This window comes from Rhodococcus sp. IEGM 1306, assembly GCF_036541985.1.
In the GTDB taxonomy this organism is placed as follows: Bacteria; Actinomycetota; Actinomycetes; order Mycobacteriales; family Mycobacteriaceae; genus Rhodococcus_F; species Rhodococcus_F qingshengii.
The window spans coordinates 461,374-519,044 of sequence record NZ_JAZHFF010000002.1 but is presented as its reverse complement, the minus strand read 5'-3'; the positions used below and the strand labels follow the sequence as shown (position 1 = coordinate 519,044).

The 57,671-nt window shown below is 63.6% G+C and carries 51 protein-coding genes and 1 pseudogene (2 of these 52 only partly in view); 19 read left to right on the top strand and 33 right to left on the bottom strand.

Annotated elements, in window-relative coordinates; genetic code table 11:
* The 8 genes from V3587_RS09205 to V3587_RS09170 form a co-directional block, all read right to left on the bottom strand.
* Positions 1 to 6,090, bottom strand: partial view of a non-ribosomal peptide synthetase gene (locus tag V3587_RS09205; RefSeq protein WP_283376410.1) — the beginning only. The gene continues 8,226 nt to the left of window position 1, outside the view; only the first 6,090 of its 14,316 coding nucleotides appear in the window; it begins with the start codon at positions 6,088 to 6,090; its stop codon lies beyond the left edge, outside the window.
* A 339-nt stretch (positions 6,091 to 6,429) separates the two neighbouring features.
* Entirely contained in the window at positions 6,430 to 6,852 is a 423-nt protein-coding gene (locus tag V3587_RS09200) for a metal-sulfur cluster assembly factor (RefSeq protein WP_003944963.1), read from the bottom strand.
* Positions 6,849 to 7,352, bottom strand: coding sequence for a Fe-S cluster assembly sulfur transfer protein SufU (gene sufU / locus V3587_RS09195; protein WP_003944894.1), 504 nt, complete (start codon positions 7,350 to 7,352; stop codon positions 6,849 to 6,851). Before sufU ends, V3587_RS09200 begins: the two co-directional genes overlap by 4 nt.
* 3 nt (positions 7,353 to 7,355) lie before the next feature.
* A complete protein-coding gene (locus V3587_RS09190) occupies positions 7,356 to 8,621 on the bottom strand; it encodes a cysteine desulfurase (protein WP_283376409.1) in 1,266 nt (421 codons plus the stop codon).
* A gap of 5 nt (positions 8,622 to 8,626) precedes the next feature.
* Complete coding sequence (gene sufC, locus V3587_RS09185; protein ID WP_003944795.1) at positions 8,627 to 9,433, bottom strand: Fe-S cluster assembly ATPase SufC; 807 nt, start codon at positions 9,431 to 9,433, stop codon at positions 8,627 to 8,629.
* Positions 9,434 to 9,494: 61 nt separating this feature from the next.
* Positions 9,495 to 10,715, bottom strand: coding sequence for a Fe-S cluster assembly protein SufD (sufD, locus tag V3587_RS09180; protein ID WP_003945011.1), 1,221 nt, complete (start codon positions 10,713 to 10,715; stop codon positions 9,495 to 9,497).
* Positions 10,715 to 12,175, bottom strand: a complete 1,461-nt coding sequence (sufB, locus tag V3587_RS09175; RefSeq protein WP_003944799.1) for a Fe-S cluster assembly protein SufB — start codon at positions 12,173 to 12,175, stop codon at positions 10,715 to 10,717. Before sufB ends, sufD begins: the two co-directional genes overlap by 1 nt.
* 155 nt (positions 12,176 to 12,330) lie before the next feature.
* Complete coding sequence (locus V3587_RS09170) at positions 12,331 to 13,077, bottom strand: helix-turn-helix transcriptional regulator (RefSeq protein WP_269455348.1); 747 nt, start codon at positions 13,075 to 13,077, stop codon at positions 12,331 to 12,333.
* A 130-nt stretch (positions 13,078 to 13,207) separates the two neighbouring features.
* Here V3587_RS09170 and mptB point away from each other — a divergent pair, with 130 nt between their 5' ends.
* The 5 genes and pseudogenes from mptB (at position 13,208) to V3587_RS09145 (ending at position 19,291) form a co-directional block, all read left to right on the top strand.
* The gene (gene mptB, locus V3587_RS09165) at positions 13,208 to 14,962 is read left to right on the top strand and encodes a polyprenol phosphomannose-dependent alpha 1,6 mannosyltransferase MptB (protein ID WP_003944776.1); all 1,755 of its coding nucleotides are present in this window, start codon (positions 13,208 to 13,210) and stop codon (positions 14,960 to 14,962) included.
* Positions 14,959 to 15,900 carry an ABC transporter ATP-binding protein gene (locus V3587_RS09160; protein ID WP_007727917.1) on the top strand — a complete coding sequence of 314 codons (942 nt, stop codon included), beginning with the start codon at positions 14,959 to 14,961 and terminating at the stop codon, positions 15,898 to 15,900. The genes mptB and V3587_RS09160 overlap by 4 nt, the downstream gene beginning before the upstream one ends.
* A 14-nt stretch (positions 15,901 to 15,914) precedes the next feature.
* A complete protein-coding gene (locus V3587_RS09155; protein WP_371684328.1) occupies positions 15,915 to 16,751 on the top strand; it encodes an ABC transporter permease in 837 nt (278 codons plus the stop codon).
* Positions 16,752 to 16,798: 47 nt separating this feature from the next.
* Positions 16,799 to 18,192, top strand: a pseudogene (locus V3587_RS09150) (hypothetical protein).
* Between the two features lie 124 nt (positions 18,193 to 18,316).
* Positions 18,317 to 19,291: a COX15/CtaA family protein gene (locus tag V3587_RS09145; RefSeq protein WP_021332987.1), complete on the top strand. Its 975-nt coding sequence runs from the start codon at positions 18,317 to 18,319 to the stop codon at positions 19,289 to 19,291.
* A gap of 63 nt (positions 19,292 to 19,354) precedes the next feature.
* On the opposite strand, the gene V3587_RS09140 is transcribed toward V3587_RS09145, so the two are convergent.
* Positions 19,355 to 19,717 carry a hypothetical protein gene (locus V3587_RS09140; RefSeq protein WP_283376408.1) on the bottom strand — a complete coding sequence of 121 codons (363 nt, stop codon included), beginning with the start codon at positions 19,715 to 19,717 and terminating at the stop codon, positions 19,355 to 19,357.
* 83 nt (positions 19,718 to 19,800) lie between these two features.
* On the opposite strand from V3587_RS09140, the gene V3587_RS09135 reads away from it, so the two are divergent.
* Complete coding sequence (locus V3587_RS09135) at positions 19,801 to 20,766, top strand: quinone oxidoreductase family protein (protein ID WP_021332986.1); 966 nt, start codon at positions 19,801 to 19,803, stop codon at positions 20,764 to 20,766.
* Between the two features lie 56 nt (positions 20,767 to 20,822).
* Here V3587_RS09135 and V3587_RS09130 read toward each other — a convergent pair whose 3' ends face one another.
* Positions 20,823 to 21,806: a heme o synthase gene (locus V3587_RS09130; protein WP_003944994.1), complete on the bottom strand. Its 984-nt coding sequence runs from the start codon at positions 21,804 to 21,806 to the stop codon at positions 20,823 to 20,825.
* 201 nt (positions 21,807 to 22,007) lie between these two features.
* On the opposite strand from V3587_RS09130, the gene tkt reads away from it, so the two are divergent.
* From tkt to V3587_RS09100, 6 genes are all read left to right on the top strand, one after another.
* Positions 22,008 to 24,110, top strand: coding sequence for a transketolase (gene tkt, locus V3587_RS09125; protein ID WP_003944976.1), 2,103 nt, complete (start codon positions 22,008 to 22,010; stop codon positions 24,108 to 24,110).
* A gap of 5 nt (positions 24,111 to 24,115) precedes the next feature.
* On the top strand, positions 24,116 to 25,240 hold the full coding sequence (gene tal, locus V3587_RS09120; protein ID WP_039972890.1) for a transaldolase: 1,125 nt from the start codon (positions 24,116 to 24,118) through the stop codon (positions 25,238 to 25,240).
* A gap of 4 nt (positions 25,241 to 25,244) precedes the next feature.
* The gene (gene zwf / locus V3587_RS09115) at positions 25,245 to 26,789 is read left to right on the top strand and encodes a glucose-6-phosphate dehydrogenase (protein WP_030536404.1); all 1,545 of its coding nucleotides are present in this window, start codon (positions 25,245 to 25,247) and stop codon (positions 26,787 to 26,789) included.
* Positions 26,789 to 27,697, top strand: coding sequence for a glucose-6-phosphate dehydrogenase assembly protein OpcA (gene opcA / locus V3587_RS09110; RefSeq protein WP_003944921.1), 909 nt, complete (start codon positions 26,789 to 26,791; stop codon positions 27,695 to 27,697). Before zwf ends, opcA begins: the two co-directional genes overlap by 1 nt.
* The gene (pgl, locus tag V3587_RS09105; protein WP_030536405.1) at positions 27,690 to 28,430 is read left to right on the top strand and encodes a 6-phosphogluconolactonase; all 741 of its coding nucleotides are present in this window, start codon (positions 27,690 to 27,692) and stop codon (positions 28,428 to 28,430) included. Before opcA ends, pgl begins: the two co-directional genes overlap by 8 nt.
* A 338-nt stretch (positions 28,431 to 28,768) precedes the next feature.
* Positions 28,769 to 29,692 (top strand): SDR family oxidoreductase, encoded by a 924-nt coding sequence (locus tag V3587_RS09100; protein ID WP_283376407.1) that lies wholly within the window; start codon positions 28,769 to 28,771, stop codon positions 29,690 to 29,692.
* A 10-nt stretch (positions 29,693 to 29,702) separates the two neighbouring features.
* On the opposite strand, the gene V3587_RS09095 is transcribed toward V3587_RS09100, so the two are convergent.
* Positions 29,703 to 29,831: a hypothetical protein gene (locus tag V3587_RS09095; protein ID WP_256932255.1), complete on the bottom strand. Its 129-nt coding sequence runs from the start codon at positions 29,829 to 29,831 to the stop codon at positions 29,703 to 29,705.
* 67 nt (positions 29,832 to 29,898) lie between these two features.
* Here V3587_RS09095 and V3587_RS09090 point away from each other — a divergent pair, with 67 nt between their 5' ends.
* From V3587_RS09090 to V3587_RS09070, 5 genes are all read left to right on the top strand, one after another.
* The gene (locus V3587_RS09090) at positions 29,899 to 30,243 is read left to right on the top strand and encodes an iron chaperone (protein ID WP_007727947.1); all 345 of its coding nucleotides are present in this window, start codon (positions 29,899 to 29,901) and stop codon (positions 30,241 to 30,243) included.
* Between the two features lie 32 nt (positions 30,244 to 30,275).
* On the top strand, positions 30,276 to 30,998 hold the full coding sequence (locus tag V3587_RS09085) for an AAA family ATPase (RefSeq protein ID WP_003944997.1): 723 nt from the start codon (positions 30,276 to 30,278) through the stop codon (positions 30,996 to 30,998).
* Positions 30,999 to 31,025: 27 nt separating this feature from the next.
* Positions 31,026 to 31,346 (top strand): TfoX/Sxy family protein, encoded by a 321-nt coding sequence (locus tag V3587_RS09080; RefSeq protein ID WP_003944891.1) that lies wholly within the window; start codon positions 31,026 to 31,028, stop codon positions 31,344 to 31,346.
* 134 nt (positions 31,347 to 31,480) lie between these two features.
* Positions 31,481 to 31,729, top strand: coding sequence for a hypothetical protein (locus V3587_RS09075; RefSeq protein WP_202426844.1), 249 nt, complete (start codon positions 31,481 to 31,483; stop codon positions 31,727 to 31,729).
* Positions 31,730 to 31,901: 172 nt separating this feature from the next.
* Positions 31,902 to 32,414, top strand: a complete 513-nt coding sequence (locus V3587_RS09070; protein WP_283376406.1) for a hypothetical protein — start codon at positions 31,902 to 31,904, stop codon at positions 32,412 to 32,414.
* On the opposite strand, the gene V3587_RS09065 is transcribed toward V3587_RS09070, so the two are convergent.
* The 3 genes from V3587_RS09065 to secG all read right to left on the bottom strand — a co-directional run bounded on the left by V3587_RS09065 (position 32,401) and on the right by secG (position 36,402).
* The gene (locus V3587_RS09065) at positions 32,401 to 33,186 is read right to left on the bottom strand and encodes an oxidoreductase (RefSeq protein WP_058226749.1); all 786 of its coding nucleotides are present in this window, start codon (positions 33,184 to 33,186) and stop codon (positions 32,401 to 32,403) included. The genes V3587_RS09070 and V3587_RS09065 overlap by 14 nt on opposite strands.
* Positions 33,187 to 33,290: 104 nt before the next feature.
* Entirely contained in the window at positions 33,291 to 36,065 is a 2,775-nt protein-coding gene (gene ppc / locus V3587_RS09060) for a phosphoenolpyruvate carboxylase (protein WP_161120760.1), read from the bottom strand.
* A 103-nt stretch (positions 36,066 to 36,168) separates the two neighbouring features.
* The gene (gene secG, locus V3587_RS09055) at positions 36,169 to 36,402 is read right to left on the bottom strand and encodes a preprotein translocase subunit SecG (RefSeq protein WP_003944946.1); all 234 of its coding nucleotides are present in this window, start codon (positions 36,400 to 36,402) and stop codon (positions 36,169 to 36,171) included.
* A 209-nt stretch (positions 36,403 to 36,611) separates the two neighbouring features.
* On the opposite strand from secG, the gene V3587_RS09050 reads away from it, so the two are divergent.
* On the top strand, positions 36,612 to 37,412 hold the full coding sequence (locus V3587_RS09050; protein ID WP_161120759.1) for a tyrosine-protein phosphatase: 801 nt from the start codon (positions 36,612 to 36,614) through the stop codon (positions 37,410 to 37,412).
* An 89-nt stretch (positions 37,413 to 37,501) separates the two neighbouring features.
* On the opposite strand, the gene tpiA is transcribed toward V3587_RS09050, so the two are convergent.
* The 16 genes from tpiA to fmt all read right to left on the bottom strand — a co-directional run bounded on the left by tpiA (position 37,502) and on the right by fmt (position 53,433).
* Positions 37,502 to 38,293 (bottom strand): triose-phosphate isomerase, encoded by a 792-nt coding sequence (gene tpiA / locus V3587_RS09045; RefSeq protein ID WP_283376405.1) that lies wholly within the window; start codon positions 38,291 to 38,293, stop codon positions 37,502 to 37,504.
* 6 nt (positions 38,294 to 38,299) lie between these two features.
* Positions 38,300 to 39,511, bottom strand: coding sequence for a phosphoglycerate kinase (locus V3587_RS09040; protein WP_003944901.1), 1,212 nt, complete (start codon positions 39,509 to 39,511; stop codon positions 38,300 to 38,302).
* A gap of 17 nt (positions 39,512 to 39,528) precedes the next feature.
* Positions 39,529 to 40,548: a type I glyceraldehyde-3-phosphate dehydrogenase gene (gene gap / locus V3587_RS09035; RefSeq protein WP_003944851.1), complete on the bottom strand. Its 1,020-nt coding sequence runs from the start codon at positions 40,546 to 40,548 to the stop codon at positions 39,529 to 39,531.
* 158 nt (positions 40,549 to 40,706) lie between these two features.
* Positions 40,707 to 41,684: a DNA-binding protein WhiA gene (whiA, locus tag V3587_RS09030; protein WP_021344225.1), complete on the bottom strand. Its 978-nt coding sequence runs from the start codon at positions 41,682 to 41,684 to the stop codon at positions 40,707 to 40,709.
* Positions 41,681 to 42,745: a gluconeogenesis factor YvcK family protein gene (locus V3587_RS09025; protein ID WP_073512389.1), complete on the bottom strand. Its 1,065-nt coding sequence runs from the start codon at positions 42,743 to 42,745 to the stop codon at positions 41,681 to 41,683. The genes whiA and V3587_RS09025 overlap by 4 nt, the downstream gene beginning before the upstream one ends.
* Positions 42,742 to 43,641: an RNase adapter RapZ gene (rapZ, locus tag V3587_RS09020; RefSeq protein ID WP_003944872.1), complete on the bottom strand. Its 900-nt coding sequence runs from the start codon at positions 43,639 to 43,641 to the stop codon at positions 42,742 to 42,744. The genes V3587_RS09025 and rapZ overlap by 4 nt, the downstream gene beginning before the upstream one ends.
* A complete protein-coding gene (uvrC, locus tag V3587_RS09015) occupies positions 43,638 to 45,830 on the bottom strand; it encodes an excinuclease ABC subunit UvrC (protein WP_003944805.1) in 2,193 nt (730 codons plus the stop codon). The genes rapZ and uvrC overlap by 4 nt, the downstream gene beginning before the upstream one ends.
* Before the next feature lie 74 nt (positions 45,831 to 45,904).
* Entirely contained in the window at positions 45,905 to 46,378 is a 474-nt protein-coding gene (locus V3587_RS09010; RefSeq protein WP_007727982.1) for a PH domain-containing protein, read from the bottom strand.
* Positions 46,375 to 46,872, bottom strand: coding sequence for a 6,7-dimethyl-8-ribityllumazine synthase (gene ribH / locus V3587_RS09005; RefSeq protein ID WP_003944999.1), 498 nt, complete (start codon positions 46,870 to 46,872; stop codon positions 46,375 to 46,377). Before ribH ends, V3587_RS09010 begins: the two co-directional genes overlap by 4 nt.
* Positions 46,869 to 48,143, bottom strand: a complete 1,275-nt coding sequence (locus V3587_RS09000; protein ID WP_003944833.1) for a bifunctional 3,4-dihydroxy-2-butanone-4-phosphate synthase/GTP cyclohydrolase II — start codon at positions 48,141 to 48,143, stop codon at positions 46,869 to 46,871. Before V3587_RS09000 ends, ribH begins: the two co-directional genes overlap by 4 nt.
* A gap of 110 nt (positions 48,144 to 48,253) precedes the next feature.
* Positions 48,254 to 48,862: a riboflavin synthase gene (locus V3587_RS08995; RefSeq protein WP_003944892.1), complete on the bottom strand. Its 609-nt coding sequence runs from the start codon at positions 48,860 to 48,862 to the stop codon at positions 48,254 to 48,256.
* A gap of 5 nt (positions 48,863 to 48,867) precedes the next feature.
* On the bottom strand, positions 48,868 to 49,920 hold the full coding sequence (gene ribD, locus V3587_RS08990; RefSeq protein ID WP_095970195.1) for a bifunctional diaminohydroxyphosphoribosylaminopyrimidine deaminase/5-amino-6-(5-phosphoribosylamino)uracil reductase RibD: 1,053 nt from the start codon (positions 49,918 to 49,920) through the stop codon (positions 48,868 to 48,870).
* A gap of 8 nt (positions 49,921 to 49,928) precedes the next feature.
* Complete coding sequence (gene rpe, locus V3587_RS08985; RefSeq protein WP_030536417.1) at positions 49,929 to 50,612, bottom strand: ribulose-phosphate 3-epimerase; 684 nt, start codon at positions 50,610 to 50,612, stop codon at positions 49,929 to 49,931.
* Positions 50,613 to 50,676: 64 nt separating this feature from the next.
* The gene (locus tag V3587_RS08980; protein WP_283376404.1) at positions 50,677 to 51,024 is read right to left on the bottom strand and encodes an MmcQ/YjbR family DNA-binding protein; all 348 of its coding nucleotides are present in this window, start codon (positions 51,022 to 51,024) and stop codon (positions 50,677 to 50,679) included.
* Between the two features lie 40 nt (positions 51,025 to 51,064).
* Positions 51,065 to 52,513: an RsmB/NOP family class I SAM-dependent RNA methyltransferase gene (locus V3587_RS08975; RefSeq protein ID WP_283376403.1), complete on the bottom strand. Its 1,449-nt coding sequence runs from the start codon at positions 52,511 to 52,513 to the stop codon at positions 51,065 to 51,067.
* Complete coding sequence (gene fmt, locus V3587_RS08970; RefSeq protein ID WP_283376402.1) at positions 52,510 to 53,433, bottom strand: methionyl-tRNA formyltransferase; 924 nt, start codon at positions 53,431 to 53,433, stop codon at positions 52,510 to 52,512. The genes V3587_RS08975 and fmt overlap by 4 nt, the downstream gene beginning before the upstream one ends.
* 288 nt (positions 53,434 to 53,721) lie before the next feature.
* Here fmt and V3587_RS08965 point away from each other — a divergent pair, with 288 nt between their 5' ends.
* Positions 53,722 to 53,928, top strand: coding sequence for a hypothetical protein (locus V3587_RS08965; RefSeq protein WP_283376401.1), 207 nt, complete (start codon positions 53,722 to 53,724; stop codon positions 53,926 to 53,928).
* Between the two features lie 27 nt (positions 53,929 to 53,955).
* On the opposite strand, the gene V3587_RS08960 is transcribed toward V3587_RS08965, so the two are convergent.
* The 3 genes from V3587_RS08960 to V3587_RS08950 form a co-directional block, all read right to left on the bottom strand.
* On the bottom strand, positions 53,956 to 54,975 hold the full coding sequence (locus tag V3587_RS08960) for an esterase/lipase family protein (protein ID WP_283376400.1): 1,020 nt from the start codon (positions 54,973 to 54,975) through the stop codon (positions 53,956 to 53,958).
* 94 nt (positions 54,976 to 55,069) lie between these two features.
* Complete coding sequence (locus V3587_RS08955) at positions 55,070 to 55,738, bottom strand: PadR family transcriptional regulator (RefSeq protein WP_397508789.1); 669 nt, start codon at positions 55,736 to 55,738, stop codon at positions 55,070 to 55,072.
* 190 nt (positions 55,739 to 55,928) lie between these two features.
* Positions 55,929 to 57,671, bottom strand: the 3' portion of a protein-coding gene (locus V3587_RS08950) for a primosomal protein N' (protein ID WP_283376399.1). It continues 276 nt past the right edge of the window; 1,743 of the gene's 2,019 nt are visible here — the last part of the coding sequence; the start codon falls outside the window, past its right edge — the gene reads right to left on this strand; its stop codon occupies positions 55,929 to 55,931.

Here is a 57,671-nt window from a genome sequence, read left to right as displayed (position 1 = left end):
GGTCGAACCGGCGAGCAGTAGCTCGAGTACGGCGCCGTCGAAGCTCGGTGACGCAAAATGCAGAGTTCGCGACCCGGCGGTGATCCGGTACCGATCCTGTTGTTCGCGAGCAAGATTGGCCAAACCCGCGTGAGTGACGACGGTGCCCTTCGGCACTCCGGTCGAGCCGGACGTGTAGATGACGTACGCAGCCGACGCCGCAGTGATCGACGCTGTTCTGTCAGCGTCGTCGATGGCAGCGTCGGAGTAGGCGGCACATTCTGCAACCGTGTCCGCGTCGCCGAGGTCGATCCAGACTGCGACGTTCCCACCGACTGCCGGACCAGCCGCAACCTCGGCGGACCGAATTCCGATCCGCACACCCGAATCCTCGAGCATGTGCGCAACTCGATCTGCGGGATAACGGGGATCGACCGGGACGAAAACGCCACCGGCTTTGGTGACCGACCAGACTGCGAGCACGGAGTCGACCGATCGGGCGACGGCCAGTGCGACCGGTGTCTCGGGGCCGACTCCCAGGTCCATGAGGTATCGAGCGATCCGATTCGATCGACGCTCCAGCTCCCCGTACGAGAGTGAGTGCTCGGAGTCTTCGAGGGCGATCGCGTCGGGATACGTCCTCGCGGTGTCCCCGAGGATCTGCGCCAGCGTCGATTCGCCCACCGAAGCCACACCGCGTCGCGGCAACGTCGCGGCACTCTCCCGCGATCCGAGTACACGAAGGTCACCAACCGATGCAGTCGGTTCCGACACTGCCGATTCCACGAGGGTTACGAAGTTTCGCGCCAAGGCTTCGACGGTCGCGTTGTCGAACAGGTCGGTGGAATAGGTGAACGTGGCATCGATTCCTGCTGCGGCCCCGGACTCGTGACGTTCGGTAACGGTGAGCTCGAGGTCGAACTTGGTCAGCCCCGTCTCGACTGCCCGCGCCGTCATCGACACCCCGGCCAGTTCGGCTGTGTGAGCGGTGGTTATCCGCGAGGTGATGGCAGCTTGAAAGACCGGATGGTGCGCAGGCGAGCGGTCCAGTTCGAGCGCGTCCACGACGACGTCGAAAGGCACGTCCGCATTGTCGAAGGCATCCACGTCGACGGCCCTGACCTGCGACAGGTGTGCGGCGAACGTTGCGTCCCGATCGACGACGGTCCGCAAGGCCAGAGTGTTGACGAACATGCCGACGAGCAGATCGAGAGATCTGTCCCCTCGTCCGGCCACCGGTGTTCCGATGACGATGTCGTCCGTGCCGCTGTACCTGGCCAGAAGCAGGGCGAAGCACGCGTGCAGGGCGATGAACGGCGTGGCGTCGTGATCGGCGGCAAGTACAACGAGCTTCTGATGCGTGGAAGCGCCGATTCTGATGTCGACTCCGGCTCCGCGCATGGTCGGGTCGAGTGCGCGCGGACGGTCCGTCGGCAGGTGGAGCTGCTCGGGCGCTCCCGCCAGCTGCTGCTTCCAGAACGCGATCTGTGAGTGGGCAAGTGAATCGGTGGATGACGCGTCGCCGAGGTGTTCTCGGTGCCAGAGCGTGTAGTCGGCGTACTGCACCGGAAGGGGTGCCCACTGCGGGCTGTTGCCGCCGACGCGGGCGGCGTAGGCGCCGGTGAGATCAGCAGCCAACGGCGCGAGCGACCAACCGTCGGCCACCATGTGGTGCAGAACCACTACGAGGACAGCTTCCTCGTCATCGCCTTCCTTCTCGGCGGCGACAGTGATCAGCAGGTAGCGCACCGGACGTTCGCGGACCAGATCGAAACCGGCCGAAGAGAATTCGAAGATCACTCTCTCGAGGCTTCCGCGTTCCACGTCGATCGACTCGAGCCCTGCGATCCCCTCGCCCAGGCCCAGAACCTTCTGCGTCGCGTTGTCCCCGATCTGAGGAAACACGGTGCGTAGTGACTCGTGACGTGTCACGACGTCCACGATCGCGGCACTGAGTGCGTCGGGATCGACGGCGCCGCGCAACGACACCGCCAGTGGAATGTTGTACGCACCTGATTCCGGTGCCACGCGGTTCAGGAACCACAGTCGCTGCTGCGCGGGAGCGAGAGGCAGTACAGGCGGCCGGGCCACGACCTGAATACCGTCGGCGTCCGGGGTCTGTGCCGCACGCTCGATCGTCGCCGCGATCCCAGACACCGTGGGATGGTCGAAGAGTGCACGCAGCGGCATTTTAACCCCGGTGGCTTCGGTCAAGCGCGCTACCGCCGTCGTCGCTACCAGCGAGTTTCCGCCCAGATGGAAGAAATTATCGTCGAGTCCGAGCGGTCCACTACTCAGGATGTCAGCCAGAACCGCCGCAACCTTGCCCTCGGTCGGGGTCGTCGGGGGTCGGAAGACCTTGGTGGAGGCCAGGATAGGCGAAGGCAGCGCACGCCGGTCCAGTTTTCCGTTGGTGGTCAACGGAATCGAATCGAGGACCATGAAGGCATCGGGAACCATGTAGGTCGGGAGGGCTTCGGCGGCGTGAGCTCGGAGGGCTTCGGCGTCCACGACGTCGGAAGTGGTCACATAGGTCACGAGAGCGCCGCCCGCCGGCGTCGGAGCCACAACCGTCACGGCATCGTCGATTCCCGGCGCGCTGAGGATGACGGAGTCGATTTCGCCGAGTTCGATCCGGAATCCGCGGATCTTGACCTGCGCGTCGCCGCGTCCGAGGTACTCGAGGTGTCCGGGCGCAATCCATCGTGCGCGGTCGCCGGACCGGTACAACCGTCGTCCGCCGGCATTGAAAGGATCGGCAACGAACCGGCCCGCGGTGAGGTCTGGACGGCCCAGATAGCCACGGGCGAGTTGACCGCCCGCGACATAGATCTCCCCCGCGATCCCCACCGGGACCGGGGAGAGATGCTCGTCGAGCAGGTACACACGAAGTCCGTCGATCGCGTCACCGATCCGGCTGCCGGTAACCGCACTCGCGCTCGCCCGGTCGAGTTCGAGATGGGTGACGTGCACCGTCGTCTCGGTGATGCCGTACATGTTGACGAGTGCGGGCCCGGATTCCGTGTGATTGTCGTAGCCCTGGTGATTGTCGTACCAGCGCCCGAGGCGACGAAGATCCAAGGCTTCGCCACCGAAGATCACGTACCGGAGCCGGGTCTCCGAATCGGCTCGAAGGTCGGCTTCGATGTACTGGTAGAAGGCCGAGGGCGTCTGATTGAGCACGGTGACGCCTTCTGCGGCGACCAGCGCCCGGAAGGCGTCAGGGTCGCGTGATACCTCGTGATCGACCAGGACCAGCGTTCCGCCGTGGAGCAGCGCGCCCCACAGTTCCCACACCGAGAAGTCGAAGGCGAACGAGTGGAACATCGTCCACACGTCGTTGCCGTCGAATCCGAATTCGACGTGCGTGTTCTCGAACAATCGCACCACGGTGGCGTGGGTGACGGAGACACCTTTGGGTCGTCCCGTCGACCCCGAGGTGTAGATCACGTACGCCAGATTGTCGGCTCCGTGTCCGCGCGGGCGCTCATCGGTTTCCAGACTCTCACCGGAGTACTCGTCGGACTCGACCCCGACGACCACCACGTCAGAGTTCGGGAAGGCGGAGTTCGGGAAAGTGGAGTTCGGGAAAGTGGAGTTCGGGAAAGTGGAATCGGAGATGACGCACACCGGTTGCGCATCCTCGACCACATACGCCAAACGCTCGGCGGGGTGCGCACCATCGAGTGGGAGGTATCCGCCGCCGGCCTTCACTACCGCGACAGCGGCAACGATCATGTCCACGGATTTCGGCAGCATGATTCCGACCAACGACTCGGATCGCACGCCATGATCGACGAGCTTGCGCGCCAACTGATTCGATCGTCGATCGAGTTCGCGGTACGACACGCGCTCGCTACCTGCGACAACGGCGATCGCTTCCGGGGTCGCCCGAATGCGGTCGGAAAGGATCTCGGAGAGCGTTCGGACCGGGGTAATCGGCAGAACGGGCGGCACCAGCGCCTGGCGCGCGTCCGGGCGCAGTAGATCCACTGAGCCGAGCGCCGAGTGCGGAGCACCGACCATCGCGGTCAAGATTCGTAGATAACGGTCGGCGAGGTCCTCGGCTTGCTCCTTCGTGCCGAGCCAATCCAGAACACCGGAGATCGGCTGATCGAAATCGGCATGCTCACCAGTCGGAATCGCCAGGGAGACAAACAGTTCCGGCACGGTGGCCAGATCCGATCCGATAGGCGCACCGACCATGAGCCCCGGAAATCTCGGGTGAGCATCCAGCGGCTCCTCGAAGCAGACCATCGCCCGGAACAACGGGCCCGTCTCGACCCAGCGGCCGTCACCGAGTGCGGCGGTCACCGAAGACAGAAGAATGTCTGCGTGTTCGAGAGCTTCGATTGCGACGGTGTCCACCGCACCGACCAGGTCGGTGAGCGTCATGGTGTTCGACACCGTCGAGCGAAGCACCAACTGGTTGGCGAACATCGAGACGAAATCGTCCGGATTGGAGGCGCCGTACCCTCGGACCGAGACGCCGATCGACACCTCGTCGGCCGAACCGACGCGGCGCAGCAGTCCGGCCATCGCAGACTGGAACAGCACGAACAGACTCGTGTTCATCGTCGTCGCCATCGTCTCGAGGCTCCGGCAGAGGCCTGCCTCGATCTCGAGGGGCGTGGACGTTCGACCGGATCCGGCGACGACCGGCAAACCCAGTTCCTCGGCGGGGTTCGACAAGGTCGCAGACCAGTACTCGACGTTGCGGGCGTGTTGGACTTCGGCGATCCATTTCCCCGCGGCGTCGGGGTCGATGTCCATCAATCGAGTTCCCGATTCTGCGGCGCAGAATAATTCGAGGAATTCGAGGAAACGCCGGTGGTGGCGCGAGATGTCCTCGTTGGTGTACAGGTCTGGGTTCGCGGCGAAGTCGATCTGGATCTCTTCGGCTGCGGAAGTCTGATAGACGTTGACGGAGAGGTCTTCGATCGGCCCGGTCGAGATCACGTTCAGTTCGCCGTGCGCGTCCCCGAAAGTGATTCCGGAATGGAACAGCATGAGGTTGATCAACGGCCCGTGGAAGCCTCGTCCGTCGGCGATGCTGTGATCACCGGCGTTGAGGTCGCGTCGTAGGTCCTCGTGGCGGTACTTCTGATGACGCAGTGCGCCGGTGAGTTCGATCTTCACCTCGTGCAGCAGGTCCCCGACCGCGAAATGCGGATCGACGCTCGCACGTATCGGGACTACGTTCGACATCATTCCGCCGGACCTGCGAGCAGCTTTTGTCGTCCGCCCCGAGACCGGCAGGCTGAGGACCACGTCGCGGGTCCCGGTGGCCCGGGCGAGGTAAGCCGCCAGAGCACCGATCACCACTGACGACGTCGTCACGTCGTGGGCGGCGGCCAGCCGTTCGAGGGAGCTCCGCAGTTCCGTAGGTACCGTGGCCGACCGTAGGCGCGACCATGCCTGCGACGGAGCAGTCGAGGACGCGAGCGAGGTTCCGCCCGGTTTGTCGGCCATCTTGGTGTTCCAGTAGTCGCGATCGCGTTCCCACCGGGTTGAGCCCAGATAGTCGGCCTCTGCCTTCACCAACGATTGGAGGGGGGCAGTTACCGCTGGGGGAACTGGTAGATCGCGCACCGCGGCGGTGTAGATCTCGGCTGTGCGGTTCATCATCGACATCGCGCCGAAACCGTCGAGCGCTACGTGATGAATACGGCTGTACCAGTAGTAATGGTCGTCGCGAAGCACCAGGACTGCCAGCCTGACCAGGCGATCGGTGAACGGATCGATGGCAGCAGTGTGCTCTCTGCGCATCCATTCCTGCGCTGCAGATTCCGGATCCGATTCGGCGCGAAGATCGACCACGTCGAGGGAGTCGTCCATGTCGAGATCGAGCCACTGACGCGCAACCCCGTCCACCTCGACCAGGCGAAGATATCCGGAGCCGATCTCACGACCGGTCTGTTTGCTGGCAGCGGTCAGCAGCTCGATGTCGAGTGGGCCGTCCACGTCCACGTACTGAGCGATGCTGACGGGAATCTCGGGTCGAAGCTGTTGTGCGACAAGCAGGGAAAGTTGCGCGGCAGAAAGAGGGAAGGTGAGTTCGTCGTCCGGACGAGCTGCGGAAACGATTCCTCGATCGGGACTGCCATCCACACGAATCTCCCTCTTACAACTTGATCATGATGCAAACAGGTTTATGCGTCCGCTGGACGCTTCGAACTGATCGGGGCACTTCGAAAATGAGACGAATACTTTGGAAAGCTCGGGTGGAAACTGGCAAATCGCCCGCCGGAGATCACATCGTGACAATCAGCTGCGATGTTACCGATCAGTCAGCTTCCAGCAAATATTCATCAAACAACCATTTGGGACTATTGTCCTGAATATCATGGCTAAAACGGCCCTATATAACAAACCGAAGCGCCGGTACCCGACGAACGGGCACCGACGCTCCGGTGAAATGTATTCAGTTGATCGTGCCGAGGTTGCTTGTCAGACCGTGAAGCCGAGTGCGCGCAGTTGCTCGCGTCCGTCTTCGGTGATCTTGTCCGGTCCCCACGGCGGCAACCACACCCAGTTGATCTTCATGTCGGTACACAGATCGCTACGCACAAGTGCGCCGCGCGCCTGGTCCTCGATCACGTCGGTCAACGGGCACGCCGCCGACGTCAAAGTCATGTCGATCGTGACGACACCGTCGTCTTCGAAGAGTCCGTAGACCAAGCCGAGATCGACGACGTTGATTCCCAGTTCGGGATCGACGACGTCGCGCATCGCTTCTTCGAGTTCGTCGAGTCGCTCAGGCGACGGGACAGTGCCACTGCCCTGTGCGCCACCGAATTCCGCAGTGGAATCGGGATTCGGATTCACCGGAGCGCCGACCTCGGCGTCCTGCACTGGTTGTGTCTCGGTCATGATCCCTGTCCTTCAGTCGTGTCGACCAATTCACTGCTGCTGTCCGCCGTCGTCACAGCACTGCCGTCGACAATCTGGACTACAGCATCCTTGAATGCCATCCATCCGAGCAAGGCGCACTTCACGCGTGCCGGGTACTTCGAGACACCGACGAACGCGATGCCGTCGCCGAGAACGTCCTCGTCCCCCTCGACGGTGCCCCGACTGCTCACCATCTCGTTGAACGCCGTCACCGTCTTCAGTGCGTCGGTGACCTGCATCCCGATGACGAGGTCGTTGAGCACCGACGTCGACGCCTGGCTGATCGAACAACCCTGACCGTCGTACGAGACGTCGGAGACCGTTCCGTCCTCGGATATCTGGACGCGCAACGTCACCTCGTCGCCACACGTCGGGTTGACGTGGTGCACCTCGGCGCCGAACGGCTCACGGAGTCCGCGGCCGTGCGGATGTTTGTAGTGATCGAGGATCACTTCCTGATACATCTGCTCCATGCGCATGATTCAGTTCAACTCCCCTGCGACACCGAAAAATTCCTGCGCACGCTTGATCGCGGCAACGAGAACATCGATTTCCGCGGTGGTGTTGTAGAGCGCAAACGACGCACGGGCCGTCGCAGCGACACCGAACTTACGATGCAGCGGCCACGCACAATGGTGTCCGACGCGAATCGCGACGCCCTCGTCGTCGAGGATCTGTCCGAGGTCGTGGGCGTGAATACCGTCCACGACAAAGGAAATCGCTCCGCCGCGGTTCTCGGACGTCTGCGGTCCGATGATGCGCAGACCTTCGATCGCCGACAACTTTTCGAGAGCAGCCTCCACCAACACGTGCTCGTGCGCGGCGACTGCGTCCATCCCGAAGGTGTTCAGGTAATCCACGGCAGCGCCCAACCCGACCACCTGTGAGGTCATCGGTACGCCGGCTTCGAAACGCTGAGGCGGTGGCGCGTAAGTGCTGACCTCCATGGTGACCGTCTCGATCATCGAGCCACCGGTGATGAACGGAGGCATCGCTGCCAGCAGTTCACGACGGCCGTAGAGAACTCCGACCCCCGAAGGGCCGAGCATCTTGTGACCGGAGAACGCCGCGTAGTCCACTCCCAGTTCGTGGAAGTCGACCGCCATGTGAGGCACCGACTGGCACGCGTCGAGCACGACGAGCGCACCGACTGCGCGTGCTCGTCGCACCAATTCCTCGACGGGCGCGATCGCGCCGGTCACGTTGGACTGGTGGGTGAACGAAACGACCTTCACCGCGTCCGTCAGCTCCAGCGAATCAAGATCGATCCGGCCGTCGTCGGTGACGCCGTACCACTTGAGCGTCGCACCGGTTCGGCGCGCAAGTTCCTGCCAGGGAACGAGGTTGGCGTGGTGTTCGAGTTCGGTGATGACGATTTCGTCGCCAGGACCGACATGGCGGTCGAAGCGATTGTCACCGAGAACGTAGGTCACCAGATTGAGAGCCTCGGTGGCGTTCTTGGTGAACACCAACTCGTCCGAATCCGCACCCACGAAGGAAGCGATGGTGGCGCGAGCATTCTCGTACGCGTCAGTCGCCTCTTCTGCGAGCTGATGAGCACCCCGGTGTACTGCCGCGTTACACGTGGTCAGGAAGTCCCGTTCGGCATCGAGAACCTGGACCGGACGCTGTGAGGTAGCGCCGGAATCCAAGTACACCAAAGGTTTTCCGTCGCGCACGGTTCGCGCCAGGATCGGGAAGTCGGCCCGAACCGCTGTGACGTCGAGCTCGCGCACCGAGGTGGTCATCGTGATTACGCTCCCTGGGTAGCTGCGGTGTCCGCGGTGAAACGAACGTAGCCGTTGGTCTCGAGCTCGTCGGCCAGCTCCGGTCCACCGGACTCGACGATGCGGCCACCGACGAACACGTGAACGAAGTCGGGGTTGATGTAGCGCAGAATGCGCGTGTAGTGCGTGATCAGCAGAACGCCGCCGTTCTCGCGCTCCTTGTAGCGGTTGACGCCTTCCGAGACGGTGCGCAGAGCGTCGACGTCGAGGCCGGAGTCGGTCTCGTCGAGGATCGCGATCTTCGGCTTGAGCATGCCCAACTGCAGGATCTCGTGGCGCTTCTTCTCGCCACCGGAGAAACCTTCGTTGACCGAGCGCTCGATGAACGAGGGATCGATCTCGAGCTCGCTGAGGGCTTCCTTGACTTCCTTGACCCAGTGGCGCAGCTTGGGAGCCTCGCCTCGCACGGCCGTAGCGGCGGTGCGCAGGAAGTTGGACATGGAAACGCCGGGAACCTCGACGGGGTACTGCATGGCCAGGAAGAGCCCGGCACGCGCACGCTCGTCGACGCTCATTGCGAGGACGTCTTCACCGTTGAGGGTGATGGAGCCGGACGTGACCTGGTACTTGGGGTGACCGGCGATGGCGTACGACAGAGTCGACTTGCCGGAGCCGTTGGGGCCCATGATCGCGTGGGTCTCCCCCGAGCGGACCGTCAGGTCGACGCCCTTGAGGATCTGGATGGGCTCGGCGTTGGCATCGGAGTTGGCGACCTCGACGTGCAGGTCACGAACCTCGAGGACCGAGGTGGTGGTGTTGTCACTGGTAGACATGAAATTCCTTCAAGATGAGGCGGGCGAGCGTAGCGACGGGGTGGTGTCGCCGGCGGGGCGGTCAGGAGCCGACGGCTGCGAGTTCGGCTTCGACTGCGGCTTCGAGGCGATCGCGCACCTCGGGAACAGCGATCTTGTTGATGATTTCGTGGAAGAACCCACGTACGACCAGACGACGAGCCTGATCCTCCGGGATACCACGAGCACGCAGGTAGAACAGCTGCTCGTCGTCGAAACGTCCCGTTGCACTTGCGTGGCCGGCCCCGACGATCTCACCGGTTTCGATTTCGAGGTTCGGAACCGAGTCGGCGCGGGCGCCGTCGGTCAGCACCAGGTTGCGGTTGAGCTCGAACGTGTCGGTGCCCTCCGCTGCGGCGCGGATGAGAACGTCGCCGATCCACACGGTGTGCGCGTCGGGCTTGCCGGATCCGGGATCTCCCTGAAGCGCACCCTTGTAGACCACGTTGGACTTGCAGTTGGGCTGCGAATGGTCCACCAGCAGACGCTGTTCCAGATGCTGGCCGGCGTCGGCGAAGTACAGGCCGAGCAGTTCGGCGTCGCCGCCCGGTCCGTCGTACTTGACGGTGGCGGACAGGCGAACCAGATCGCCGCCCAGGCTGATCGAGGTGTATCGAAGCACTGCGTCGCGGTTCAGGCGAGCGTGGTGTGACGTCACGTGAACCGCGTCGTCCGCCCAGTCCTGGATGGCCACCACGGTCAGCTGCGAACTGTCACCGAGAACGAATTCGATGTTCTCCGCGAAGGTTCCGCTGCCGCGCTGGTCGATCACGAACGTCGCCTTGGCGAACTGCGCCAGCCGAATCTGGGTGTGTCCGTAGGCGACGTTGTCGACTCCGGGGCCGGTCATGGTGACCACAACGGGCTTCTCGACCTCGACCTCGGCACCAACCGAGATGACCGTTGCCGTCTCGAAGCTCGAATACGCCTGCGCTGCAATGCGATCAGCGGGAACGCCGGCTTTGCCCAGACGTGCGTCGTCACGGCCGACGGTCTCGACGGTGATGTCGCTTCCGCCGTCGACCTCGACGGTGACCTGTCCGTTGGCGACGGCGCTGCCGTCGTGCAATCCCCGGAGGCGACGCAGCGGGGTGAACCGCCAGATCTCGTCACGTCCGCCGGGAACCTCGAAAGCATTGACGTCGAACGAGGAGAACTGCTCACCCTTGTTCGTGATGGGTGAGCCGGTGGCTGCACCCTTTACAGGAGCGGTCGGGTTCTCCCCGGCAACAGCTCCGATGACTCCGGTCTCTGGCGTGGTCACTAACCCACAGCCCCTTCCATCTGAAGTTCGATAAGGCGGTTGAGCTCGAGCGCGTACTCCATCGGGAGTTCCTTCGCGATGGGCTCGACGAATCCACGCACGATGGTGGCCATCGCCTCGTCCTCGGTCAGTCCGCGGCTCATCAGGTAGAAGAGCTGATCGTCACTGACCTTCGAAACGGTGGCCTCGTGACCCATGGTGACGTCGTCCTCGCGGATGTCGACGTACGGGTAGGTGTCGCTTCGGCTGATCTGGTCGACCAGCAGAGCGTCACACTTGACGGTCGACTTGGAGCCGTGGGCACCCTTGTTGACCTGCACCAGACCGCGGTACGACGCACGTCCACCACCACGGGCGACAGACTTGCTGATGATGGTCGAGGACGTGTGCGGCGCGAGGTGGAGCATCTTGGCGCCGGTGTCCTGGTGCTGGCCCTCGCCGGAGAACGCAACGGAGAGAACCTCACCGCGGGCGTACTCGCCCATCAGCCACACGGCCGGGTACTTCATGGTGACCTTGGAGCCGATGTTGCCGTCGACCCACTCCATGGATCCGCCGGCCTCGACCTTGGTGCGCTTGGTCACCAGGTTGTAGACGTTGTTGGACCAGTTCTGGATGGTCGTGTAGCGGCAGTGGCCGCCCTTCTTCACGATGATCTCGACGACGGCCGAGTGCAGTGAATCGGACTTGTAGATCGGCGCGGTGCAACCCTCGACATAGTGCACGGAGGCATCTTCGTCGACGATGATCAGGGTGCGCTCGAACTGACCCATGTTCTCGGTGTTGATGCGGAAGTACGCCTGCAACGGGATGTCCACGTGGACTCCCGGCGGAACGTAGATGAACGAGCCACCGGACCACACGGCGGTGTTCAGCGCGGAGAACTTGTTGTCGCCGGCCGGGATGACCGATCCGAAGTACTCCTTGAACAGCTCCGGGTGCTGCTTGAGACCGGTGTCCGTGTCGAGGAAGATGACGCCCTGCTCCTCGAGGTCCTCACGGATCGAGTGGTAGACGACCTCGGACTCGTACTGAGCTGCGACGCCGGCAACGAGGCGCTGCTTCTCCGCCTCGGGGATGCCGAGCTTGTCGTACGTGTTCTTGATGTCCTCGGGCAGGTCTTCCCACGACTCGGCCTGCTTCTCGCTGGACCGGACGAAGTACTTGATGTTGTCGAAGTGGATGCCTTCGAGGTCGGAGCCCCAGTTCGGCATCGGCTTCTTGTCGAAGGTGCGCAGCGCCTTGAGGCGGATGTCGAGCATCCACTCGGGCTCGCTCTTCTTGGCGGAGATGTCCCGCACGACAGCCTCGGACAACCCGCGCTGCGCGCTGGCTCCGGCTTCGTCGGAATCGGACCAGCCGTAGCCGTAATGACCGAGGGACGCGATGGTCTCTTCCTGCGTGAGCGGCTCGGTGCCTGCTGCCGCAGTGGTAGTCGCCTGGTCTGATGTGACGGTCATGCGAGCTCCTTCCGGAGTCTTGTTTCTTGACGGCTGCTCGGGTTCAGCGAGGGCTGGTCGCTGTGGTCGAGCAGTTCTGACTTTGAAGAACTAGCTGAAAAATCTCTATTCGAACGCTGCACGGTGGCAACGCTCCGTAGAACACTCTGGTCCGGTCATCTACTCCCGGTGGACACGAGGGGCACGTGCGTCGTGCAGGCGCAGTCACCGTTGGCGATGGTCGCCAGACGCTGAACATGAGTCCCGAGCAATTGCCGGAATGCTTGCTGCTCTGCCTCGCACAGTTCCGGAAACTCTTCTGCCACATGGGAAACCGGGCAATGGTGTTGGCAGATCTGCACGCCGTTACCGACCGGCCGGGTCGACGCTGCGAACCCCACCGCGTTGAAGGCTTCGGCGATTGCGTCCGCTGTCGCCTCGACGTTGTCGACATCTGTCGGATCAGCCGGTTCGACGTCTCCGACGATCGCCTGGACCCGGCGCTTGGCGAACTCCTCGATTGCCGCGTCTCCGCCGATTTCACGGAGTTGCCGCATCGCGGCTCCCGCCAGATCGTCGTAGGTGTGGCCGAGGCGGCCGCGACCGGTCGCGGTGATCTGGAACTGCTTGGCGGGACGACCTCGTCCACGCTGACGCAGCGACGACGCCGAAGCGGTACGGGCTTCGCCCGACTCGATCAACGCATCCAAGTGACGTCGGACACCTGCGGCACTCAAACCGAGGCGCGTGCCGATTTCGGAGGCGGTAATGGGGCCTTCTTCGAGTAGCAGCTTGACCACTGCCGCCCGCGTCTGACCTTCGACGCTCACTGTCACCGGATTTGCGGCAGCACTCGGCGAGGCCGCTACAGTGGGCTGACCTGCAACTTCCTTGCTTCGTGGGTCTGACGCATTTCTTTTCACAACACAAGTGTGACGGAATTCTTTTCGCAGGTCTACTAAGGGCAACCTGCATTACATTCGGGAATATCCGGACAACGTACGTTGTTTGTGCTTGTCTGTCCGGCTGGATGGAGCCGCTACGCTGCCTGGTGTGCCGCAGACCCCCGAGAAGACGACGACCGCCCGATCGGCGCGCGCGATCCTGCTGGAAAAACCCAAGGCACTCGCGCTTTCCACAATCGGCGTTCGACCTTTCGGATCCGCTCCCCGGCAGAGTATGGCCGCGGTGCTGCACGGCGACGAGGACGAGCGCCCTGGCCTGAACGCGAAGGAAACCGCACAACTGCGAGGGATTCGCCGATTCGGCGCAACCGGCGCGGTCTTGATGGCAGTCGGAGCGCTCGGCGCCGGCGCACAACCCGTCCTGCAGAATCCGACCGCAGGACTTCGAGTCCTCAGCCTTCCCGGACGTATGCCGACGGTCTCACTCACCATGACGATGACCGGAACCGTGCTCGTCGTTCTGGCCTGGCTGATGATGGGCCGATTTGCAGTCGGGGACATACGCAGCCGTTCCGGCGCACCGCGGCGCATGACCCGTTCCCAGTTGGACCGCACACTCCTGCTGTGGATCCTGCCGCTCTCGGTCGCACCGCCGATGTTCAGCCGCGACGTCTACTCGTATCTGGCTCAAAGCGAAATCGCGGCCCGTGGACTCGATCCGTACGCCATCGGCCCCAAGGCGGCACTGGGCGTCGACCACGTTCTCACCCGCACGGTTCCGACGATCTGGCGCGACACCCCGGCTCCGTACGGACCGTTCTTCCTGTGGCTGGGACGCGGGATCAGCTCACTGACCGGCGACAACATCGTGGCCGGAATCTTCTTGCACCGCTTGCTCGCATTGGCCGGCGTCGCGCTCATCGTGTGGGCGATACCGCGACTGGCCAAGCGATGCGGTGTCTCTGCCGTCAGTTCGCTCTGGCTCGGTGCCGCGAACCCACTGTTGCTCTTCCACTTGGTGGCCGGCATCCACAACGAAGCGCTCATGCTCGGGTTGATGCTCGCCGGAATCGAGATCGCTCTTCGCGCAGTCGAGGGGTCCGGGCCCATCCGTGGGCGAGCGCTGTTCTATCTCGTTGCGGGATCAGGTTTGATCGCCTTGTCGTCGACCGTCAAAATTCCGTCCTTGCTTGCACTGGGATTTGTCGGCATGGCTTTGGCCCGGCGTTGGGGTGGAACCTGGAAAGCCTTGGCGGGAGCCGCGATTCTCCTGGGCATCGTTGCCGCTGTCGTCACGTTTGTCATCAGCGTGGCCAGTGGGCTCGGTATGGGTTGGATCAACACCCTGGACACCGCCACCGCAGTCCGGAGTTGGATGTCCATCCCGACGCTCCTGGGCGTCGGCACGGGATTGGCCGGTGTACTACTCGGACTCGGCGATCACACGACGGCGATCCTCACGATCACGCGGCCCATCGCAACTCTCGTCGCCATGCTCGTCACCGCACGGATGATGATCTCGGTGTACATGGGCCGCATACACCCGGTCGGTGGACTCGGCATCGCACTCGGAGCGATCGTTCTCCTGTTCCCCGTCGTTCAGCCGTGGTACCTGCTGTGGGCGATCCTTCCGTTGGCGGCGTGGGCCACCGCGCCGATTTTCCGCATCCCTGCCGTCGTCTTCACCTCGATCGTCAGCGTCATGTTGATGTCCAACGGCGCCGAATACCTTCCGTTCATGATCGTGCAGGCCGTCATCGCGACCATCCTCACCGCCGGAACGCTCATCGTCTTCACCCGCAATTCACTCCCCTGGCGTAGCGACAAGCCAGTAGCGGAGATCACGAAAGGCGGACCGGTAGACGAAGACAACTCGGCGGGGGCTTACGCTGATTCCCCGTGACCTCGAGAGCCTCCAGATCGTCGACGCCGGCGGTACAGATCCAGGGTGTCGTCAAGTCCTTCGACGGTGTTCGAGCCGTCGACGGTATCGATCTCACTGTCGAGACGGCCCAGGTAGTTGCCCTGCTCGGCCCCAACGGAGCCGGTAAGACAACCACCGTCGAGATGTGCGAAGGGTTTGTCACCCCCGATGCCGGCACGGTTCGAGTGCTCGGTCTCGATCCCATCGCCGACTCCGGTGAAGTCCGCTCGCGAATCGGTGTCATGCTGCAGGGCGGCGGCGCGTACCCCGGGTCCAAGGCCGGGGAAATGCTCGACCTCGTGGCCGCATACTCGGCCGACCCGCTCGATCCCGCCTGGCTCCTTTCCAAACTCGGCCTCACCGATGCGCGCAAGACCCCGTACCGCCGCCTCTCCGGAGGCCAGCAGCAACGACTGTCCCTGGCGTGCGCGCTGGTCGGCCGTCCCGAATTGGTATTTCTGGACGAACCCACCGCCGGCCTCGACGCTCAGGCACGTCTACTCGTGTGGGAACTCATCGACGCTCTGCGACGCGACGGCGTGAGCGTCCTGCTCACCACACACCTCATGGACGAGGCCGAAGCGCTCGCCGACGAACTGGTCATCATCGACCACGGCAAGATCGTCGCGTCGGGAACGCCGGCGGAGGTCACCAGCAAGGGCGCCGAAGGACAACTCCGTCTGACGACGGTTCCCGGTTTGAGCCTCGATTCGCTGGCCGGTTCACTCGCCGGGTTCCGCATCGAGGAATCCAACCCCGGCACCTACGTCGTCGAAGGTGCAATCGATCCGGCAACCGTGGCGACTGTCGCAACGTGGTGTGCCGATCAGGACGTGCTGATCAACGACATTCGCGTCGATCAACGGAGTCTGGAAGACGTCTTCCTCGAATTGACGGGCCGGGAACTGAGGGGATGACGGAGATCAAGGTCATGAACGAAACAGCGTCGAACGGCCAGAGCAGTCCCATCAGCGTTGCCAGAGACCGACGGCTCGCCGAGAACCGCTTCGAGCCAGGCACCTTCTCGCCGGATCCCCGCCCCAATTCGGCGGCCAAGATGCTGGCGGCGCAGACCAAACTGGAGCTGACTCTTCTGCTCCGCAACGGTGAGCAATTGCTGCTCACCATGTTCATCCCGATCACCCTGCTCATCGGACTGTGTCTACTTCCGATCGGCGATTTGGGCGATTCTCGGGTCGATACCGTGCTCCCTGGTGTCATGATGGTTGCCGTGATGTCGACGGCGTTCACCGGACAGGCCATCGCCGTCGGATTCGACCGCCGATACGGCGCGCTCAAGCGACTCGGTGCAACGCCGCTACCGCGGTGGGGAATCATCGCAGGCAAGAGCGCTGCCGTCATCATCGTCGTGGCTCTGCAGTCACTCTTGCTCGGCGCTATCGGTTTGGCGTTGGGATGGCGTCCGTCATTCGTCGAACTTGTACTCGGCGCAGTGGTCATTGCCATCGGTACTGTCACATTTGCAGCGCTTGGCCTACTGCTCGGCGGTACTTTGCGAGCAGAGATCGTTCTCGCTCTCGCCAACATCCTGTGGTTCATCATGGTGGGCATCGGCAGTGTGGTCTTCGCCAGCGGCGAACTCCCGACCGCCGTCCACACGCTGGTCCGCATTGTTCCGTCCGGCGCTCTCGCACACGCACTCGAAGCGGCCCTCGACACCTCGATGGACTGGTTCTCGATTCTCGTACTTCTCATCTGGGCCGCAGTGGCCGGAGTCTGCGCAGCAAGGTGGTTCAAGTTCACGTGAGTACACGACGGACAGCTCAGATCGTCGGCTGTGTGGCCGCAACAGTCATGTTGTGTGCCGGACCCGCAACGGCGACCCCTTCGGTGTCCGGTCCACTCGCACCTGCAAATCCGCACCTCGGTCCCGTCGGTACTTCCACCATGCACGGTGACGCGGGCTCGTCCGACGTCACGCCGCTGCCCGGTCCAGGAACCGGCCCCCACGAGGTGACAGCTTTCCCGATGATGGCCGCCTGCCCGACGGTCCTCCAGGGTTCCGACGGCATGATCGTCTCGCTCTGCACGACGATGATCGGCCAGATCCCGACCATCCATTTGATCGATCCGAAGGCCGACGCCACGCCGTTGGGTAGATCCGTAGCACAACTGCCGCTCGCGAAGGGCAGTCTGCTCGGCGGCGTCTACGCCTACCTCGACAACGAGAACCGTCTCGTCGCCGTCGACGGAAACCGTCAACTGGTCCGCATTTCCCATGCGCAGAATCCGGACGGCAGTTGGCGGCTGGAACTCGCGGATGTAGTCGATCTCAGTGGTGCGGTTGCCGCCGACGACAACGTCACCGGCCTCGCTCCGGACTGGGAAGGCAATGTCTGGTTCGCCACCGGGCACGGCACCGTCGGGTACGTCGGCACGGATCGAATCGCGCACAGCATTGCGCTCCCCGAAGGTGAACAGGTGCAGAACAGCATCTCCACCTCCCCGACGGGCACTGCCGTCGCAACGACCCACGCGCTCTACCAACTGAAGCGAAATGGCGACGAGGTCGTCATCGACTGGCGTCAGCCGTACGACCGCGGGCCGGCCCGTAATCCGGGTCAGCTCAGCTGGGGAACCGGATCGACGCCGACATACTTCGGCCCGTCGACGGGCAGCGATTTCTTGACCATCGTCGACAACGCCCACCCGACAGTGAGCTTGCATGTCTATCGCGCTGACACGGGCGCCGAGGTGTGCACGCAGCCGGTGTTGTCCGCTGCCAGCCAGGACGGCTCACCGAGCGGCAGCGAGAACTCCCCCGTCGGCATCGGTCATTCCGTCTACGTCGCCGGCACTTACGGATACCCGTACCCCACGACTCCTGAAGGTGCCGGTCCAGCGTCCCCGCCACGGCACCCTTCAACGGCGGAATGACCCGCGTCGACATCGATCCGGTCGGTTGCCATGTCGTGTGGGACAACACGATTCGCAGCTCCGCGGTACCCCACCTCTCGACGGCTGACGGCTCGATCTACACCGTGACACGAGACGGTGCTCCGAACACCTCTCCGCTGGACGGTTACTCCTTCGCGGTGATCGACTCGAAGGACGGGTCGCAGATCGGTTCGACTCCGCTGCCGTCGACGATCCTCAACGACACCCTTCAGATGTCTGCACTCATCACCGAGTCGGGCGAGTACTTCCAGGGAACGATCTCGGGAATCGTGCGAGTTCGCGCGAACTGACGCGAGCTGGCCCCAACGACGCGGGGCAGGCGCGGAGCGAGCTGGCCCCAACGACGCGGGGCAGGCGCGGAGCGAGCTGGCCCCAACGACACTGTGTAGTTGATGGGGAACTACGATCGTTGGCGTGGTGAATCGTGTGTATGCCGGATTTTTACGCTTGGTGGATCGACTACCTCTCCCCTCGCTGAAAACGCAGAAGATCATCGCGTTCATCGTGATCCTGACGCAGGGCGGCATCGCTGTCACCGGCGCGGTGGTGCGCGTGACGGACTCGGGACTCGGTTGCCCGACGTGGCCGCAGTGCTTCCCCGGTAGCTTCGTCCCGGTCGGCCACGGACAGGTCGCGGTGATTCACCAAGCCGTCGAGTTCGGCAACCGCCTGCTGACCTTCCTGGTCGTCATCGTCGCCGCTGCGATCGTGCTTGCGGTGACTCGCGCTCGCCGACGCAAAGAGGTGCTTGTCTACGCCTGGATGATGCCGCTCGGCACTGTCGTTCAGGCAGTGATCGGCGGTATCACCGTCCTCACAGGCTTGCTGTGGTGGACGGTCGCCATTCACCTGGTTGCGTCGATGCTGATGGTCTGGGTTGCCACGGTGATGTACGCGAAGATCGCGGAACCCGACGAAGCAACCACTCTGGTCGTGATGCCGAAGCCGTTGCGCTGGCTTACCGCGCTGTCAGGTGTCGCGCTCGCCGGCGTTTTGGTCGCTGGAACTCTCGTAACGGGCGCAGGCCCGCACGCCGGCGACAAGGGACTGGACCGGACGGTGCCTCGCCTGGAGATCGAGATCGTGACGCTCGTCCATCTGCACTCACAGCTTCTGGTCGGATATCTCGCGCTGGTCGTGGGTCTGACCTTCGGCCTGTATGCGGTCGGGACATCCGCAGCCGTGAAGATCCGTCTGAAGGTCCTGCTGGGACTGATCCTCGCGCAGTCGCTCATCGGTGTCGTGCAGTACTTCACCGATGTGCCGGAAGTTCTGGTGATCATGCACGTCGCCGGTGCAGGACTGTGCACGGCTGCGACCGCAGCAGTTTGGGCTGCGGGTAAGACCCGCCAGTACACGCCGACCAATTCGCCGATACCAGCTGTCTGACGCTTCAAGACACGTGTGGGGCGTAGGAACACCAAAAGGTGTTCCTACGCCCCACACGTCATTTCAGGATTCGTTGCGAGCTTTCGGGAACCGAGTCTGGTTGGCGACCCAACCGGACATCTTCTTGAAATGGCCTTCCTGCGGGGTGACGATGCTCGTCAGTTCGCGCTCCCACTCGGCGACGGTGACGTTGTCGAAGGACGCGACGACCGCGTTTGCCGTGGCGAGGTCCTCGACGACCTGATCACCGAGGATGCCGTCGGCACCTACGAGGGTGATGCGAACGCCGGCCAGGCCGACCGGCTGGATGACGGCGCTGGCGGAGCCGCCGTGCTCGGCGACGAACTTGGTGATGGCGTTCACCGTGGACTTCGGCAGTTCCGGCGCGGACGGGGTGGCGTCCGACTTCTCGGTATCGGTGCTCATGACTCGACAATACTGGTCGGTAGCCCGGAAGCGACACCAGGCATGGACTGAGCGTCGGCCGCCTCGGGTGTAGAACAGAAACCATGCGAGCCATCTACGTGACCGAGACCGGCGGACCAGACGTTCTGACTCTGACCGAACAACCCGAACCGACACCCGGCCCAGGCGATCTACTCGTCAAGACCGAAGCGATCGGCATCAATTTCATCGACACGTACTTCCGAATGGGCCAGTACAAGCGTCCGCTCCCCTACATTCCCGGCGACGAGGGCAGCGGTGTTGTCGAAGCTGTCGGCTCCGACGTCAACGAATTCTCCGTGGGCGACCGGGTCGCGTGGGCCGCTGCCACTGGCAGCTATGCCGAGAAGGTGGCTGTTCCCGCCGCAGTCGCCGTGAAAGTGCCTGACGGTGTCCCTGCATCGGCCGCGGCGTCGGCGCTCCTGCAGGGGATGACGGCGCACTACCTCGCGAAGTCGACGTATCCGATCCAGAGCGGCGACACCGTGCTCGTGCACGCAGGCGCGGGCGGCGTCGGGTTGATCCTGACGCAGATGGCCGTCAGCCTCGGGGCGAAGGTCATCACGACTGTGTCATCGGATGCAAAGGAAGAACTCTCGCGCGGCGCGGGTGCCTCGGAGGTTCTGCGGTACGACGAGGACATCGCAGCGCGAGTCCGGGAGTTGACCGGCGGCGAAGGAGTAGCGGCGGCATACGACGGCGTCGGCGCGACAACTTTTGATTCGAGCTTGGCTTCCGTGCGCATCCGCGGCACGGTCGCTTTGTTCGGTGCGGCCAGTGGACCGGTTCCGCCGGTTGATCCGCAGCGGCTCAATTCGTCGGGTTCGCTGTTCCTGACGCGTCCGACGCTCGCGCATCACATTCGCACTCGAGAGGAACTGACCTGGCGTGCCGGCGATGTCTTCGACGCCATTGCGGCCGGGAAACTCGATATTCGCGTCGGCGCCGAGTATCCCCTCGCCGATGCGGCAACAGCGCATCGGGATCTGGAAGGTCGAGCAACGACCGGGTCGATCGTTCTGATCCCCTAGCGAAGTGCTGTGCGCCTTTATTAACCGCCCGCGGTTAATAAAGGCGCACAGCAGAATCAGCTCAGCATGTCGCTGATCGTCTGGAGTCCGAGAACCGAGTCGACGGCGAGGCCGACGAACACGATCGCAAGATAGTTGTTGGACTGCAGGAACAGGCGTAGCGGTTTGACCTGAGCACCACCGCGAACGCTGCGGTACAGCTGATGTGCCATGAGCAGGAACCACGCACCGGCAACGATGGTGATGGCGGCGTAGATGACTCCCGACGCGGGGACGAGGACAAGCGTCGTGACGACCATTGCCCAGCTGTAGAACAGAATCTGCTTGGTGACGTGCTCTTCGGTGGCGATCACCGGAAGCATGGGAACACCGGCAGCTTTGTAGTCCTCTTTGTATCGCATCGCCAGCGCCCAGGTGTGCGGCGGCGTCCAGAAGAAGATGATCAGGAACAGCACGACGGGCTGCCAGCTCAGCGAACCGGTGACAGCGGCCCAGCCCACGAGGACGGGCATACATCCGGCTGCGCCACCCCAGATGACGTTCTGCCAGGTACGACGCTTGAGAACCATCGTGTAGATGAGGACGTAGAACGCGATCGTGATCACGACGAGGATGCCGGCCAAGAGGTTGGCTCGCCACCACAGCCACAGGAACGACGCGAGTCCGAGAAGGAGCCCGAAGACGAGCGCGTTGCGCGTCGGCACCGCCTCGCGGGCCAGCGGACGCTTCGCCGTGCGCTTCATGACCTTGTCGATGTCGGCGTCGACGACGCAGTTGAGCGAGTTCGCACTCGCCGCGCCCATCCAGCCACCGAAGAGGGTGCTGAGGATCAGAACGATGTCGACTGTTCCGCGATCGGCCAGCAGCATTGCCGGAATGGTTGCCACCAACAGCAATTCGATCACTCGCGGCTTCGTGAGCGCGATATAAGCCAGAACCTTGCCCGTTGCGCGACCCCACACCGTATCGGTATTGGTCGCCCGCGGGGCGGCACCTGGGCTGCCGAAGCCATGTCCGCTCGGCTGTTGCCCTGTCCGCACGTTCTCTCCTTGCACCACGCGTTACCGCACTAACTCTTCACGACACACTGCTGACACTGTTCTCTACTACGAACGATGGTAGACCGCAGCCATTGAGGAACCGAATCGACCCGGACAGCCAGGACCATTAGGCTGGGTTACGCAGTGGAGGGACACCCCACCCTCGCAATCCACGTACACCATGTCAGGAGACATCTGCCAGTGTCGATCACAGACGAGATCCACGTCCTCACGCAACCCGTCCACCCCTCGGACTGGACCGACCTGGACACCAAGGCTGTCGATACCGCCCGCGTGCTCGCCGCCGACGCGGTTCAGAAGGTCGGCAACGGCCATCCCGGAACTGCAATGAGCTTGGCGCCGTTGGCATACACCCTCTTCCAGCGCGTCATGCGCCACGATCCTTCGGATGCAGAATGGGTCGGCCGTGACCGCTTCGTTCTCTCCTGTGGCCATTCATCCTTGACGCTGTACACCCAGCTCTACCTGTCGGGCTACGGTCTCGAGCTCGCTGACCTCGAAGCTCTCCGCACGTGGGGCGCACTGACCCCCGGCCACCCCGAGGTCGGCCACACCGTCGGCGTCGAGATGACCACCGGTCCGCTGGGCCAGGGCCTTGCGTCCGCAGTCGGTATGGCGATGGCTGCGCGTCGTGAGCGTGGGTTGTTCGATCCGGAGACCCCGGTCGGCTCCTCCCCCTTCGACCATCACATCTACGTGATCGCGTCCGACGGTGACATCGAAGAAGGCGTTACGTCCGAGGCCTCGTCTCTCGCCGGTGTCCAGGAACTGGGCAACCTCATCGTCTTCTACGACGACAACAAGATCTCCATCGAGCACGACACCACCATCGCTCTCGGCGAAGACGTCGGAAAGCGATACGAGGCATACGGCTGGCACGTTCAGCACGTCGAAGGTGGCGAGAACGTCTCCGGCATCCTCGACGCGGTTGCCGCGGCCAAGGCCGTCGTCGATCGTCCCTCCATCATCTTGCTCCGCACCATCATCGGTTTCCCGGCTCCGAAGAAGATGAACACCGGCGACGTCCACGGCTCCGCTCTCGGTGCCGACGAAGTTGCAGCGGTCAAGGAAGCCCTCGGCTTCGATCCGGCCAAGTCCTTCGACGTCGACGCCGACGCTCTGGCTCACGCCCGTGAGGTCGTCTCCCGCGGCGCCGACGCACGCAAGGCATGGCAGGTCGAGTTCGACGCGTGGGCTGCACGTGAGACCGAGCGCAAGGAACTCTTCGACCGCCTGTTCGCCGGTGAGTTCCCCGCCGGCTGGGCCGACGCTCTCCCGACCTACGAGGCCGACGCCAAGGGCGTTGCGACTCGCAAGGCCTCCGGTTCGGCACTCAACGCGCTCGGACCGATCCTGCCCGAGCTGTGGGGCGGCTCCGCCGACCTCGCCGGCAGCAACAACACCACCATCAAGGGCGCAGATTCGTTCGGCCCGTTCTCCATCTCCACCAACGACTGGAATGCGCAGCCTTACGGCCGCACGCTCCACTTCGGCATCCGCGAGCACGCGATGGGCTCGATCCTCAACGGCATCGCGCTTCACGGACCCACCCGCCCGTACGGCGGAACCTTCATGGTCTTCTCCGACTACATGCGTCCGGCGGTTCGCCTGGCCGCACTGATGAAGACTGCCGTCACCTACGTCTGGACCCACGACTCCATCGGTCTCGGCGAAGACGGCCCGACTCACCAGCCGGTCGAGCATCTCGCTGCTCTTCGTGCGATCCCGAACCTCGCCGTCGTCCGCCCGGGTGACGCCAACGAGACCTCGTTCGCATGGCAGGCAGCACTAGAGAACAAGACGGGCCCGACGGCTCTGGCACTCACTCGCCAGGACATCCCGGTTCTCGAAGGCACCAAGGAGAAGGCTGCCGAGGGTGTCAAGCGCGGCGCTTACGTCCTCGTTGACGCAGCCAACGGTTCGCCCGAGGTCATCTTGTTGGCGACCGGTTCCGAACTGCATCTGGCCACCGAGGCTCGCGAAACCCTCGAAGCTCAGGGCGTCGCAACCCGCGTCGTTTCCGTGCCGTGCCTCGATTGGTTCCTCGAGCAGGATCAGGCGTACCGCGACGAGGTCATTCCGCCCGCCGTGCGCGCGCGTGTGTCCGTCGAAGCCGGCATCGCGATGCCGTGGTGGCGCATCCTCGGCGACGCCGGTCAGGCCGTCTCGCTCGAGCACTACGGCGCTTCCGCCGATTACAAGACCTTGTTCCGGGAGTTCGGCATCACTGCCGACGCGACTGTCGAAGCCGCGCAGCGCTCCCTCGCAGCTGTGAAGGGATGATCTCGATGACACAGAACGTGAATACCGAAAAGCTCTCCGCTGCAGGCGTTTCCATCTGGCTCGACGACCTCTCGCGGGATCGCATCCAGTCCGGCAACCTGCAGAACCTCATCGACACGAAGTCGATCGTGGGTGTCACGACCAACCCGTCGATCTTCCAGGCGGCACTGTCCAAGGGATCGGCGTACGACGCTCAGGTCCGTGAGCTCGCACAGCGCGGCGCCGATGTCGACGCCACCATCACCGCGGTGACCACCGACGACGTGCGTGCAGCGTGCGACATCCTGGCTCCGCAGTTCGAGGCGTCGAACGGCGTCGACGGCCGCGTGTCCATCGAAGTCGACCCTCGCCTGGCACACGACACCGACGCCACCGTCGCGCAGGCGATCGAGCTGCACAAGATCGTCGATCGCCCGAACGTCCTGATCAAGATCCCCGCGACGCTGGCAGGCATTCCCGCCATCGCCAAGGTGATCGGTGAGGGCATCAGCGTCAACGTCACCTTGATCTTCTCGGTCGAGCGCTACGAGGCAGTCATGGGCGCATACCTGGAAGGTCTGGACACCGCCAAGGCTGCCGGCCGCGACATCTCGTCCATCGAGTCGGTCGCCTCGTTCTTCGTCTCCCGCGTGGATTCCGAGATCGACAACCGCCTCACGGCAATCGGCACGCCGGAAGCCCTCGAGCTTCGTGGCAAGGCTGCACTCGCAAACGCGCGTCTGGCGTACAACGCGTACCAGCAGATCTTCGAGGTGCAGCCGCGCTTCCAGGCTCTTCTGGCCGACGGCGCCAAGGCTCAGCGTCCGCTGTGGGCGTCGACCGGCGTGAAGAACCCGGATTACCCCGACACTCTCTACGTCACCGAGTTGGTTGCGCCGAACACGGTCAACACCATGCCGGAGAAGACGCTCGACGCTCTCGCCGACCACGGCGAGATCACCGGCGACACGATCTCGGGCACCGCTCAGGAGTCACAGGCGGTCTTCGATCAGCTCGCTGCAGTCGGCATCGATCTTGCGGACGTGTTCAAGGTCCTCGAGACAGAGGGCGTCGACAAGTTCGAGGTGTCCTGGAACGAGTTGCTCGACGCAACCGCCGAGCAGCTCCGCGCAGCAACCCAGAAGAGCTGAGCCTGTGAGCGATTCCGCGGCGGCATCAGATTGGGTGAATCCCCTTCGGGACAGCACCGACAAACGGCTTCCGCACATTGCGGGGCCCTGCGCCCTGGTGATTTTCGGTGTTACCGGCGACCTTGCCAGGCGCAAGCTCATGCCCGCCATCTACGACCTCGCCAACCGTGGACTGTTGCCGCCCGGATTCGCTCTGGTCGGGTTCGCCCGGCGTGACTGGACGGACGAGGACTTCACGAACGTCGTCCTCGAAGCAGTCAAGGACGGCGCTCGCACCAAGTTCCGTCAGGACGTCTGGGAGAGGCTCGCCGAAGGTATCCGGTTCGTGGAGGGCAGTTTCGACGAGGCCGAGGCCTTCCAGAACCTGTCCGACACGTTGGCCACGCTCGACAACGAACGTGGTATCGGCGGCAATCACGGTTTCTACCTTGCGATTCCGCCCAACGCGTTTCCTCAGGTGCTCGAGCAACTGTCGGCGTCGGGCCTCGCGCAGGCCGAGGACGGTCAGTGGCGACGAGTCGTCATCGAGAAGCCGTTCGGCCACGACCTCGAGAGCGCTCGCGAACTGAACGCCGTCGTCAACAAGGTGTTCCCCGAGGACACGGTCTTCCGTATCGACCACTACCTCGGTAAGGAAACCGTCCAGAACATTCTGGCTCTGCGCTTCGCGAACCAGTTGTTCGATCCGATCTGGAACGCGCACTACGTCGACCACGTTCAGATCACGATGGCCGAGGACATCGGCCTCGGTGGACGCGCGGGGTACTACGACGGCATCGGCGCGGCCCGTGACGTGATCCAGAACCACCTGCTGCAGTTGCTCGCGTTCACGGCGATGGAAGAACCCATCAGCTTCGAGCCGCTCAATCTGCAGGCGGAGAAGATCAAGGTCCTCTCGGCTACTCGCCTTGCCGAGCCCCTCGACGAGACCACCGCCCGCGGCCAGTACGCGGGCGGCTGGCAGGGTGGGCTGCCGGTGGTCGGGCTCCTCGAAGAAGACGGCTTCGCAGCGGACTCCATCACGGAGACCTTTGCCGCCATCACCCTCGAGGTCGACACCCGCCGCTGGGCGGGTGTGCCGTTCTACCTGCGCACGGGCAAACGACTCGGACGCCGTGTCACCGAGATCGCGGTGGTGTTCAAACGTGCACCGCACCTACCGTTCGACAAGACGATGACCGAAGACCTCGGCCAGAACGCTCTGGTCATCCGCGTGCAGCCCGACGAGGGCGTCACCATGCGGTTCGGCTCGAAGGTTCCCGGATCGAGCATGGAAGTCCGTGACGTCAACATGGACTTCTCGTACGGCCAGGCTTTCACCGAGTCGTCTCCGGAGGCGTACGAGCGGCTCATTCTCGACGTGTTGCTCGGCGAGCCGTCTCTGTTCCCGGTGAATGCCGAAGTCGAATTGTCTTGGGAGATCCTCGATCCCGTCCTCGAGCACTGGGCTGCCGGCGGTAAGCCGGAACCCTACGAGGCCGGAACGTGGGGACCACCGTCTGCGGACGAAATGATGCAACGCACCGGACGCGAATGGAGGCGACCCTAGTGATTCTCGATTTGCCGTCCACCACCACGGTCCAGGTCAGCAAGAAACTGGTCGAGGTACGTAAGACCGGCGGCGCTGTCACCTTGGGACGAGTGTTGACGCTCGTCGTCTGCACCAGGGACACCGGGAATGCCGAGGAAGCCATCGAGGCCGCCAACGAAGCAAGCCGCGAGCACCCTTGCCGCGTCATCGTGCTTCTGCGTGGCGACGAGCAGAGTGAGCCCAGGCTCGATGCTCAGATCCGTGTCGGCGGGGACGCCGGCGCCTCGGAGGTTGTCGTGCTGCGTCTCTACGGTCCCCTGGCGGACCACGAGAGCAGCGTCGTCATCCCGTTCCTGCTCCCCGATACACCGGTAGTCGCGTGGTGGCCCCTCGAGGCACCCGAGATTCCAGCCAAGGATCCCGTCGGGAAGCTCGCGATACGGCGCATCACCGATGCCACCGGCGCCCCCGATCCGACCGCCACCATCAAGGGGCGACTCGCGTCGTACACCGCCGGCGATACCGATCTCGCCTGGAGTCGCGTCACCTACTGGCGCGCGCTCCTCGCATCGGCTCTCGATCAGCCGCCGCACGAGAAGATCACCTCAGCGGTGGTCTCCGGTCTCAAAACCGAACCGGCACTGGATATTCTCGCCGGTTGGTTGGCAGCCAAGATCGACGGTCCGGTCATTCGGCGTACGGGTGAGCTGACGGTCGAGTTGAAGCTCGAGACCCGCAGTATCTCCATCAGTCGTCCGCAGGAGGGCACGACCGCTACGTTGATCCGCACCGGTCAGCCTGACGCGCTGGTTTCTCTGGGTCGTCGAGAGACACGCGATTGCCTCGCCGAGGAATTGCGTCGGCTCGATCCGGACGAGATCTACGAAGAAGCTCTGGCCGGATTGGAGAAGGTGACCTATGAGTGATGTTGTCGTGGAGAAGTTTTCCGACGCCGGCCAACTTGTCGACGCTGCCGCCGCACGCCTGGTCACGACCATCGTCGATGCCCAGAAGGCTCGCGGGTTTGCGTCCATCGTGCTGACTGGCGGTGGAACCGGCATCGCACTTCTCGAGAAGTTGCGTGAAGCTCCCGGCGACATCGACTGGTCGCAGATCGATCTGTACTGGGGCGACGAACGGTTCCTGCCGTCCGGCGATCCCGAGCGGAACGAAGTGCAAGCACGTGAGGCGCTTCTCGATCATGTGCCGGTCGATCCCGACAGGGTACATGCGATGGCCGCATCCGACGGTATCTACGACGGTGATCCACACGGGGCGGCGACGGCGTACGAACAACTGCTGGGCGCTCAGGCACACGGGAATCAGGTTCCGACGTTCGACGTGCACCTGCTCGGTATGGGCGGCGAAGGACACGTCAACTCGTTGTTCCCGCATACCGACGCTGTTCGCGAAGAAGCGCGTTTCGTAGTCGCGGTGACGGACTCCCCCAAGCCGCCACCGGTGCGGATCACCCTCACGTTGCCTGCTGTTCGGCGAGCCAAAGAGGTCTGGCTGCTCGTCTCGGGTGCTGCAAAGGCCGAGGCCGTTGCCAAAGCCGTCGGAGGTGCTTCGGCCGACGACTGGCCGTCCGCCGGCGCCACCGGTTTGGTTGCGACACGTTGGTTCCTCGATTCGGACGCTGCCTCGCAGCTTCCCTGATCTGATTTCACAGATCTGATTTCACAGATCTGATTTCACACCGGTCGGGAATCGTCTTCGGGCGATTCCCGGCTTGGTGGTACGTCGACGACTTCCTCACCGTGGCGACTTTCGACTACCCGCCGAGTCCGGATCCGATGCGAATTTCCTTTTGACGGAACGGAACTCAATCCCGAGATCCCGTTTCTCCAACCAGCACTGCGCCCCACACAACGATCCATCTCTCCCCTACCTCCTTCATCCGAGTGATTACTACCTTGGACGCCGCGAAGTAAGGTTCGGTTCCGCAGATCGCGTTCACTCTTGAACGAAGCAATCCAGGCGAGAACAATCGAACAATGTCGTGGACACCGAATCCGGACGCACTTCGCGGGCGAGTGGCTGTAGTTGCCGGGGCGACGAGGGGCGCCGGACGCGGAATCGCCGCGGCCTTGGGCGAGGCCGGTGCAACCGTCATCTGCACTGGCCGGAGCACATCTGCCGGAATTCTTCAGTCGGACTATCCGCGCGGAGAGACCATCGAAGAGACGGCAGAGCTGGTCACCGAGCTGGGCGGCGTCGGCGTGCCGATTGCCGTCGATCATCTCAAGAGCAAACAAGTGGCTGATCTCGCCGAACGCTTGCGAATCGACTATCACCATATCGACATCTTGGTCAACGACATCTGGGGCGCGGAATTACTCAAGGGTGGGCCGGCGGAGTGGAACACGCCGGTATGGGAACACGATCTGGACAAGGGGTTTCACATCTTGCGTCTGGCGATCGACAGCCACATCACCACGTCGCACCACCTCCTGCCGCTCATGACTGATCGGCCAGGCGGACTGGTCGCCGAAATAACCGATGGCACTACCGAATACAACGCATCGAACTATCGCATCTCGGTGTTCTACGACTTGGCCAAGGTGTCCGTGAACAGGCTCGCATTTTCGCAAGGCCACGAACTTGCCCCGTTCGGCTGTACTGCCGTCGCCATCACTCCCGGGTTCCTGCGATCGGAGATGATGCTCGAGAATTTTGGTGTCGGCGAATCGAATTGGCGTGACGCTTTGTTGCCGGAGCGGGATGGTCCGACTGCGCCCGCGGATTTCGCACGCTCCGAGTCACCGAGATTCATCGGACGTGCGATCGCGGCCATCGCTGCCGATCCGAATCGACAGCGATGGAATCAGCGATCGGTCAGTTCAGGCGAACTCGGAACGGAATACGGGTTCACCGACGCGGACGGCAGCCGCCCCGATTTCTGGCATTACCAACGCTGAACGTGACTAGTCAACGATCTTCCGACGAGCCGTCTACCTCGCGGTAAGACCACCCCCACAGAAAGCGCCTTGCGTTGGTCAGGTAGGCACGCAGATGCGTGAGCATGCCGGCGAACTCCCAAGGTTCCAGATTTTTCATACCTAATGGTCTCATTTGTCCCCCAAGTCGCCGCAATTGGGAGTCGGAGCGCGATTATGATCCGCGCATGGCCGAATTCGCGACGATCAACGAATACATCGCTTCGTTTCCCACCGACGTGCAACCAGCCCTCGAGAGTATCCGCGAGACGATTCACAACACGGTTCCAGGCCTCGATGAGACCATCAGCTATCAGATGCCGACCATGACGGTGAACGGAAAGAACCTGATTCACTTCGCAGGCTGGAAAAACCACATCTCGATGTACCCGCTCCCGGCGGGCGACGCCGAGTTCGAGAAGTCCGTCGACCCTTACCGGGCTGCGAAATCAACGGTGAAGTTCCCGCTGAACAAACCGATCCCTCTCGATCTCGTGGCTCGGATCGTCGAATTGCTCGCGCAGCGCCACTAACGTCCGTTCTCGTCGGAGCCTTGTGAGAACGTATGGCCGTGCAGAGACAACCCATCCGCCGCATCAAGGCCGGGCCATCGTCGGGCGCCGACGTAGGCAGCTGGCCGATGACGGTGCCTGCAGTCGCGCAGATCGTTCAGCACGGTCTCGAGCTTCCACCGGGTGTCACCATTCTGGTCGGCGAAAACGGAGCGGGAAAGTCGACCGTCATCGAAATTATTGCCGCCGTTCTCGGTCTCAACGCCGAAGGCGGGTCGACCAATACGCGGCATCAGACTCGATCGAGTGAACCGGGCGGCCTCGACCTTGTGCTCGAGCGGAGTCCCGGAGCATCGAAGTGGGCGTACTACCTCCGAGACGAAACCCTGCACGGTTTGTACACGTACTTGGAGGACAACCCCAATCCCAAGCGACCTGAACCGCTTTACCATCACCTCTCCCACGGTGAGGCGCTGCTCGAGATCCTGTCGTCGAGGACCTCCGACGGCGGCTTCTATCTCATCGACGAACCCGATGCCGCACTCTCCTTCCAGGGGACCCTGACACTGGCCGCGCTGCTCGGCGAGTTGGTGGAATCCGGCGCGCAGGCGGTGATCGCGACGCACTCGCCGATCATCGCGGCGCTGCCGAACGCCAACCTGCTCGAGATCGGCGAATGGGGAATCCGAGCCTCGAGCTGGGAGGACCTCGATCTGGTCTCGAACTGGCAGCGGTTCCTTCACGACCCGCACACGTACCTGCGCCATCTGATCTAACCTGGAACTCCACCCCAGGAGGCCTCCATGGCATACGACAAAGCGCTGGCTGAGCGTATCCGCGATGCGCTCTCGGGCGAGGACGACGTCGAGGAAGTAAAGATGTTCGGTGGGCTGAGCTTCATGGTGAACGGGAAGCTGGCCGCCAGTGCGAACTCACACGGCAACATCATGGTTCGGTGTGACCCCGATCGAGTCGACGAGCTTCTGACGCACAAGGGTGCAAGCTGGCCCGAGATGCGGGGTAAGCCGATGAGCAAGGGATGGATCGTCGTCGACCGAACCGGGACGAGTTCGAACGTCGAATTCAACGCGTGGATCAAGGAAGCTCTGGACTTCGTTCACTGACAGCTGGGGTGCGTTGCCGAAGATATCTGACGAGACTGGTGTGGCCGCGGGCTCTCGCGTCGATGAGAGACTGAACCGTGCCCGATCGACCTGAGATTGTCTGTATCTGCGGCTCTGCGCGATTCGCTGAAGAGATGCGGGAGGCGAACCGCGACCTGACGTTCGCGGGCGTGATCGTCGTCGCGCCGGTTGAAGCAGACGAGGCGGTCTCTGACGAGCAGAAGAACCTGCTCGACGCGCTCCATCTGCGCAAGATCGACCTCGCCGATCGGGTTCTGGTCGTCAACCCTCGCGGATACATCGGTGAGTCCACGCGCCGAGAGATCGCGTACGCGCGCGCCGCCGGCAAACCAGTGTCGTTCACGACGCCGTTTGATCAGTAAGCGCCTCGTCGGTGCGGGCCGCAACGAATATTCTCACGCCGAGTTGCTCGAGCCCTAGCGCCGGTTCGATCAATTTCGCTCGATTCGGCAAAAGTGAACTGGGCGGCCCTTAGACTCCGGAAAAGCATTGGATTGGGCGGCTCGACGCCGCGGAGGAAAGGTGGTCCGTCGCGTGACGTTCACACCCAATCAGCCGGATCACCAACGCGCCTTCGGGTTTCAGCTGCCGTCGACCCGCGCAATTCCCTCCCTCATGCCCGACCGTTTCGGACCTAGCCTCATCGGATCGCTCTGGGCGTGCGCCGGGATCGTCGCCGGAAGCCTCGGCCCGTGGACGTCATCCTCTGCGCTGGACCACAGTGGTGTCGACGAATGCGGAGCGATCACTCTCGTCCTCGCTCTGTGCGCGGTGACCGCGTTGATCACCCTCATGGTTCGAGACGTCACGCCCGAGATCAAGAATCACTGCACCGGCCCTTTGGTCGGAATCGCGGTATTGATCGTTGCCGTCGGAAACGCCGCGTCCATCGTGCGACGTAGTACCGAGTTCGCAGGGCACACTGCCGGACCGTCCATCGGGTGGGGACTGTGGGTGGTCATCGCGTCCGCAGTGATCCTGTGCATCACGTCGTCGACCGTCGCGCACATGATCAGGTTTCAGGCAGCAATGATCACAAGGTCTTGATCAGACCGCCGTCGATCACGAAATCCGCGCCTGTCACGTTCCCCGCACGATCGCTGGCGAGGAACAACACCAGGTCGGCAACCTCTTCGGGGAAGGTAAACCGCCCAGTCTCGGCTCCGGCCGCGGCGCTTTCGACGATGTCGTCGGCGGCTGATCCACTCGCCTTCGCCAGCGTCGAGGCCACTCCGTGCTTGCCGAGCCACAACTCCGTTTGCACCGGGCCAGGGCTGACGGTATTGACGCGGATCCCCTGCCCGCCCAATTCTTTCGACAACGACTTCGAGAAGTTGGTCAACGCCGCCTTGGCGGCGCTGTAGTCGATCACCGTGGGGTCAGGTAAGAATGCGTTGACCGAACTGATCGTCACGATGCTCCCGCCACCTCGGCGGATCAACTCCGGCAGCGCAGCGCGAACAGTGCGTACAGCCGACAAGAACGTCAGATTGAACGACGCCGCCCACTCTTCGTCTGTGATGGCCGCGAAACCGCTCGTTCTCGGGGTGACGGCCCCGACGTTGTTGACCAGGATGTCGACGCCGCCCCTCGCTGCTGCAACCTCGAGCAGTCGGGTTGATCCTTCGACACTCGCGAGGTCGACGCCGACAAAGGTGACGGCGCCGCCGGACTGCAGCGATTCGAGTTCCGGCGAGAGCGTCCGCGAGCCCGCGACGACGTGGACTCCCTCGGCCACCAACGCCCGCGTGACAGCCAGTCCGATACCTTTTCCCGCGCCGGTAACGACGGCAGTTCGTCCGTCCAATTGCAGATCCACTGCGGTCCCCGTTCGGTCCGGTGCGCAGCGTTGGGTGTGCGTGCGACAGCTCTAGAGTCGCCGCACGCACACCCTGGTAAACCTGCAGAACCAGCCGCTGTTACCTAGCCACTGTTACGAAGCGCAGTGGCCAGGCCGTTCATCGTCAGCTGGATACCCCGACGCACCTGATCGCTCTCGTCGCCGGAACGGTACCGACGGATCAGCTCGACCTGTAGATGGTTGAGAGGTTCGAGGTACGGGAACCGGTTGTGGACCGAACGCTCGAGGCCCGAGTTGTCGGCAAAGAGGTTCTCGTTGCCCGTGATTGCCTTGTACATGCGAATTGTGCGTTCGTGCTCGTCGGTGATCATTCCGAAGACTCGATCGCGCAGTTCGGCGTCGAGCACGAGGTCCGCGTACCGGGCCGCCAAACCGAGATCCGACTTCGACATCACCATGGCCATGTTCGAGAGCACGGTTCGGAAGAACGGCCACTTCTCGTACAGGGCCGTCAACGTGGCAAGCCGAGTATCGTCTCCGTCTATCCATCTTTCGAACGCGGCGCCGGTTCCGTACCAACCCGGAAGCATCACGCGAGACTGACTCCACGAGAGCACCCAGGGAATCGCTCGCAGGTCGGAGATCGCCTTGGTCTGCTTGCGAGAGGCCGGACGAGAGCCGATGTTGAGTGCCCCGATCTCGGCGACCGGTGTCGACGCTTCGAAGTACTGCACGAATCCTGGTGTGTCGTGCACCAATTCGCTGTACGCGGTGCGGGCGAGGGCCGCGAGCTCGTCCAGTACCGCGTAGGCAGCGTCGGCATCGCTGCCGAGTCCTTCGACGTCGAGCAACGTCGACTCGATAGTCGCGGCGATGAGTGTTTCGAGGTTGCGATGTGCCAGACGCGGTTCAGCGTACTTGGCCGCAATCACCTCACCCTGCTCGGTGATTCGCAGAGAACCAGCGACTGCACCGGGAGGCTGAGCCAGAATCGCTTCGTAACTCGGTCCGCCGCCACGTCCGACGGTTCCGCCGCGGCCGTGGAAGAGCCTCAACCTGATTCCGCTCTTACACGCGGCATCGACGAGGTCGAGTTCGGCACGGTACAGCGCCCAGTTGGCTGCCAGGTACCCGCCGTCCTTGTTCGAGTCGGAGTACCCGAGCATCACTTCTTGACTGTCACCACGGGAACGGACGATCGCACGATAGATCGGGATGTCGAGCGTCGCCAGCAATGTGTCGGCGCCGCCCTGCAGATCCTCGATCGTCTCGAACAACGGCACGATGCCGATCGGGCACGAGGGCTCGCTACCGACGCCCGGATCGAGCACCCCGACCTCTTTGAGCAGCACTGCAGCCTCGAGCATGTCACTGACCGAGGTACACATGCTGATGATGTAGTTGGGTACCGCACCCGCTCCGAGAACCCGCACTGCCTTGGCACCGGCCGCCATGATGGCCAGTTCCTTGGTGGTCAATTCGCTGAACTCGGCGTCCGACGAAGTCAGTGGTCGCCGCGTCGTCAACTCGGCCGACAGCAATTCGACTCGATCGGCTTCCGGCAAGGACGCATAGTCCGGGTGAACTCCGGCCCACGCCAGAAGTTCTGCGACGACGCTTTCGTGTACCTCGGAGTTCTGCCGCATGTCCAGACCGGACAGGTGAAAGCCGAACACCTCCACCGCTTCTCGGAGCCGATCGAGTCGATCGTCGGCGATGGTCTCGTCACCGAAACGACGCAACGAGGTGTCGATGATTCCGAGATCCCGCTGCAACTGTGCCGGGTCGGTGTACGCCTCGAGTCCGTCGTCGGACCCGTGGGCGGGCAACTCCCCCAGTACCGTCAGTGCTGTGGCGCTCAAGCGCCCGCGGATACCGCGAATCGCGCGACGGTACGGCTCGTCGGCCCTGAAGGCAGAGTCGTCGCCGGAGGTAGACGCCAGCAGATCGAGTTCGGGCGTGACGGAAACCAGCCGCGCCGACATCGACAGTTCACGCTCGAGATGTTCGAGTTCCTCGAGGTGATGCTCGAGAGCAGTCGCCGCAGCGCGCGACGTGGCGCGCTGGACAATTTCGCCGGTCACGTACGGATTGCCGTCTCGGTCACCGCCGATCCACGAACCCGGCCTCAGGATCGGTTCCGGCAGAAGCCCGGCGTCCGGCCAACGCGTGCGCAGAGCTTTGCGAACCTCGGCGTTGATCTTCGGAATCACCTCGAACAACGCTGCGTCGTAATAGCGCAGGCCTACCTCGATTTCATCCTGGATGCGGAGGCGGCTGAGCCGGATCAGAGCCGTCTGCCACAGGGTCAGGATCTGACGGCGCAATTGCAGATCGACATCAGCGGTTTCTGCGACGCTCAGCGCCGTGCGCTCGCGGTATCGCATCAACTCGGTGATCCGACTCTGCGTCTCGAACACCGTACGGCGTCGAGTCTCCGTCGGGTGAGCGGTGATGACGGGTGAGACCAGGGCTCCCCGCAGCGCTTCTTCGACGGTGGCCGAATCGATATCGGCTGCATCAAGTTTGGTGTACGTGGCCGCGAGAGTGCTGTCGCGGGGCGGTTCCCCCGCATTGACGTGGATGGCCCGTCGACGCTCGCGATGGATGTCCTCGGCCAGGTTGGCGAGCAGTGCGAAGTGACTGAACGCCCGGATGACGGGAATGGCGTCGTCCGTACTGATTTCGGCGAACAGCGACACCAGTTCGGCGCGATCGATCTCCGAACGACGGACTCGGAACGACTCGACACGGGCTCGCTCGACCAGATCGAACACATTGTCGCCGGCTTGCTCTCGCACTATTTGTCCGAGTATTCCGCCGAGAAGCCGGATGTCTTCGCGCAGCGGCTCGGTGGCCTCTCGCGGTGTTTCTCGATGCGACGCGGTTTCAGTCATCACACAATTATCGACCGAAACAAAGAACCCCGCTCGATAGGCGGGGTTCCGTGTCTGAAATTCGTGTGTGAAAAACTACCGGCTGTAAGTCATGAGCCGAGAATCAGGCGAACTTGATCTCCAGGCCGATGCCGACGATCGAAATGAGCCAGATCAACGCGGTGAAGACCGTCAACCGGTCGAGGTTCTTCTCGACAACAGTCGATCCGGACAGGCTGGACTGGACACCGCCACCGAACAGACTCGACAAACCGCCGCCCTTACCGCGATGCAGGAGCACCAAGGCGATGAGGAGCAAGCTGGTGATGACCAGCAGGATATCCAGGAACAGTTTCATGTCTGTCTACGTCCACCAATCCAATAGGGACAACTACAACCGATAACACCATACAGGCGCGCGCAGATAGCCTGACCACATACCCGCCTCGCACATGACTTTGCACCCGGCCAGGCACGATTCTTGGTCAGTGGCATCGATCACACTGTCGAGATACCGATTCAGTAGTTTTTCAGTTGACGCGACTCTACCTCCGAAAGGCCGGCTCCATGCTTTCCGACACTGCCCTGCCCAACACTGCCCTGCCCGACACACCCCTGCCTGAAACACCGCGTCTGGCTTCGATTCACAACTTCCGCGACGTGGCCGGCCCCGGGTACGTCACGACCAGCGGACAGGCGATGAGCCGCGGAGTCTTCTACCGTGCAAACGTACTGACGCCCTCGCCCGAGGATCTTGCAATCGTGGAATCGCTGGGGCTGACCGCCGTCTATGACGTGCGCTCCGAAACCGAGGCGAACGAAACTCCCGACATCGTGCCGGCGCCGGCGATGTACGCCCACATTCCCATCCTGTCCGGAAACATCCACGCCGAAGCGATGGCTCTCCGAACAGCGGACGCTGCAACAGCTTTCATGCAGAACATCAATCGCAGCTTTGTCGCAGACCCCGTCACTCGGAACGGATTTTCGCAGTTGTTCGCCGCCCTGGCGACCACCGAGGGGCCGCAACTCTTCCACTGCACGGCGGGAAAGGACAGAACAGGTTGGGCGGCAGCACTACTGCAGACACTCGCTGGTGTACCGCGCGAAACGATCACGGCGGACTACCTGCTCACGAACACGTACTCGGCCGAGTACATCGAGGCAACAGTCGCGAAGATCGCCGCTGCCACAGATGCAGACAAGGGCGAGGTGATCCGGTTGCTGCTTTCCGTCGACGCGAGTTACCTGGGCGCTGCCTTCGAGCAGGTCGAGCACCACTACGGAACCGTTGAGAACTATCTGACCGCCGGGTTGGAGCTTGCTCCCGAACTCGTCGGCGCTCTGGAAACCAAACTGGTGAGCTGACTCGCGAACAAAAAACTGCGGGTGTGTGACCTAGTCGGTCACACACCCGCAGTCTTAGTCTCGAGCAGTTTCAGCTCACTACCCGATCATCACGGGAGTGGACCGCCTGCAGCGATCGCAGACAGTGTCGCGAACTCGTCAGCCTTGAGTGACGCGCCGCCGACAAGAGCGCCGTCGACGTCGGTCTGGCCGACGATCTCTCCGACGTTCTTCGAGCTGACGCTACCGCCGTACAGAACGCGAACGCCGGCCGCGACCTCGGCGTCGGCGTCGGCAAGTTCGGCCACTGTTGCTCGTACCGCAGCACACACTTCCTGTGCATCGGCGGCAGAAGCGACACGGCCGGTGCCGATGGCCCAGACAGGTTCGTACGCAATGACGATCTTGGAGATCTCCTCCGCGCTCAGGCCCGCCAACGAACCCTTGAGCTGGTCGACGTTGTAGGCGACATGCTCGCCCGCTTCGCGGATCTCGAGGCCTTCGCCGATGCACACGATCGGCGTGAGGCCGTTCTTGAGAGCAGCCTTCGTCTTCGCGAGGACGGTCTCGTTGGTCTCACCGTGAAGGGTGCGACGCTCGGAGTGGCCGACCACGACGAAGGTGCAACCGAGCTTGGCCAGCATGGAGCCGCTGATCTCGCCCGTGAACGCACCCGAGTCTTGAGCCGAGACATCTTGCGCGCCGTACGTGAGGAGGAGCTTGTCGCCCTCGATCAGCGTCTGGACGCTTCGGATGTCGGTGAACGGCGGGATGACCGTGACGTCCACTTTGTCGAAGTACTTCGCAGGCAAGGAGAAAGCGATCTTCTGCACCAGGGCGATAGCCTCGAGGTGGTTCAGATTCATCTTCCAGTTGCCGGCGATCAACGGCTTACGTGCCATGTCGGATCAGCCTTCCAGTACTGCGATGCCAGGCAGCTCTTTGCCCTCGAGGTACTCGAGGGAAGCGCCACCACCGGTGGAAATGTGCGAGAAGCCCTCGTCCGGGATACCGAGTTGACGAACGGCTGCTGCGGAGTCGCCGCCGCCGACGACGCTGAAGGCGCCCTTCTCGGTTGCCTCCACGATTGCCTCGGCGACACCGCGGGTGCCTGCCTCGAACTTCGGGAACTCGAACACGCCCATCGGGCCGTTCCAGAACACCGTCTTGGCGCCGGTCAGGATCGCGGCAAAGCGCTTGACCGACTCCGGTCCGATGTCCAGACCCATCCAGCCGTCGGGAATCTTGTCGAACGGAACGATCTTCGACTCGGCATCGGCCGAGAAGGAGTCCGCGACGACAACATCCTGAGGGATGTGGATGACGTCGGCGTACCGGTCGAGGAGATCCTTGCAGGTCTCGATCATGGACTCTTCGCATAGCGAATTGCCCACGGAAACACCCTGAGCCGCGAGGAACGTGTAGAACATTCCGCCGCCGATCACCAGAGTGTCGACCTTCGGTGCCAGTGCCTCGATGACGGCCAGCTTGTCCGAGACCTTGGAGCCACCGAGCACCACCGCGTACGGACGCGCTGCGTCCTGCGTGAGCTTGGCGAGCACCTCGACCTCGGCGCCGACCAGGTATCCGGCGTAATGCGGGAGCAGCTTCGCGACGTCGAAGACCGACGCCTGCTTACGGTGAACAACACCGAATCCGTCGGAGACGAATGCGCCGTCGTCACCGACCAGCTCGACGAGAGCCTTGGCGAGCTTGACCCGCTCGGCTTCGTCCTTGCTGGTCTCGCGAGGGTCGAAACGGATGTTCTCGAGCATCAGGACGTCACCGTCGGTGAGTCCTTCGGAACGAGCCAGCGCGTCCTGTCCCACGACGTCACCGGCGAGTTGCACGTTGCGACCGAGGATTTCGGCCAACTTCGCGGCAACCGGTGCGAGGGAGAACTTGGGATCGGGCTGACCGTCGGGGCGCCCGAGGTGCGCGGTCACGATGACCTTCGCTCCACCCTCGGCGAGTGCCCGCAGGGTGGGAGCGGACGCGACGATGCGACCCGGGTCCGTGATTTCTCCGCCATCCAACGGGACGTTGAGGTCGGAACGCACCAGTACGGTGCGCCCCTCGACCCCAGCGTCCAGCAGATCCTTCAGCGTCTGAACTGCCACTGTTATCGAAACTCCGCTCAGAGAGACTTGGCGACGAGGCCGATGAGGTCGGCGAGGCGGTTGGAGTAGCCCCACTCGTTGTCGTACCAGGAGACGATCTTGACCTGGTCGTCGATGACCTTCGTCAGACCCGAGTCGAAGATCGACGAGTGCGGGTCGGTGACGATGTCCGAGGAGACGATCGGTGCGTCGGTGTACTTCAGGATGCCCTTGAGGGGTCCTTCGGCAGCAGCCTTCATCGCGGCGTTGATCTCGTCGGCGGTGGCCGACTTCTTCAGGTTCGCGGTGAGGTCGGTGACCGAGCCCGTGGGGATCGGCACGCGCAGTGCGTAGCCGTCGAGCTTGCCTAGCAGCTGCGGGAGAACCAGGCCGATTGCCTTGGCTGCACCGGTACCGGTGGGAACGATGTTGAGGGCAGCTGCGCGGGCGCGACGGAGGTCTGCGTGCGGAGCGTCCTGCAGGTTCTGATCCTGGGTGTACGCGTGGATCGTGGTCATCAGACCCTTGACGATGCCGAACTCGTCGTCGAGAACCTTGGCGATGGGGCCGAGGCAGTTGGTGGTGCACGACGCGTTGGAGATGATGTTCTGGCTGCCGTCGTACTTGTCGTCGTTGACGCCCATCACGATGGTGATGTCTTCACCCTTGGCCGGAGCCGAGATGATGACCTTCTTGGCGCCGGCTTCGAGGTGTCCCTTGGCCTTTGCGGCGTCGGTGAAGATGCCGGTGGACTCGACGACGACGTCGACGCCCAGCTCGCCCCAGGGAAGTTCGTTCAACGGGCCACGGTGTGCGAGGGCCTTGATGCGCTGATCGCCGACGACGATCGTGTCGTCACCGTCGAGCGACACGTCGTACGGCAAACGGCCGAGGATGGAGTCGTACTTCAGCAGGTGAGCGAGCGTCGCGTTGTCAGTCAGGTCGTTGACTGCCACGATCTCGATATCGGTGGTTCCGAGCGCCTTCTGCGCATCCACCGCCCTGAAGAAGTTACGTCCGATACGGCCGAAACCGTTTACGCCAACCCGGACAGTCACAATTCGCTCCTTTGACCATGATTCTGGTGTGCAACTTGACCCACGCATACTCCGAATCCGTGTGTGCACGACGCGGACGTGGGGTTCATCGGTCGATGTGACTCATACCCTAATGCGCGTGGCCCGAACGTGCGCAGCCCACCCTGACGGAGGGCAGGTCACCCCTCTTCGAGTAGCTCCACATTCACTGCGGATTCGGTGTCGGGTATGCCCGTTTCCTTGGCCTTGCGATCAGCCATGGACAGCAGGCGACGGATACGTCCGGCAACGGCGTCCTTGGTCATCGGCGGGTCGGCCAACTGGCCGAGTTCTTCGAGGGACGCCTGCCGATGCTCGACGCGCAGTGCACCCGCCGCCGCGAGGTGATCGGGCACGTCCTCACCGAGGATCTCCAACGCACGCTCGACGCGCGCAGCAGCCGCAACGGCAGCGCGAGCAGAGCGTCGCAGGTTTGCGTCGTCGAAATTGGCGAGACGATTGGCGGTGGCGCGGACCTCGCGTCGCATCCGCCTCTCCTCCCACACCAGACGTGTGTCCTGGGCTCCCATTCGGGTCAGGAGATCGCCGATGGCCTCACCGTCTCGGATCACCACACGATCCGTTCCGCGAACCTCACGTGCCTTCGCCGAGATCCCCAGACGCCGCGCAGCTCCAACCAGAGCAAGTGCAGCTTCCGGGCCGGGGCAGCTCACTTCGAGCGCCGACGAACGGCCGGGTTCGGTCAGGGAACCGTGCGCGAGGAACGCACCGCGCCACGCTGCTTCGGCGTCGCCGACACTTCCGCCGACGACCTGCGCAGGCAAGCCGCGAACCGGGCGCCCGCGAAGATCGAGCAGTCCCGTCTGGCGCGCGAGGGCCTCACCCTCCTTCGCTACACGCACGATGTAGCGAGCGGACTTTCGAAGCCCGCCCGCACTGAGTACGTGCACATCGGCACTGTAGGTGAACAGGTCGAATATCTCCCGGCGCAGACGTCGCGCCGTGGAGCCCAGATCCACCTCTGCTTCGACGACCACCCGGCCGCCGACGATGTGGAGCCCACCGGCAAAGCGCAGCAACGCGGAGACCTCTGCCTTGCGGCAGCTGACCTGAGTCACCACTAACCGGCTCAGTTCGTCCTTGACCTCCGCTGTCATTGCCACGAAGCGTTCTCCCTCTGTTCTTCGGATTGCTGTTCTTGCAGGGAAGACTGTGTCGAATCCCCTACTGCCGCACTGCTCGACAGTTCAGCCAGTACATCGGCCAGTTTTGCCGGATCGTGTACATGCGCTGCGCCCGGTGAGGTGTCCGCGACATCCGCGTACCTGACTTCGGCTGAAAATTGATCCGCCGCACGCTGCAGATGTTCACGTTCACGCCCGGCCGGTACCGACGCCGAGTCGACCACCACGTAGTCGACCCGGAAATCGGGCACGTGTTGGGAGAGTACGTGCAGGTGACGCTCTGCGGAGAATCCGGCGGTCTCCCCCGGCTCGGGTGCGAGATTGAGCACCAGCACCTTTCGAGCGTTCGTCGACGACAGTGATTCGACGAGTTCGGGTACCAGGACGTGTGGGATCACGCTCGAGAACCACGATCCCGGGCCGAGAACCACGAGATCGGCACGATCGATCGCGGTCACGGCATCGGGGCACGCGGGCGGATTGGACGGGAGCAGTCTCACACGCCGAACCTTGCCCGGGGTGGTCGCGACGGCAACCTGTCCACGAATGCAGCGGCTGACGCGGGGGTCCTCTTCGAGTCCCTGAACGTCGGCTTCGATCTCGAGCGCGATCGGCGACATCGGCAGCACACGACCACGGATTCGCAGCAGTCGCGCCATCTCGTCGAGCGCGGCGACCGGATCGCCGAGCACCTCGGTCAGTCCGGCCAGGATGAGATTGCCCACCGAATGCCCGGCAAGTGCGCCGACACCGCCGAAGCGATGCTGAATGGTCCGAGTCCAGTCGACTATCTCGGGTTCGTCCGACGCGAGAGCAGCCAGCGCCATCCGGAGGTCTCCAGGCGGGATGACGCCGAGTTCGGCGCGCAGCCGGCCCGACGAACCACCGTCGTCGGCGACCGTGACCACGGCGGTGACGTCGACCGTCAAGCGTCTGACGGCCTGGAGCGTGGCGAACAATCCGTGCCCGCCGCCGAGCGCGACGATGGCCGGCCCCTCGGGTGTCTCCCGCGAGCGATGTGTCGGTTCACTCATTCGCGCCCCAGATCCCGGTGCACGATGCTGACCGAGATGTCGTCCTCGGAACCCAAACGCCTCGCGAGAGCTTCGGACATGGCTACGCTTCGGTGCTTACCGCCGGTGCATCCGACCGCAATTGTCATGTAGCGCTTTCCTTCTCGTCGATATCCGGCGATCGTCAAATCCACCAGATGTCGGTAGGTGTCGAGATAGTCTTCCGCGCCCTCGCGGGACAACACGTAGTCGCGGACGTCGGCATCCTGACCGGTGTGCGGGCGAAGTTCAGGGATCCAGTGGGGATTGGGCAGGAAACGAACGTCACAGACGAGATCGGCGTCCATCGGCAGGCCGTACTTGAATCCGAACGACTGGACCGTCACCTTCATCGTGCGGTTGGCATCGTTTCCGAACGCCGTTTCGATCTTCTGACGCAGCTGATGCGCCTTCAGTGCCGACGTGTCGATGACCAGATCGGCGGCCGCCTTCACCACGGCCAACTGCCGACGCTCGGCTGCGATCCCTTCGGACAACGTGCCGTCGATGCCGTCGTTCTGCAACGGATGACTGCGGCGCACCTGTTCGAACCGTCGGATCAACACGTCGTCCGACGCTTCGAGGTACAGCACCCGAGTATGGATCGGTTCCGCCTCGAGTTCGGTGAGCACCCACCCGAGATCGCCGGTGAAGAGTCGACTCCGCACGTCGATCACGACGGCCAGACGATCGACCGGCGGATCGGAGGTCAGGCTCAGACCGACCATTCGGGAAATGAGCTCAGGTGGCAAATTGTCCGCGACATACCAGCCGAGGTCTTCGAGCACCTTGGCAGCGGTACTCAAACCTGCTCCGGACAATCCCGTCACCAGCAGGAAATCCATCGTTCGACTGTCTTTGGCGCTGTCGGTAGTCACTGTGCACTCGGCCCCGTCGTCGGCATGGACAATTCTCGCGACTCGGAGCCCTCGTCACCGCTACCGGATTCGGCGCTGGGCGCGTCAGCAGACGTAACAGACGATTCGGATTCCGTGTCCAGCTCATCATCCCCTACCGCGGCTGGCAGCGCTCGAGCTTCAGCACCCGCGTCGGCTGCAGCCGAATCCGTGCCGAGTGCGGCCAGAACTGCTGTGGCGGTGGTCTCACCGATACCGGGGACCTGCATGATCTCCTCGACCGTTGCCGTTTTCAGCTTCGCCACGGAACCGAAGTGAGCCACCAGAGCGGTTCGACGAGTTTCACCGAGCCCCTTGACCGAATCCAGAGCCGAAGCCGTCATCCGCCTCGAGCGTTTGCTGCGATGGAACGTGATCGCGAAGCGGTGGGCTTCGTCTCGGATGCGCTGCAGTAGGTACAACGACTCGCTCGTCCGAGGGAGGATGACCGGATCTTCTTCCCCCGGTACCCATACCTCTTCGAGTCTTTTGGCCAACCCGACTACCGCGACGTCGGTCACCCCCAGTTCGTCGAGGACCGCCGCTGCCGCCGTGACCTGAGGGGCGCCGCCGTCCACGACAAACAGATTGGGCGGATACGCGAACCGCCGAGGCCGGCCCGTCGCCGGGTCGATCGCCGCTTCGGGAGCCAGATCACCACCGTCCGAGTCCATGGTCGACGCCGACGCCGCGAGGACGCCCAGGTCGCGGTTGTGGCGCAGGAACCGCCGACGCGTGATCTCCGCGATACTCGCGACGTCGTCGGAATGACCGTCGCCGGCAGCTTCCTTGATCGCGTAGTGGCGGTAGTCCGACTTACGCGGGAGCCCGTCCTCGAACACGACCAGTGACGCCACGACGTCGGTTCCCTGGACGTGACTGATGTCGATGCATTCGATTCGTAGCGGAGCCGAGTCCAGGTCCAGTGCTTCCTGGATGCCCTGCAGCGCCGCAGAACGCGAAGTGAAATCGCCGGCGCGCTTGAGCTTGTGCTGCGCCAGAGCCTCTTTCGCGTTTCGCTGGACTGTTTCGGCGAGGTCTTTCTTGTCGCCGCGTTGCGGAACCCGCAGTTGCACTTGCGATCCCCGAAGCTTGCTCAGCCACGCCTGGATCTCGGTCGCGTTTGCCGGCAGAACCGGTACCAGAACTTCCTTGGGAACTGCGCTGATCCCGGCCTCGGAACCCGCTCCCGGGTCGAGGGCCGCCTGCTCCCCGTAGAACTGGGTGAGGAACTGCTCGACCAGGATCGGCAGGTCGGACTCGGCGTCGAGTGCGGCCCAGTCGATGGCGTCGCCTGCCTTCTCCACGACCCATCCACGCTGACCCCGCACGCGTCCGCCCCGCACGTGGAACACCTGAACGGCGGCTTCGAGATCATCGGTGGCAAAGGCGACGAGATCGGCGTCGGTGCCGTCACCGAGTACGACGGCCTGCTTCTCGAGCGCCTTGCGCAAAGCCCCGATATCGTCACGCAGACGGGCTGCGGTCTCGAAGTCGAGGTCCTCGGAAGCCTGCTGCATGCGCTTTTCGAGATCTTTGACCAGCTTGTCCGTGCGGCCGGCGAGGAAGTCGCAGAAATCTTCGACGATCTGTCGATGCTCCTCGGCGCTGACTCGCCCGACGCAGGGCGCCGAGCACTTGTCGATGTAGCCGAGCAGACACGGCCGGCCGATCTGGTTGTGCCGTTTGAAGACTCCGGACGAGCACGTTCGTGCGGGAAAGACTCGTAGCAGCAGATCGAGAGTTTCGCGGATCGCCCAGGCATGGGAGTAGGGACCGAAGTACCGGACACCCTTGCGCCGCGGACCGCGGTAGACGAACAAGCGCGGGAACTCTTCGTTGAGCGTCACCGCGAGAACCGGATACGTCTTGTCGTCGCGGTACCGGACGTTGAACCGCGGATCGAATTCCTTGATCCAGTTGTACTCGAGCTGAAGCGCTTCGACTTCGGTACTGACGACGGTCCACTCGACGCTGCCGGCGGTGGTCACCATCTGCCGAGTACGGGGATGAAGTGTCGTGACGTCCGCGAAGTACGAGTTCAAACGTGAACGGAGGCTTTTCGCCTTTCCGACGTAAATGACCCGACCATGCGGATCGCGAAATTTGTAGACGCCCGGCGCAGCCGGAATGGTTCCGGTAGCGGGGCGGTAAGTCGAGGGATCCGGCACGGTTTCAGGTTAGTCGCCGCCACCGACCGACTCGGAAACGCGCAGGATGCGGGCACCGAACCGGTCGGAAGACGTCAGTTGCTCTTGTGCGCGACCGGTGCGTAGCGGTCGGCCAGTTCGCGGAACTTACCGACCGTGTCGACGGCGTACTCGCGGTCGTTGGACTGGATCGCCATCACTGCCATGTACTCGTCGTCGGGCAATTCGATGCGTGCCCAGGCGGCACCGTCGGGGAACGAGAGTCCCTCGAACAGATCCCAGTCGACGATCTTCTCGCCCAGGATGTTTCGTACGGCAATACCCTGCTTGCCCACCTTGACCCGGGGCCGCGTCAACATCAGCACACCGAGAGCCAGAATGGTGCCGATGCCTGCCATCGCAAGTTGGTCCGCGGCACGGAAGTACACGCCGGTGGACCCCTGGCGAAGCAGGAGCGCCAGTGTGACGTGAACGATCACCAGAAGGACAGCAACTCCGATCGCGTATCGCGTCGACTTACGCGGTGACGCAATCAGTTCCCAGTTCTCGTTGTCGCCGGGTGTACTCATCGAAACGAATCCTCGGTCCATGGTGCTCGGAGATGGCGCAGGGTCACTGCGGTGTCCAGTGCGGCCGCGCAGGCCTGTGCGCCCTTGTCCTCGACGCTACCCGGCAGACCCGAACGGTCAAGAGCCTGCTGCTCGGTGTCGGTGGTCAGGACACCGTTCCCCACGGGGGTGCTTTCGTCGAGCGAGACGCGTGTGAGGCCCGCGGTGACCGCGTCGCACACGTACTCGAAGTGCGGCGTACCGCCGCGGATGACAACACCGAGAGCGACGACGGCGTCGTGCGTGCGCGCCAATGCCTGCGCAACGACCGGCAGTTCGATCGCGCCGGCGACACGGACCAGTGTCACGTCCTTGATCTGTGCTTCCTGCGCGACGCGCTGCGCGCCGGCGATCAGGGCCTCGGAGATCGTCGCGTGCCACTGCCCGGCAACGATCGCCAGCTTCAGATCCTTGGCCTCGGCGATCGCGAGCTGCGGCTGACCTTCGCCGCTCACAGTGCGGTTCCCGGCTGTGCGGTGTTCTGGTTCGCCTCGTACTCGTCCAGTCCGATCAGATCGTGACCCATCCGATCGCGCTTGGTGCGCAGGTAGGTGAGGTTCTCCGCATTCGCGCGCAGCGGCATCGGAACACGATCGGTGATCTGCAGGCCGTAGCCGTCCAGACCCACACGCTTGGCCGGGTTGTTGGTCAGCAGACGCATCGACGAGATCCCCAGATCGACGAGGATCTGCGCACCGATGCCGTAGTCACGGGCGTCCGCCGGAAGTCCGAGTTCGAGATTGGCGTCGACGGTGTCCGAACCGGCGTCCTGGAGCTGGTAGGCCTGCAGCTTGTGCATGAGACCGATGCCACGACCCTCGTGCCCGCGCATGTACAGAACAACGCCGCGGCCCTCCTGGGCGACCATGTCCAGTGCGGCGTCGAGCTGCGGGCCGCAATCGCACCGCAACGAACCGAAGACGTCGCCGGTGAGGCACTCGGAGTGAACGCGGACGAGTACGTCACTACCGTCGCCGTCGGGGCCCGCGATGTCGCCGCGCACCAGCGCAACGTGCTCGACCTCGTCGTAGATGCTGGTGTAGCCGACAGCGGTGAACTCACCGTGGCGGGTGGGGATGCGGGCCTCGGCGATACGCAGCACGTGCTTCTCGTGCTTGCGACGCCACGCGATGAGGTCCGCGATCGAGATCAGAGCAAGGTTGTGTTCGTCGGCGAAGACTCGCAGCTCGTCGGTCTGAGCCATCGCGCCTTCGTCCTTCTGGCTGACGATTTCGCAGATGACGCCGGCAGGACGCAGGTCCGCCATGCGGGCGAGGTCGACTGCAGCTTCCGTGTGGCCAGGACGACGCAGTACTCCGCCTTCCTTCGCGCGGAGCGGAACGACGTGACCGGGACGAGTGAAATCGTTGGCACCGGATTCGGGGTTGGCGAGCAGACGCATCGTCGCAGCGCGGTCCGACGCCGAGATACCGGTACCGATTCCCTCACGGGCGTCGACGGTCACCGTGTACGCGGTGCCGTGCTTGTCCTGGTTGGTGGCGTACATCGGGGGCAGGCCCAACCGATCGCAATCGTCACCGTCGAGCGGCACGCACAGGTAGCCGGAGGTGTACCGGACCATGAACGCCACCAGTTCCGGGGTGGCTTTCTCGGCGGCGAAGATGAGGTCGCCCTCGTTCTCGCGATCCTCGTCGTCCACGACGACAACAGCTTTACCTGCAGCGATATCTGCTACTGCGCGCTCGATACTGTCGAACCTGGTCACGTGCTCGCACTCCAAAGTCTTGACTATTCACATCATCGAATACAACAAGTGCATCCGACGGATGCACTGACAACCCTACGACCAATCGGACGGGTCCGATCAGCCTGGTCCTACCGACCGGCAGAGTGAAGCCGCTCGACGTACTTCGCGATCACGTCCACCTCGAGGTTGACCGGCGTACCGACCACAGCGGTACCGAGCGTCGTCAACTCGAGCGTTGTCGGGATCAGCGAGATCTCGAAGTACTCGAACCCGCGGTCTCCGCCCAGCGCGGAGACCGTCAGCGAGACTCCGTCGACGGTGATCGAACCCTTCTCCACGACATAACGGGAAATGGAATCCGGCAGCGCGATTCGCACTACCTCCCAGTTCTCGGACGGCGAGCGGGAGATGACATGGCCTGTTCCATCGACATGCCCTTGAACCAGGTGGCCGCCGAGTCGGCTGTTCAGCGCCGCGGCACGCTCGAGATTGACGCGAGAGCCGACATCCAATTTCGCCAGGCTCGAGCGATTCAACGTTTCCTGCATGACGTCTGCGGTGAACGAACCGTCGGCAAGCACGTCGACCACCGTCAGGCACACACCGTTCACCGCGATCGAATCACCGTGGCCGGCGTCGGAGGTGACCAGTGGCCCGCGCACCGTGAAACGTGCAGCATCGACCAGTTCTTCCTTGGCGACAATTTCGCCGAGTTCTTCCACAATTCCTGTGAACACGCGCCCTACTCCTCGTTCCCCGGAGCAGAACTCTCCGGAACCAGACTCAACAAAATATCGGGACCGATCGTTACCGCAGACTCCAAACGGAATCGGTGGGCGTCGGTGATGGTGTGCACTCCGGCATCGACGAGTGCGGAAGCGCCCGCGCCGAGCAGGATCGGAGCGATGTACGCCTCGATCACGTCGACATATCCGGCGGCAAGGAATGCTCCGGCCAGACGGGGCCCACCCTCGAGAAGTACGTCCGTGTACTCCCCCAACGCCTCGACCACTTCGGCGATGTTGTCGGTGTTGAGCACCAGAGTCGGCGCGGTGTCGTCGAGAATGCTTGCCGTCGACGGTATTTCACGCTTTCCGACGACGACGCGAACGGGCTGGTGCGCCGCGAGCTCGCCCGTGGGCTGACGCGCCGTCAGCCACGGATCGTCGGCAAACACGGTGCCGGTACCGACCACGATCGCATCGATCTGCGCCCGCTGCGCATGCACGCGCGCCCTCGCCTGCGGACCGGTGATCCACTGACTCGTTCCGTCCTCGGCCGCACTGCGTCCGTCCAGACTGGCCGCGTACTTCCACGTGATGTGCGGGCGACCGGTGCGCTGTTTGTGCAGCCAGGCCCGCAGTGGACCTGCCTCCACCTCGGGTGCTCTCAGTCCGGCCGTGACGCTGATTCCAGCGCGCATGAGCGTCGCTGCACCCCCGGAGGCTTCCGGATTGGGATCACCGACGGCGTAGACAACCGCCGAAACTCCGGCGTCGATCAATGCCTGCGAGCAAGGGCCGGTTCGCCCCTGGTGATTGCACGGTTCCAGTGTCACCACGGCCGTACCGCCACGTGCCGCATCGCCGGCCTCGTCGAGAGCCACGACCTCCGCGTGCGGTCCACCGGGCGGTTGCGTCATACCGACGCCCGCGATGGTTCCGTCGGCAGCGAGGATGACCGCGCCGACCGGCGGGTTGGGGCTGGTGAATCCGCGCGCGGAATCAGCTGCAGCAAGCGCAATCTGCATCGCGGCGTCGAGATCAGCCGTCGACGCCTGTCCACCCTTTGCCATCGAGCGGCTCAGACCGACAGCGTCAGGTGCGGCGACGCCGAGGCGGCCTGCGCGCGCAGCTTGCGCACCGCCTCACCGGGATCACTCGCTCCGTACACCGCCGAACCGGCGACGAAGCAGTCGATCCCTGCTTCAGCGGCCTGCTCGATCGTGGAAGCGTTGATGCCGCCGTCGATTTCGACAAGGAGCGTCAGCTCACCCGAATCGACGAGCTTTCGAACTGCACGCGCCTTGTCGAGCACCTGAGGCATGAAGGACTGACCACCGAATCCGGGTTCGACGCTCATGATCAAGAGGGTGTCGAAGTCCTCGAGGATTTCCAGGTAGTCGTCGATCGGGGTTCCAGGCTTGATGCTCAGCCCCGCCTTGGCACCGGCCGCACGAATATCGCGGGCAACCGAACGCGGATCGTCGGTGGCCTCGGCGTGAAACGTGACGTTGTACGCACCGGCCTCGGCGTACGGCGGCGCCCAGCGCTCCGGATTCTCGATCATCAGGTGGCAGTCGAGCGGAATATCCGTCGCCTTCAGCAGACTCTCGACCACCGGCAGACCCAGCGTGAGATTGGGAACGAAATGCGCGTCCATCACGTCGACGTGAAGCCAGTCGGAGCCGGACACGGCAGTCGCTTCATCAGCGAGTCGAGCAAAATCTGCGGACAGAATGGACGGTGCAATCATCGGGGAAGCCACGACGCCGAGTTTAGCTGTGTCTCATCGCCGACCGCGCATGCACCACGGGGCAGGTGCGCCCTGGTCAGTTCTTCACGGCACTCCGCAGCTTGCGCACCTTGGCGGGTGCCTTGATCCGCCACGCATCTTCGAGCATCTCCGCAAGTTGTACCTCGTCGATCAGTTCGAGGTGCACGAGGATCGAGCCGTGACCGTGGTAGTGATCCGTGGTGAAGAAGGGCGCCTCACCACTGGCGAGTAGCGCCTCCTTCTCGTCCAGACCGCACATCACGACCAAGGAACCCTCCGCCTCGGTGCGGAGCCGCGCAAAAGTCTTGCCTGCCACCTTGAGTGCCGGGGTGTTGTACGAGGTCGACTCCTCCACGGAGGGAAGAGCCGAACCCAGTACTACAACCTGTTCCCACGTAACCATGTAGGCACCATACGACTACCGATGCCCAGAAGTCATCCGATCAGGCCAGCGGCTTGCGCAAAGCGGCCATGAACATCGCATCGGTCCCGTGGCGATGCGGCCACAACTGAACCGAAGACCCGTCTCCGACGTCCGGAACACCGGGCACCAATTCCTTGGTGTCGAGTTCGACGACGCCATGACGGCGCACGGCGTCGGCTACCACTGCGAGCGTTTCCGACAGGTGCGGCGAGCACGTCGAGTACAGGACCACTCCGCCGGGGCGCACCAGTTCGATTGCAGCGGCAAGCAATTCACGCTGCAACTTCACGAGCGGAGCCACATCGGACGGCTGGCGACGCCAACGGGCTTCCGGGCGCCGACGCAGCGCACCCAACCCGGTGCAGGGGGCGTCGACGAGGATGCGGTCGTAGCCGGGTTCGAGTCCCGATTCGCGGCCGTCCGCCACGTGTACGTCCACGGGAAGCTCGCGAGTCGTCTTGCGGATCAGTTCGGCGCGGTGTTCGACGGGCTCGACGGCGTCGAGGCGCCCGCCTTCGATACCGGCGAGAGCGCCGAGAAGCGCTGCCTTGCCACCCGGACCTGCGCAGAGGTCGAGCCAGCGGCCGGCGTCTTCACCTTCGAGGGGAGCAATGCTGAGGGCGCGGGCAACCAGCTGACTGCCCTCGTCCTGCACGCCCGCCAAACCTTGGCGGACCGCCTCGAGCTGTCCGGGGTCACCGCCGTCGAGATGCACGGCGTACGGCGAGTACGGTCCGATTTCCCCGCCGGTGACCAATGCGAGCTCCTCGGCAGAGATCTCACCGGGGCGGGCGACGAGGTGCACGGCAGGGCGGGCGTCGTCGGCGATCAGTACTTTTTCGAGTTCTCCGGCAGCAGCGCCGAGGGAGTCGGCGAAGACCTGCGCGATCCACAGAGGGTGCGCGTGCTCGAAGGCGAGACGGCCGACCGGGTCCTTCGGGGCCAGCAGTTCGACCCACTCGTCCTGGGTGCGTTCGGAGACGCGGCGCAGGACCGCGTTGACGAATCCCGCTCGGCCCTGGCCGTTTTCGGCGCGGACCAGATCGACCGAGGTGGCGACGGCAGCGTGCGGTGCGACACGAGTGCGCAGCAATTGGTACGAGCCGAGTCGGAGAACATCGAGCAGAGTTCCGTCGATCTCTTCGATCGGCCGACCCGCTGCATGCGCGATCACCGCATCCAGGAGGCCCTGAGCGCGGGCCGCGCCGTACGCGAGCTCGGTTGCCAGCGCCGCGTCGCGTGCGTCGAGTTTGCGGTCGCGAAGCAGTCCCGGCAGAACCAGGTTCGCGTACGCGTCACGCTCACGAACCGCGCGCAGGACGTCACGCGCCGCCAGACGCGGCTGATCGAGCCCGGCGGTTGCCGGATCCGGGCGCTTGGCCTGCTTCGGCTTGGTGTTCTTGCCGCCTGCTGCGCTCTTGGCTCCGGGACCCTGCGTCCGCCGTGCCGGTCGTCGTGATTCGGTCACTGTGCTCGTACCTCCGCGTCGAGTCGGGCACCGCGTGCCCAGTCCCCTGCCGACATCAATTTCTTGCCCGGGGGCTGAATCTGCCCGAGTCGCACCGCGGTGGTCGCGGTACCGATGTACAGACCATCCTTGCGTACCGAGATCTCACCGACTGCCAGGGTCTCGTCCGTAACGGTGACCGGGCCGACCTTGACTCGAAGATCACCGATCATCGTCCAGGCCCCGGGTGCGGGTGTGACGGCTCGGATGTGCCGGTCCACCGTGCGAGCGGGCAGTTCCCATCGCACGCGGGCCGCGTCCACCGTCACCTTGGGGGCGTACGAGACGCCGTCGTCAGACTGCGGAACCGCGTTGATCTCTCCGGCCTCGAGTCCGTCGAGAACCGATTCGAGCAGAGTCGCGCCGTTTTCTGCCAGACGCCCGAGTAGATCGCCTGCCGTGTCGGTGTCACGAATCCGCTCGGTCATCACTCCGTACACCGGGCCCGTATCCATGCCGGCCTCCAAACGAAATGCGCTGGCGCCGGTCACCTCGTCACCGGCACTGATCGCGGCCTGCACCGGCGCGGCGCCGCGCCAGGCGGGAAGCAGCGAGAAATGCAGATTGACCCAACCGTGTTTCGGAATGTCGAGGATGTTCTGCGGCAACAGGTTTCCGTAGGCGACGACGGGTGCGCAGTCCGGCTCGAGGCGGGCAAGTTCGGCTGCGAAGTCGGGATCGGACGCCTTGGCCGGCGTCAGCACCGGGATGCCGTGCTCGTCGGCAAGGAGACCGATCGGCGAGCGGGTGACTTTGCGACCACGGCCCGCGACGGCGTCCGGACGCGTGACGACGGCTACCACTTCGTGGTTGGCGGACTCGATGAGACGACGCAGTGACGGAACCGCGGGTTCCGGTGTTCCGGCGAACACGACGCGCATGTCAGCTCTCCCGTTTCGGTGGGCTCTTCGGACTCTGATCAGCCGATCGGCCTGTCGAACGCGGTGGACTGCAACTCACGAAAATGCTCCCGGATGTGTCGGTGGGTGGAACTGTCAGTCTAAGGACTGCGGGAGCTACGACCTAGCTCGCGCCACACCGAACCACTTTCTCAGCAATTTCTTTGATCAGAACCCTGCAGATTCACCGGTCGTCGGTATTGACTGTTTCTGTCGTCGCCACTCGGCGAAGGCTGATACGGGATACACCGATCACACGGAGGAACTTAGATGGCAGGCATCGACAGTAAGTTCGACAAGGCCTACGCGGGAAAGTCCGTCGAAGAATTGGCGGATGCACCGGTCGCGGCACTCAACGGTGTAAGCGATTCGGATGCAGAGCATTTGAAGACAGCGTTCAACATCAAGACGGTCCGCGATCTGGGAACCAACAAGTTCTTCCTGTGGGCTCAGGCCACTGCCAAGCTCGCCGAGTAAGGATCCCGACCGAAGTGATGTCGGTGCTCACGAATTGGCATCGATGACCACTTGCGGAATATCCGTGCCGAGCGGCACCGCGCTACACGTAGCGTGCCGCTCGGCATCGGGGTCGAGGACCGTCCGGATGACATCGATCACGTAGGGGTCGTACGGCATGCGGAAGTGGCCGGTCAGGTTCGACGGACACAGGTCCTGGAGAACGATGTTTTCTGCACTGGCGTCGCGCAGCGCGATGTTTGAGGACGGCTGGATCATCTCGTCGACAGTGGACCCGACTGTCGTGTAGCGGACACCGGTCACCGTGTCGCCGCCGTCGTTGAGGGCGTTCAACATATCCGACCCCTGCATCTGCTCTCGGACAGCTCGCGAGAAGACATCTTCGACAAAATCTTCTCCACCGGGGATCGCGCGGACGATCGGCACCAATCCGAACATCACGCCGCCGTAGGTCGGAGACGCCAGACCGACCCAATGATCGACGTACGCGTCCCCGCCCATCTTGTTGACGTAGTACCGCGTCACCGTCGCGCCTTGGGAGTAGCCGATGACGTCGACCTTGTCCGCACCCGTCGCGGTCAGCACCTGATCGACGAAAGAACCGAACGCGGTGGCACTACCGACGATGTCTCCGACGCCGTAGGTTTCGTGTGCGACATCCCCGTCTTGTTCTTTGATCACACCGCCGTAATTGAGAGCGAAAACGCAGTAGCCGTCAGCTGCCAGTGCCGGCGACAGAGCCGCCCAATCCGCATACGCCTCGGTGTCGGTTCCGTGGGCGAGCACAACCGGCCGAGGATGCGCTGCCGAGGGCGCACAGCCGAAATCGTTCGACCCGGCAGGGGCAGATCCGGGATGAGCATGCGCATATGCCGTAGCAACGGAACGGGTCGCCTGACCCGGGCCGATGTCAAGGGGAACATCCATCGCGTCGGCACTCGAAGACGGCAGCGACGGTGCGGCAGCCGATATCGCGGGCGGTGCCCCGATCAGCAGCGCCACTGCTACCGAAAATGTCAGTCCCACAGACCGTTTGACGCCAGCCATTGTTCCTGCTCCTGCTCTGATCCTACGAGGGAGCTGACCGTAACACCAGAAACTTCGAGGCGCATACCCTACCGAACAGTAGGTATCCGACGTCTCAATTGCCGCCTTCACCGGCATCGTCGCCGGCAAGCACTCGGTAGAGCGATTTGCGTGCCTCGACCAGCACGTCGGCTGCGGCCTTGACCTGCGCGGGCGTGCCTACAGCGGCCACTTGACCGGCCGCGCCCATCAACTGTCCGATCAGTTCACGAAGGTCCTGCTCCGGCTCCCCCACGCTGAGACGAACGTCATCCCACGGCGCCCCGAGATCGGCGCGATGCTCCTCGACGTACGCGACGCCTTCCTCGGTCAGCTTGGCAGTCTTGCGGCCGGCGACCTTTTCGATGATCACCAGTCCTTCGTCCTCGAGTTGGGACAGCGCGGGATAAATGGAGCCCGGACTCGGCTTCCAGACGCCACCGCTACGCTCGACGATCTGCTGAATCAATTCGTAGCCGTGCATCGGCTCTTCGGCGATCAACAGCAAGATCGCGGCGCGCACGTCTCCGCGACGACCGCGCCCACCACGTCCTCGCCCCCGACCGAATTGTGCGCCCGGACCGAACCCGGGGCCAGGTCCGCCGTCTGGACCGAAACGACCACGCCGATGGCCTCTGCGTGGCATCTCACCGAAGCCAGGGCGCTCATGCGGTCGACCGCGTCGTCCACCGTCTCGATCGCCGGAACCATCGCCCGGCGCGCCGTCGTCCGTCGGCACCCACATCACGAACGGCGGCCGCTGTTCACGTCCGAAAGCGCCGAAGAAACCGCGCCGGCCGAACATCCCCTCGTTCGGGAAACTTGCATCCATCGTCGAACCTCCATCACTATCGTTGATAGTTCGACGATATATCGCCATACCGGGTTGTGCAAGATCTTCGCGGCACACAAGGATGCCTCTGACAGCTCGAAACTCAGCCGATGCGGCGTGGGTCGATCTGAATGCGGACCGGACCCGATGACTTCCGCGCACTGCGTGCCGCTCGCGCATGTGCCAGTGCGTCCGCAAGGCCCCGACCGTCCTGGCGTGGAACGCGGACCAGCATTCGCTCTGGCGCGACACCACTCTCGTCCTCACCGGAATACGGAAGCCTCTCCCCCGCAGGCAATTCCACTGGACCGAGGAGTACTGCGCTTGCCGGCAGTTCCGCCGACTCCACCAACTCCGCAATTGCTGCGGATCCACCGTCGATCGCAGCCATGTGAACGGCCGGAGGAAAGCCGACCTCGTCTCGCTCCTCGAATTGAGACTGTGCGTGCCCCACTGGATCCCATCGGACCAACGCCTGCACCGTCGGGATACCCGAGTCTGCGACAACCACAACTTCACCGCCTTCGGACAGCGGAATCACCATGGCAGCAGCCGACATCCAGCGTCTGAGTGTTTCCTCGGCGGCGCGAAGATCGGGCCGGCCGAGCAGTGCCCAGCCGTCGAGCAAGAGCGCGGCGCCGTAGCCGCCGGTCATCACCGGCTCCGCACCCACTGTCGAGACCACCAACGCGGGCCCGTGTGGCAGTTCCTTGACCACATCACTGCCCCCGGACAGAACAACTTTCACACCGGGAAACGCCCGCCCGAGTTCTTCGGCGGTCCGGCCGGCACCGACCACCACCGCGCGCAACGCTTTCGCCCCGCACGCGTGACATCGGTAGGCGGCATCGGCAACCCCGCACCAGCGGCACGCCGGTGTCCCGGCGCCGTCGGGACCTGCCGCAGCGGGAAGAGCCAGTGGGCCGTTGCACCGACGGCACCGTGCCGGGGCACGGCACTTTCCGCAGGCCAGGGTCGGTACGTACCCCCGCCGAGGCACCTGCACCAGGACTCCGTTGCCCTCACCCAGAGCGCGCCGGGCGGCCGCGAATGCAATAGCGGGCAAACGAGCCGCTCTGGCTCCCGGATCGCGGGCCAAGGCTTGATCGCTGTCGGCAAGCGCGGTGATCTTGGGTGCGTGGGCACGAACGACGTCCCGCGTAGCGACCAGATCGTGCGCCCATCCCGAGTCGACGAGTACCTGCGCTTCTGCCGTACGGGAGAACCCACCGATCACGACGGCGCACCCGGCGACGTAGCCACGCAGGACGGCAACTTCGCGGGCATGTGGATACGGCGACCGCGGCTCGGACAAGTTGTCGTCGCCGTCGTCCCAGACGACGACAAGACCGGTCTCGGGCGTCGGCGCAAAAACAGCACTCCGTGTGCCGACGACGATCCGGGCGGTCCCGCGCAGTGCAGCGAGCCACCTCCGATATCGCATGGCCGGCCCCAGGCCCGCGGACAGACCTACCACCGCATCCGCTCCGGAAAGTTCGGTACAAGCGGCGACGACGCGGTCCAGGTCGCGTTGATCGGGCACAACCAGGATCGCGGATTTACCACTTGCCGCTACGGCCCCGGCCAGTTCGGCCAGGCGCAGTGGCCAGTTTTCACCAGGCAACGCCTGCCAGACCGCACGCGGGCTTTTCGACTCGCGAATGGCGGACAGGAAGGCGTCACCGAATCTGTAGAGATGCCAACCATTTTCGATCGCTTCAGGAGCGGACGGTGACTCGGCGGGCTCCCACGGTTCCGCCTCGACCTTCGCGTGGCGCGGCGGTACCGCCAAACGGAGAACATCGGCGCGGGTTCCGGCATAACGCTCCGCCACACGATCGACGAC

Coding starts and splice junctions, on each gene's coding strand:
- V3587_RS09050 (WP_161120759.1), top strand. CDS start 36,612: ATGCTTTCCGACACTGCCCTGCCCAACACTGCCCTGCCCGACACACCC.
- V3587_RS08955 (WP_397508789.1), bottom strand. CDS start 55,738: ATGTGGGTGCCGACGGACGACGGCGCGCCGGGCGATGGTTCCGGCGAT.
- sufB (WP_003944799.1), bottom strand. CDS start 12,175: ATGACCGTCACATCAGACCAGGCGACTACCACTGCGGCAGCAGGCACC.
- V3587_RS09085 (WP_003944997.1), top strand. CDS start 30,276: ATGGCCGTGCAGAGACAACCCATCCGCCGCATCAAGGCCGGGCCATCG.
- V3587_RS09025 (WP_073512389.1), bottom strand. CDS start 42,745: ATGAGTGAACCGACACATCGCTCGCGGGAGACACCCGAGGGGCCGGCC.
- V3587_RS08965 (WP_283376401.1), top strand. CDS start 53,722: ATGGCAGGCATCGACAGTAAGTTCGACAAGGCCTACGCGGGAAAGTCC.
- sufU (WP_003944894.1), bottom strand. CDS start 7,352: ATGCGCATGGAGCAGATGTATCAGGAAGTGATCCTCGATCACTACAAA.
- V3587_RS09135 (WP_021332986.1), top strand. CDS start 19,801: ATGCGAGCCATCTACGTGACCGAGACCGGCGGACCAGACGTTCTGACT.
- V3587_RS09200 (WP_003944963.1), bottom strand. CDS start 6,852: ATGACCGAGACACAACCAGTGCAGGACGCCGAGGTCGGCGCTCCGGTG.
- V3587_RS09080 (WP_003944891.1), top strand. CDS start 31,026: ATGGCATACGACAAAGCGCTGGCTGAGCGTATCCGCGATGCGCTCTCG.
- V3587_RS09090 (WP_007727947.1), top strand. CDS start 29,899: ATGGCCGAATTCGCGACGATCAACGAATACATCGCTTCGTTTCCCACC.
- V3587_RS09095 (WP_256932255.1), bottom strand. CDS start 29,831: ATGAAAAATCTGGAACCTTGGGAGTTCGCCGGCATGCTCACGCATCTG.
- tpiA (WP_283376405.1), bottom strand. CDS start 38,293: ATGGCACGTAAGCCGTTGATCGCCGGCAACTGGAAGATGAATCTGAAC.
- ppc (WP_161120760.1), bottom strand. CDS start 36,065: ATGACTGAAACCGCGTCGCATCGAGAAACACCGCGAGAGGCCACCGAG.
- whiA (WP_021344225.1), bottom strand. CDS start 41,684: ATGACAGCGGAGGTCAAGGACGAACTGAGCCGGTTAGTGGTGACTCAG.
- pgl (WP_030536405.1), top strand. CDS start 27,690: ATGAGTGATGTTGTCGTGGAGAAGTTTTCCGACGCCGGCCAACTTGTC.
- V3587_RS09155 (WP_371684328.1), top strand. CDS start 15,915: ATGAACGAAACAGCGTCGAACGGCCAGAGCAGTCCCATCAGCGTTGCC.
- tal (WP_039972890.1), top strand. CDS start 24,116: ATGACACAGAACGTGAATACCGAAAAGCTCTCCGCTGCAGGCGTTTCC.
- V3587_RS08960 (WP_283376400.1), bottom strand. CDS start 54,975: ATGGCTGGCGTCAAACGGTCTGTGGGACTGACATTTTCGGTAGCAGTG.
- V3587_RS09075 (WP_202426844.1), top strand. CDS start 31,481: ATGCGGGAGGCGAACCGCGACCTGACGTTCGCGGGCGTGATCGTCGTC.
- V3587_RS09100 (WP_283376407.1), top strand. CDS start 28,769: ATGTCGTGGACACCGAATCCGGACGCACTTCGCGGGCGAGTGGCTGTA.
- V3587_RS09190 (WP_283376409.1), bottom strand. CDS start 8,621: ATGACCACCTCGGTGCGCGAGCTCGACGTCACAGCGGTTCGGGCCGAC.
- V3587_RS09010 (WP_007727982.1), bottom strand. CDS start 46,378: ATGAGTACACCCGGCGACAACGAGAACTGGGAACTGATTGCGTCACCG.
- fmt (WP_283376402.1), bottom strand. CDS start 53,433: ATGCGCGTCGTGTTCGCCGGAACACCGGAACCCGCGGTTCCGTCACTG.
- ribD (WP_095970195.1), bottom strand. CDS start 49,920: ATGGCAAAGGGTGGACAGGCGTCGACGGCTGATCTCGACGCCGCGATG.
- secG (WP_003944946.1), bottom strand. CDS start 36,402: ATGAAACTGTTCCTGGATATCCTGCTGGTCATCACCAGCTTGCTCCTC.
- V3587_RS08980 (WP_283376404.1), bottom strand. CDS start 51,024: ATGGTTACGTGGGAACAGGTTGTAGTACTGGGTTCGGCTCTTCCCTCC.
- sufC (WP_003944795.1), bottom strand. CDS start 9,433: ATGTCTACCAGTGACAACACCACCACCTCGGTCCTCGAGGTTCGTGAC.
- V3587_RS09140 (WP_283376408.1), bottom strand. CDS start 19,717: ATGAGCACCGATACCGAGAAGTCGGACGCCACCCCGTCCGCGCCGGAA.